This is a genomic window from Paenibacillus sp. CAU 1782 (assembly GCF_054551715.1).
On sequence record NZ_JBTOLL010000025.1, the window covers coordinates 1 to 57,671 of the forward strand.

Below are 57,671 nucleotides of genomic sequence, written 5' to 3' on the forward strand. Positions count from 1 at the left end.
AGACATTCTTCTTTTTGAATCTAAGCCACAAAACGGACTGTAAATATATTGAACAAATGATTAAAAAAGCAATCTCGTAATATTTGTTGCTGGTAACGTCAGGTTATTTGCATGGCTAGTGCCGTTAAAGCTCATTTTTGCCTCCCATACGCTGCTTTTGAACGTCTAATGGACAAAAGTGACCGTTGTTGGAGGTTGATCTTGCTATTTGAGGCTGTAACGGTCATATATGACCGTTACACTACTGGCCGGGTGTCTGGCCGGATGACAGATACCAGCGAACCTGTGAATCGTGGTGCGGACTTCAATGCTCGCTCGCTGAAAGTTAATAACTGATCATAAGGCCGAGCCTTTACTCATCCATCTTACCATGCCAAGCCATGAGAGGCATGGTGTTATTTTATAGGATTATGTTGAAAAAATTGCGATAGGGCAGGGTCATCGTGTATAGTTCTATAAAAATATACTTATAGTGCATGTTCAAAAAGTCCGGTTATCAGCACCGAGAAGATGGGATGAAGCTAGAAAATGAGTAGCGGAGCTTAGTGGAAGCTAAGTGAGCAACGGAAGTTTCGGCTGAATGCCATATTCGATGCCCACTATGCCGCTAGGCATGGCTCGTGATGGGAAGTGGACTTTTTGAACAACCTCTTATATCAAATCCTCTTTGCGGGAGGGGCTGCCTACATGGGTGAAAAAGTATATGTGGAGAGCAGGATCAATGCTTCGCTGGAAAAGGTATGGGAGTACACGCAAACGCCCCATCTGCATGAGCGATGGGATCTTCGTTTTTCCGAAATTTCGTATTTGCCAAAAGAAAGGGAAGAGGACAGGCAAACCTTTCTGTATAAGACCAACATCGGCTTTGGCATCAGCATCGCGGGCGAAGGGGAGTCCTATGGAACGCGCGAGCAGGGTGGCATCCGAACCTCCACCCTCAAGTTTGGCACGAATCAGCGCCTTTCTTTAATCCGGGAGGGAGGCGGCTTCTGGAGATATGTGCCTGACGGAGATGGCGTTATATTCCTGACCCAATACGATTACCGCACGCGGTTTGGCGGGATGGGGAAAATTTTTGACCGTCTGGCATTTCGTCCGTTGATGGGATGGGCGACTGCATGGAGCTTTGACGCCTTGAGGCTGTGGCTGGAGAAGGGCATCCATCCGGCTTCCTCTCTCTATCGTTTTATTCGCGTGCTTCTGATCGGGGTCATTCTTTGCCTGCTGTGGTGTTATCAAGGACTGGTGCCAAAGCTGCTGGTTCCAGATTCCGGCGAATTGGAGCTGATCTCGCAGTATTCCGTTTTTGCCGGTTACGAGTGGTATGTGCTAACGGGTATGGGGATTGCCGAAATTGCGTTTGGATTGCTGTTCCTTTACTATAGAAGCCGAATGCTTCATTACCTCAATATTATCTTGCTGGCAGGTCTGCTGTTAAGCGGGCTGGCATCACCAGCCATTTATACCGCGCCGTTTAACCCCGTTACGCTCAATATCGCCATGATGGCTTTATCGGCTCTTTATTTACTGGAGCGGGAGCCGGTGGCAAGCGCTCGGCATTGTATCCGAAAACCAAGGGACTGAGGTGATCGCCTTGCAATCGATCTATACACGCGTATTGGGAGGGAGCTTTGCCAGACTGCATCCCAAAATTCAGCAAAGGTTCGGCTTTGACAGCGAAGCGGGAATAGCTGCAATCGGTACGGGGATGATGGAGCAAGTGTGGTATGGCAAGTGGTATACGCTGCCTTTTCTGTATATCGGGACATGGCGCAATATCTTATTTCCGCAGAAAGGACAGCAGATTCCTTTTACGATCGAGAATTACGCCTATCGGGACTCGTTGGGCAGAGAAACCGTCACTTGGGTGCGAACCTATCATTTTCCGAAAAAAACGAGGCGGTTCGACGCCACTATGATTTACAGCGAGCAGCGGGGCAAAATCATTGATTATTTGGGCACTCATCAGCATTTGGCCGTTGAAATCGAGATGGAGCCAACCCCGACGGGGGCCATGCGGCTGCGTTCCGGAGCCCAATATTTTTACGAAGGTCCCGTGGCGTTTGCGTTTCCGATGTTTCTGTCGGGTTATGCGGATGTCGTTGAATCCTACGATGAAGAAAGTAATAAATTCCGTATTGACGTTACGGTTAGAAATCCGATTTTTGGTCCTATTTTTGGATATAGCGGGAGCTTTGATGTCAGCTATGTAACGCTTAAGGAGGGGCAAATACCGGGGCATGTCAAGCCTGTGCGGGAAGAGCGCAGGGAGTAATCCAGATTAGAACAGCATGGAGGGAATTATGGTTTTTATTCAGAATTGGATTGAGGATTTGGGAGTAAAGTCAAGCTTGGCCGGGCATTTGGCGGATGCCATTATTTTTATCGGTATTTTGTTGTTGTGCGTAATCGCCAATTTCATCACCAAAAAAGTAGTATTGAAGGTCATTACCCATCTTGTTCACCGCAACCGTTACAAATGGGATAATTACTTGCTGGACCGCAAGGTGTTCCACAAGCTTTCGCATGTGGTTCCCGCTCTCATCATCTCGTATACTTCTTATCTGTTTCCGGACTATCAGTCGCTCATAATTAAAGGCGTTACCCTTTATATGATCGTTGTTGTGTTGCTGGTCATCAACGCTTTTCTGAACGCGGTCAACGATATCTATATCACGTTCGAAATATCCAAGGCAAGGCCGATTCGCGGTTACATTCAGGTGATTAAAATTTTTATCTACATTATCGGAGGCATTCTGCTCATTGCCAATTTGATCGGACAAAGCCCGGTTATTCTCTTGAGCGGCATCGGCGCCTTGTCGGCGGTCATCATGCTGATTTTCAAAGACTCCATTCTGGGCCTGGTGGCGGGCGTCCAATTAACTTCCAATGATATGGTGCGCGTCGGGGACTGGATCGAAATGCCGAAATACGGTGCGGACGGCGATATCATCGATATTTCCTTAAACACCGTCAAGGTCCAGAACTGGGACAAAACCATTACGACCGTCCCTACCTATGCGCTCATTTCGGATTCCTTCAAAAACTGGAGGGGGATGCAGGCATCCGGCGGACGGCGCATCAAACGCTCCGTTTATATCGATACAAGCAGCATTTCGATATGTTCGCCCGAGATGATCTTGAAATTCAAGCAAATTCATTACCTCAAGGACTACATGGAGCAAAAAGAAGCGGAGATTGAAAAGTACAATACCGAAAACCAGATTGACCGCATCAACCGGGTAAACGGGCGGGCGTTGACGAATATCGGGGTTTTCCGCGCCTACATTCAGCGCTACCTGGAGCAACATCCCAAAATCCATCAGGGAATGACCTGCATGGTTCGCCAGCTTCAGCCGCAGGAAACCGGACTTCCGATCGAAATCTACGCCTTCACCAATGATATAGCCTGGACCGTATATGAAGGCGCGCAATCCGATATTTTCGACCATATTATTGCGGTAGCGCCGGAGTTTGGCCTAAGAATTTTCCAGAACCCAACGGGCTACGATATGAAGGGCGTTTTTCAAGCGGGGCAGCCTGAACGGGGAGTTTTGTGAGGGGAAAACTGACTGATTCGTAAAATACAGCAGCGGCGGACCAAGACTTGATTGAAAAGTCTTAGACCGCCGCTGTTTGAATGAAACGAGCATTCCCCGACAGCGTAACGTGCAACATACGGCATTGTTAATACTATCCTACTTCGCGTCTAAGTTTCCAAGACTCCTCAGCCATTTCAAGCAGCGCCTGAGCGACTAATACAAGATGTCTTGATTTTTCTTTCTGGTTTTTTCTATCGGTTTCTTCTAGGTTACGTATAAGCTTATCAATTACCATGATAAACCTAAGTGATGTACTCGCAATAAACCCGAATCGAACAAGTTTGGAATTACCTTTCCAACCTTTATCTCTAAGTCCTTGTAAATAGCTTTGAAACAACGCTTCCTTATACTCTTCCACCTTGTTAATTGGAATTTTATTTTTTATCAAAGCATATCCAAACATTCGACCAAGCTCTTCTCCTACACCTGAGATGCTTGCGAACTGCCAATCGATTGCTAATAGTGAATCGATGCCATTCACTTGCTCTATAAAAATGTTATCCCAGTGTACGTCTTGATGGGTGAATACACGGGGTAATAATTCTCTTGTTTCCAATAGGCTATTTACTCGATGTCTATTGATTTGATAAAGCTCCCACATAGAGCTGTTACCATTAAAATCCTCCAGACAAGAATCCCAAATGACTTTTTGCTCCTCAATAGGTTTAGTATAAGCAACACAAACCTCTACCCACGAACGAAGCCATGAATGGCATAAAAAAGACTCAGTGGGAAGAGGAGTCCCTGTTATGTAAACGCCATTGTATTTTCCAAGTAAGTGGGAAATTTTGCTCATATGTGCGAATGACCAGTCACTTTGAATTGCTTCAATTGCCATATCCTCGAGCCAAATCCATACATCCCCATCAGGATGTTCTTCTACTGCATGGCATAATGGCGCCCTTATACTAAGTGGTAACCGGCTCAGCATCCCTGATTGGTAAACTAAAACTTCACGCTTCCAGTAGTAATAGTGTTCGACCTGATTTCGAGAATAATCGGGTTTTAATATTTTGAGTATTAATGCATAATTTTGCTCTTTATCATTGTCTAGAATTGTACAAAACACCCTATAGACCGAACTCTCTCCCTTGTTTTTTCCAAGTCGACTGCAATTCCACGATAATAACTGTAAATATTCAGAAGGTACAATTTGTCGTAATAGTGACTGCAAATAAGCAGGTTCAATTCTAAATTCATCTACTGTATTTTTGGTTATCGTCATTATTTGACCTCTGTTCCTTCAACATATGTAACATGGTTTAATATACGTGAAAACCCATAGCCTGCCCGTTAGTTAAGAAGCCAGTGCGATAGACTTTTCGCTATTGAACGATCACTTCAATCTTTCAGAGATCGTTTTACTTATTTCATCAGGGTTTTTAACATCAATGATTAACTTTGATATTTTAAATTTACCAACAAGAAAATTATTCAAGTCAAAATGAAGGGTATTAACCTCATTATTAAAAAAGTAGAGATGATAACCTCCATTGAACCTAAATAATCCATTTCTTTTTTTTCCAAAAGAAAAACCATAAAGCTTGAAAGCATTTGGTATGGGTCTACCTGTTGTTATCCCCGTAATCGAAGAGTATGGAATTTGCAACCCGTTATCTAATTTTAAAAAGGGCGGATTTCCAAGATCGATATTTAAATGGGTTTCCATTAATTGAATTGTATGCTCCATTCGTTTAGTCCACCATTTCATAATGATTTAGCCCGCGATCAGCGGGCCATTCTTTTTTTATACGCATATTCATGTAGTACGGCAACAGCCAAAATGAGAAGCGGAACAAGGTCGACGAGCTGCCATGTCCCATCCCACCAAAAGCGCAGGGTATACGTTAAGGCTGCGATCAGAACTAATCGTGCCAGTAGATGAAGCCAAGATCTTTTGATGGGACCACCTCCTTTATATTCCAATTTAAGGTTACTATAAAGGCGGGTTCCTGTATAGCCGTTGTTCATCTTAGCTTTCCAAAGGGAAACGTACTAGAGGGCTTTGAGCTTGATGTCTGAGTGCTGATTGCGGTAGGGAGGCATGCGTTGTCCGTTATCCCGCCTTGTCGAAAATGCGATAGATTTGATCCGGGTTGTCCGTATGGGAGCGGCGAACAAGTTCCAGGCTTTTCATGCTCCAGTCACTGTCGGCCCGCAGGAAGAAGAAAGAATCTCCATGCTCAACGATTAACGTGCCAATCAGCTTTGTTTGGAAATCCGGATATTTTGCGCTGTATGCATCATATTTCTGCCCCTCCGATGCAAAGAGCGATTCGGTCGGGAACAACGGTTTTGGCTGCCCCGAAAATGTGCGGATGCGCGAGGATTTTACATCCAAAACATGCGTAAATTCCGATACGAATCCCGCGCTTGGATCATCGCTTCCCAGATAAACGGTGCTTCCGTCATCCGCGACCGCTGCATTAAGAAATGGAATGCCGATGCCCTGATCCTCTAGCTCTTCGTATGAAATACGGCTTTGGATTTCACGATCATCCAGGTTGTACACCAGCAATCCAAATGTACCCTGCATGATGGCCTTTCCTCCGTCACCATATAGCAGCCACGGCATTTCAGCGCCAATGTTCATGTCCTCAATGTCGGATAAGTCTACTGTGGCAGAGGCAGCTGCCGGTCCGCTTGATTCAACCGGATTGGTCAGAAGTCCGATGCAGAGGACTGCCAGCGCAATGGTCGCAAGGGACAGTCCCAAAACCGTAGGTTTTTTATAACGCAATACATTTTTAACCCTGCTCTTCGTATCGCCTTCGCCAAAAGCAAGCGGCGTACCGCCGATAAACCGCCTGCTTGCCGCAAGCGTTAACAGCGAGGATGAATAATCCTTTTTCACGTCATTTCCCAACTTTTTAATAACCGCTTCGTCACAGGACATCTCCATGTCCTTTACGCTCAAGAAAAACGCGAGCCACACAAGTGGGTTGAACCAGTGAACGCATAGAACCAGAAATCCGACAATTTTGATGATGTGGTCGAAGCGTTTGATATGGGTTTGCTCATGCAGCAGGATATAGTTTTTTTCGTTGTCAGTCAGATGTACTGGAACGTATATGTTGGGGCGTAAAACACCCATTACAAAAGCTGTATTGATTCTATTCGACGTATACACATTGTCATGGCAGTGAACGGCGCTTTTCAGACGTTTTCTGAGTTTCACCAAGCTGATCACGCTATAAAGCAACAGGGAAACAAAGCCGATTGCCCAGATCAGACCTCCAACAAAGAGCCATATCTGCAACGGATCAACGCTGGCATAGGGGGTTGAAGGAGGCAGTGAAGTCTGCGCGACCGTATTAATGACAGGAATCCCTGTGTTGATTTCCGGCTGCGTCATGGTGCCAATGCTCTGCGAAATGGAGGATGCCTTTAACGGCAAAATACTCACGACGCTCTCCAGGGAGACGGGGAACAGGAGCCGAAACAGCACCACGCTCCATAGACCATAGGAATAAATCTTTGGGGCCTTTTTCAGAAGAAGGCGGGCCGCAAGCACAACCAGAATAACCATGCTGGCCGTAAAACTCATTTCGAGAATGTGTAAAAATAGCTTTGGAAGCATGGCTATTCCTCCTTATGCTCGTCAATCAGCTTTTTGATTTCGTTTATTTCTTTATCGCTGAGCTTATTTCTGCGAGTAAAGGCCGCCAAAAATTTTGGCAGGGAGCCGCCAAAGCTTTCATTCAGAAATTGCTCGCCTTGCGCGGCGCCAAATTCTGCTTTGGACATCAAGGACATTACCGTTCCGCCATTATTCTGAAAGATGCCGCGATCGCATAATCGCTTTAGCATGGTGTAGGTCGTCGTGCGTTTCCACTCGAATGCTTCGGCGCATAATTCGGTGAGCGCGCGGGAGCTGACGGGTTCATTTTCCCAGATGATATCGGCAAATTTTTGTTCCAGCTCGCCCAATTTGTAGGGTTCCATAAAGCATTTCTCCTGTCGTATGTAATTAGACTGATTTTAGTCTAACGAAATTAGACAGGTGTGTCAACAGAATTTGGAATTGTGAGCAAGCGCATTTGCTTCCGCCAACTCGCAGGGTTAAAATGGAAATGATTCACCACTTATCGTGCGAGTTCAAAAAGTAGGGGAGGCGGTAAATCACATGAATTATAGACAATTGGGCTCTTCGAAGCTTGAAGTCAGCGAACTGAGTTTTGGCACGTGGGCAATTGGAGGAGCTTGGGGCAGCAGGGATGACGGGGAGGCGCTTCGCGCATTGGACGAGGCGATCGACGCCGGAGTTAATTTCTTTGATACGGCCGATGTGTACGGCGACGGTCATAGCGAACGGCTGCTGGCCAAAGCAGCCAAAGGCAGGGAAGACCGTATTGGCATTGCAACCAAGTTTTGCCGCGCTGGCGATATTCATAATCCCGATACCTATTCCGAACGCCGCGTTCGCGAATATTGCGAAGCCAGTCTGCAGAGGCTGGAACGAGAAAGCATTGATTTGTACCAGATCCATTGTCCGCCGCTTTCCGTGATCCGGAATGGAAGCGTATTCGCGGTGCTGGACAAGTTGAAGGAAGAGGGTAAAATAAAGGAATACGGCGTCAGCGTGGAGTCCGTGGAAGAGGGTCTGGCTTGTATGGCTTATCCCGGCGTTCGGGCGCTGCAGGTTATCTTTAATCTATTTCGGCAAAAGCCGGCTGACGAATTGCTGGAGCAGGCAAAGAGCAGAGGCGTGGGCGTTTTGGTCCGGCTGCCGCTGGCAAGCGGATTGTTGACGGGCAAGTTTACTCTGAATACAACCTTCCCGGCCAATGATCACCGTCGCTTTAATGAAAACGGAGAACACTTCAATGTTGGAGAAACGTTCGGCGGGCTTGGTCTGGCAAAAGGCGTGGAGCTGGCGGAGCAGCTGCGGTGGATCGAGGAAGGGCGCGACAATATGACCCGCGCATCGCTTCGTTGGCTGCTGGACCATGATGCCGTAAGCTGCGTCATCCCCGGCTTCAAGACCAGAGAGCAGGTTCGCGACAATTTGGCGGCTCTTCATGTGCCTTCCTTTACGGATGCGGAGCTCGACCGGATAAGAAGCTTTTACAAAGAGCAGGTTCACCCCTATATTCGCGGTTCGTATTAATCGTAACGGCATGGCTGCGTTGCCAAGCTGGTCCGGAAAGGAGGAGCGCCTATGCTCTGGTCTAATCCCCTTGTACAAGTCGGCGCGATCGTGATGCCGCTATTAGGCGGGCTAATGCTCATTGCGCTGCGCATTCGTGCAGGCAAGCAGCCTGCGACGCTGAAGAAAATCGTGATGCCGCCGCTTGGGATGGCTACCGGATTTATGATGTTTGCCTTCCCCGTCACGCATATCCCATGGATGTGGGCGGTATCGGCCTTTGGCACGGGGCTGCTTATTTTCGCATTCCCGCTGGTCGTGACAACCCGCCTTGAAAAAGTGAAGGAAGACATTTATGTAAGGCGCTCCAAGGCTTTTATAGCGATTTTGGCCGTGTTGCTTCTCATCCGATTGCTGCTGCATGGCGTGGCGGAAGACTATATGACCATCCCTCAGACGGGAGCGTTGTTTTTTCTGCTGGCCTTTGGCATGATCGTGCCTTGGCGGCTGGCTATGCTGAGCGATTATTTGAGGCTGTCCGTGCCGCTTCGCGAAGTGGGCGAATAGAATAAAGAATTACGAGGAGTAAATGCAACGCTCCCGCAGTCTGGCATCAATCGCCGGGCTGCGGGAGCGTTTTTGGCTTGAAGCGGATTGCATGGCCAGCCTCAAGGGGCGTTGTGTGGTTGGAACGAACTGTGTCGTCACATACGAAGGCATCAAGAATCGGCGCGGGATTGCAGGCATTGCAGCTGCGAGGCCATCGTCCATACCTTCAACAGCGTTTTTACCAGATGGTAGCCCTGATGAACGATAAGCGCGGCAAGACCCGCCCAAATGAAGGACAAGCTGCTGACTGTTAAGCTGGCCAGCAATCCGATTCCCCACATCGCAAGCGTAAGTCCGGCGTAGGGCAAAAAGCGTTTTAAGGCGTTCCAGAGCGAAGGCCAGATGCCTTCTCCCGTAACCGTTCCGATCTGCATGGCCAAAAACAGGAGGGATAACAGCGCACCCCAGCCCAGCCACAAGGCGGCTCCTGGCAGCAAGGCGGCTGCGGCCTCCGATGCCGAAGCGCTTTGCAGCGCGGCTTGCAGACCGCGTGGGAGGAGCCACCACGAAGGCAGGAGCGCCAGCAGGGTTTGCAGCCAATAAAGCAGCGAAACCGGCAGCCATTTTTTGCGAATTCCCTTCAAAAAGCCGCTTTTCCCGCCGCCCTTCTCCTTTTCGTGCATGGAATAAAGCAGACCGGCATTAAACAAGGGGGTCAGGAGCATGCGCGCGGCGAACAAGCCGCCTAACATCCAGAGATAAGGATGGGCGAGATCCGTTTTGAGCAATTGGAACTGCGCCTCCGCCAGGAAGTGGCTGTTGATGCCGTCCAGTATGCCGGACGAGGCGTTAACCGTTTCGCCGGAGGGCAGGCGCTTCAGTAGGGGCGTCACTACGCCATCAATCACCCGGTAGATAAATAGCCCCCAAAACAACTGATACAAAAAGAGCAGCAATACGAGGTGGAAGTGGCTCAACGCCAGCCGCCAGCCCTGTGCCATAAATGTTTTCATGGATGGTCCTCTCCTTATCGTGCATGATCAATAAGTGCGGTTTCGGTGCCGAAAGACGGAGCTATATAAGTTCAACTAAATAATGTTGGCAGTGGGCTAGGCCGCCGTGAGGAAGGTTCTTCCGATCGCAGTTGTTTCCAGATTTCTTGATTTCATAGGTATAATGTAGAAATCCGGAAACACAAGCGAACGCTTGAAACGTTCTGGAAGAACGTTAATTCGTCAGCATATGCTTTTCTCCAGAACCATCCTTACTTTGGCCTGCTACTGCCGGTTTTTTAGTTGAACTTATATAGCAGCCCAAGCTCTGAAGCTGTTGCATCAGAGGCTACCAGCCTACAAGACCCAGTAGTCCCTGAACCAGCTTCGCAGCGGACAAGCTCCAGCGGATTTGCTTCTCCTTCGGCAGCTCGGCCAGCATAAAGTTGTTGATCAGCTTATTGTCCAGCACATTGGCCTGCTGGGGATCAACCATCACCCATTCCAGCGGATAAGGAGACGTTTCGGTATATTGCACGTGGGTGTCCAAGCCATCCCATTCCTTTGAAATCAAGGTGCCGTCGCTGAATTTAAACTGGATTGGAATAGGGCCGGCAATGCCGCCGTTGCGTTTGATCAGCACTTTGGATTCATACAACTTATTGTCTTGTCCCCCGACGGAGCGGGTGGTTGCCAGTTCCACGCTAAAGTCGGCCATTTGGCTGCCATAAATATATTGATTGAAATAATCGCTCCACTTTGCTTTTGTGATATTTTCGATGACGCGCTGGAAATCGCCGGTTGTCGGATGTTTGAACTTGTATTTTTGAAAGTAGGTCCGCATAATTTTCGCCATTGTGCGTTCGCCGACTTTATTTTCAATGTCCAGCAAAACCAGCTTGGCGCGCATGTAGACATTTTCGGCGTACTGGCGATGGTTGCTGTAATGCCAGGACGGAAGCTTCAGCGGCGCGGGGTCAGTCATATAGCTGGCCTCCAGGCGCAGATTGGGGCTTGCCCCGTATGCTTCCTCCATCACTTTGTCCTCTGCGTAGGACGTAAAGCCTTCATCCAGCCAAGCCTCCTCGAATTCGTTGGAGGCGACCATGCCGTACCAGTATTGGTGGCCGATCTCATGCACGACCGTACGCTCCAGCTCGTAGCCCGGAGAAGCTTTTTCCGCCGAAAAAGCCGTCACAAGCGTTGGATACTCCATGCCTCCTGCCCCTCCTGCGCCAGCGGGCGGCACCACGATGGACAATGTATTGTACGGGTAAGCGCCGTACCACTTGGCGTAGCTGCCCAGCGCCGATTTGGCGGCATGCATATAACGGTCGCTCAAATCCGCATGGGCGGGATCCAGGTATAGCTTGATGCGTACGCCGGGCACTCCTTTATCCGAAAAGGCTTCTTCCTTGTAAATAAAATTCGGCGATGCGGCCCAGGCGAAGTCGTGGACATCCTCCGCGTAGAATTGAAAGGATTTGTAGCCGTTTGCGGCAGCGGCGGGTTTGGTTTGAAACCCGGTTGCGGCCACGGTATACGCCTCCGGTACCGAAATGCGCACGCTGTAGATGCCAAAATCGCTGTAAAACTCGGAGTTGCCATGATATTGATGGACGTTCCAGCCCTCCGTCACGCGTCCACGGGTTCCGGCTGTTTCGTATACGGCAAGCTTGGGGAACCATTGCCCTGCCATAACAAAATCGTCGTAATAGCCCATCCGCGCAAAAACTTGCGGCAGCTTCACCTCAAAACCCATCTTCAAGGTGACCGATTCGCCGGGGGCCACAGGTTCGATCAAACGCAGCCTCACCAGTGTAAAGTCGTGCACATTGCCGTCATCGGGCTGAAGAGGCTGAAGTCGCGGCAGCAGACTTGCGCCGCTTTCCGTTTGCAGAGACAGCAGCTCCATGTGGCCTTGTCCCGCCGGCGTAGCCTTGTCCCCTCTGAGCTTTCCGCCGGATTCCGTCATAAAGGTTGTTTTGGACGACTGAAAGGCGTTGGGGTACAGGTGAAAATACAGCTCGGACACCGGTTTTTTTCCTGGATTTGTCCAGGTGACGTCTTGCGTGCCGTCCAGATGCTTGCCGTCTTCGCGCAGGGTGACTTGAATATGGTATTCGGCCACTCGTTTGCTAAGCGCTTCCGGCAGCGGGGGCGGAACTTGGTCGGGCTGCTGCGAACCTCCCGGAGCGGAGGGCTCCGAAACGACAGGCGTTATTTCGGCCGGAGTTTGAACGGCCGGCGCAAGCGCGTATGTATATTGGGACTGCCAGGCAAAGCCAAAGTCGTTTTGCGCTGAGATGATGGTGACTGATACGATGAGCAAACCGAATAAAAAGCGTTTTATATAGCGTGGAGTCATTACCGTTTCCCTCCCGTTGACAAGCATCTACAGCATGTATATGTTTGCTTTTCCAGGATTATTAGCTAAAATGGAATTATTGTACGGGAAGGTGGGAACTGCGGTGACAAACGAAAGCAATGAACCGGCAAAGCCGGAAGTGAAGGAAAAAAAGTCGCTGTCGCTCAATGTGGTGAGCGGCAAGAAACATAAAGGCTTCGGGGCAGGCTCCATCGATCTCAGCGACGTGGCTTGCGTCATGATTGATGAAGGCGTGGCTTACATTGATGTTGGCATTATGCATGCCAAGAGCAAAGTGGAGCGCGGCATTCGTTTTTCTCCCAACAAGGAGGATGTGCCGAGTGGCCGCCCTTGCTGGATCGTTTGGGTAGCTGTTGACCGCAATGAAGAGGGTGCCTTTTATGCAGGCGCAACCTCTTGCGAGATGCTGGTGGATACCGAGGCGAAGCGCGGGTGGAAAATACTCGCCGATCACGTCAATCGTTTGGATTATGCCATTAAACGCCGGTTTATGCTGGACAATATCGGGGAAACGGAAAAAGCGGCTCTCCGCAAGCTGTTGATTGAGCATAACGCGGAGTGGTGGGACCGTTCGCCTGACGAGTTAAAGCAGCTTCTGAGCTAAAGTTCTTAAAGCTCCTGTGATGCGGCATGAGCCATTTCTGAAATTCACAAGCGGCGCGGAACGTTATCCATGTAAAACAAAGCCGCCCGCCATCAAAAAAACAGCCTTCTCGCCGATTACCGGTGAGGAGGCTGTTTTACATGTAGTCCATGGCCGCGCTAGCCTTTGCCTGGTTCGCACAATCCTTTGCTGAATTGCGCGAACCATTGCCATAGTAGGCAACGTCTGTTATCACAAGGGGCAAGGCCTGTTAAGGATTCTTTTGCAGCATGCGGACCAGCAGGGTTGCGGCTTCCGCGCGAGTGGAGGTTGCCTCCGGCGCAAAGCGGTTGCCGGAACGGCCTTGCAGCAGCCCTTCGACAGTCAACGCGTCAACTGCGCCAATTGCCCATGCCGGAATGCTTGATTTGTCCGAATAGCTGCTTGGCTCGCTTGAACCGAGGGGCAGCTCAAGCGCCTTCGCGATCATCACGGCCATCTCCGAACGGTTAATGCTTGCGGAAGGCCGGAAGGTGCCGTCGGGATACCCGCCGACAATGCCTTGTGCGGCCGCCTTCGCGATCGCTTCCTTGGCCCAATCCGGAATAGTGGATTGATCGCTGAAGGTTGAAGCGGCAGCGCCGGCTTCGGTCTTCAGGGCGCCAATCAGCATCACGGCGAATTCGGCGCGCGTAACCTTGTTATCCGGTCTGAATGTACCGTCGCCATAGCCGTTAATAAAGCCGGCGGAAACGGCTGCCGCAATATTTGCTTGTGCCCAGTGTCCTGAAATATCTCCGAAGGACGGAGCGGGCTCCTGCTGTTGGGATACGGCAAAAACGGAAAATTTGGTGAAGTGGTCGGTTTCAACGGAAATGGTAGATCCGCTGACAGTGCCGCCCATTTCGATCCATTGCTTCAGAAGCTCGTCATAATAGAAGATGGACGCTTTTTCTCCTTCGCCAAGCAGCGATGGATTAAAAGTAAGCGTAAGCGTGACAGGCTTCAGGAATTTGCCTTCCGTATTTTTGGTTACCTCATAGGAAGAGGACAGGAATGTTCCCGGACCTTGACTCCATTCACCGCTGCCGGCCAGCTTCTCAATGATAAGACGGATAGTTGCTTCCAGCGCTCCTTGCGGAACTTGGACCGTTATCTCGCTGCCGAGGCTTAATGTTCCGCCGCTTGCAGGATTGATATAGGCTTCCGTTTGGCCGGACGGGATGATAACCCCTGCGCCGCTGCCATTAGACGGAGCTGAAAGCGTTGTGAAGGTGCCCGTTAATCCTTCGCTCTCCAGACCGCTGCTGTCGATCGCCTTGACGACAAAGCTATAGGCAGTGCCCGGAGACAGCTGGCTTACGACATAAGAGTTGGTAGCAGACGATACCCGCGCCAGCGGTGTGTCTTCCCCGGCGGCATAAATAACGTACTCTGACAGACGAACATTATCGTAAGCGGTTGGCCATTTCAGCGTCAGGCTGGTGGACGAGGAAACGTCGGCTTCAAGCAGGCTTCCCGGCGGCCAGGTAGGCGCTTCGGTTTCTTCCACGGTAATATCCTGAGTGCCTACCGTTTCAAACCAGCCTTTCATCGTATTAAAATCGTTGGAAAATGCCAGAGAAAGCATCAGCATAATCCGTGCGTGCTGCGGGTTCAGGTTATCGCCGGCAATGATGCCGTTCCCTCCGCCATAGATGGAGCCGGAGCCCGTTCGCGTAGTTGAAACAAAGGTTACGCCTTGTTTAATGGCTTCCGTACGAGCCGCGCTCATCTTGGAGGAAATTCCCCCGGCGCCGGTGCCCGCCGTCACGATGCCTTTGGCTCCATCCTGCACCAGCGCGCGGATCGCGCCGCCTCCTGCTTCCTGATAGTTGTAGACGATATCAACGATCGGAAGCTGATCCCGTGATATTTTCCTCAAATCAAATGGCGTTGCCCAGCTTTCTTGCCCTGCTTTGAGCGCTCTTGCGTTCAGCCGGTACATACGAACCGCCGGGTCATCCACATAGCCCAGCGCCCCAAACATCGGCGTTTCAAAAGTATCCATTCGATGCGAGTTGGATTTGGTCACTTCTCTAGCGGCATGGATGACGTCATTCAGCATGACGACAGTGCCGTACCATTTGGTTTTGTTGCTGCTCGCCACCTTGATGGCCTGGTACAGGTTAGCCGGTCCGTCGGTGCCAATGACATCCCATGGTCGCATGGCTCCCGTTACAACAACCGGTTTTTCGCTGCGGACAGTCAAGTCGAGGAAGTAGGCGATTTCCTCCATCGTGTCGGTGCCCGTGGTGACCACGGCGCTATCGTAAATCTCCAGCGCTGCGTCGACGGCAAGGGACAAATCGTAGAGTTCCTTCATTGTATAACCGCCTGAACCTTTGTTGCCGAATTGATAGGAGGCGACATCGGCCGTTTTGTGAAGGGGCAGCTGAGCGATCAGATCCGCCATAGGATACGTTCCGGCGGAATAACTTTGGAAATTGGTTTTGTCGCCGTTTCTTGCAGCTCCCGCGAGCGTGCCGCCTGTTGCTACCACAATGACATTCGGAAGCGGCGAATCGATATGCGCTTCACTCAAAGGCGGAATGTCAAACGTAGGCAGAACGATTGCTTCTGTCTCGGCCTGTGCCCGGATGGCTGTAACCGATAGAAGCGCAGCCATCATAGCCATGATCAGGAGCGGGGCAAGCAGCCGGTTCCAACGGGTTTGTCTGGATTGCATGGTCATTACGGCATACCTCCCTCTTCTTCCATTATGGCACTGCTACAGGTTCCTCGGCTGCTGGCTCGCTGGCTGTGGGTTCATTTGTTTCCGGAGATGTCGCAGGCTCACTTGCTTCCGGAGATACAGTCGGCTCCGTTGCTGGAGACGGTTCGATTTCCCCGCTGCCAGGAGTTGGCTCCGGTGAAGGCAGTTCGGCCGGTTCTTCGGCTGCCGATGCTTCTACGGATGCGGAGAGCACCGTATTTTCGTCAACGGAAATTTCAACGTCTTGTGTGCCAAAAGTGGAGAACCAGCCGCGCATTGTCGGAACATCGTTGGTGAATGCCAAGGACAGAAGCAGCAGCATTCTTGCGTGCTGGGCATTCAGATTATCGCCGGCAATCGTATTTCCGCTGCCGCTATAAATCGTGCCGGAGCCGGTCCGGGTGGTGGAGACGAATACGACGCCGTGATCCCGGATGGCATTGGTCCGTGCAGTGCCCATTGCTGAGGAAATGCCGCCTGCGCCTGTGCCTGCGGTTACGATGCCTTTGGCTCCATCTTCGACAAAACCGCGGATTGCGCCGCCGCCGGCTTCCTGGTAGTTATAAGCGATTTCTACGATAGGCAAGCTGTCCTTGGAAATAGTTCTCAGATCGAAAGGAGAAGCCCAATCCGGCTTGCCAGCTTTCAGAGCTCTGGCTGGAGCGCGGTAAATGCGGACGGCAGGATCATCGACGTAACCAAGCGCGCCAAACATCGGCGTGTCGAATGTATCCATCCGGTGCGAGTTGGATTTGGTTACTTCGCGAGCTGCATAGATAACATCGTTCAGCATCACGACGGTGCCAAACCATTTGGTTTTGTTGCTGCCTGCGACTTTAATGGCCTGGTAGAGGTTGGCGGGGCCGTCCGTACCGATAACGTCCCACGGCCGCATAGCTCCGGTCACGACAACCGGTTTTTCGCTGCGAACCGTCAAATCGAGGAAATAAGCGATTTCCTCCATCGTGTCGGTGCCGGTTGTAACGACTGCGCTGTCGTAAATTTCAAGCGCGGCGTCTACGGCCAGCGACAAATCGTACAGGTCCTTAATGGTATAACCTCCGGATCCTTTATTGCCGAATTGATAGGAAGAAACATCGGCCGTTTTGTGGACGGGGAGTTGAGCAATCAAATCCGCCATGGGATAAGTGCCGGCGGAGTAGCTTTGAAAATTGGTTTTGTCGCCGTTCCTTGCGGCTCCTGCAAGCGTACCGCCAGTGGCGACAACAATAACATTAGGCAGTGGGGAGTTCTGATGTTCTGCGGAAAGCGCCGGGATGTTAAACGAGGGAAGCTCTACGCCCTCAGCGGCATTTACGAGTCCCCGCACGGCAAGCGTGCTAACCGATGCCGCAACCAGCGACAATGCCAAAATAAAAAACATCATTTTCTTCGTAGCAAACTTTCCAATTTTCTGTGTCATATAAACTCTCCCTACGTGTAATTTAAACAATGAAACTTAAAATCTATTGTACAAAGTGTAATATAATATGACAAATGAATAACATGCGCGAAAAACAAGTATTTAAGCGTATACATATGAATTTATCCTCGAAATCCTCGTTATATCTCTCTGTAGATTAATATTTTCGGTGAATATTATGATTCAATAGGGGTTTATAGAGCGAATGTAACGATATTTATCAAAAGTATGCTTTTATATGCGAATAGTATTAGACAATCTAGCACTTTGAATATATGACATTATTCTAACGTTATTCTGCTGTGAAAAAGGATGCAGGACCTCTCAATATCGATTGCAATTGCGCTAAAATAGAGAAGGATAATTATTTTTGGGAAAAGTGCAGGGTTTAGCGGAGTGGAGTGCGTCTATATAACTGGAAGGGAGGGGAACCGCATTTTTGATGAGGCATGGATTCGGTCGGTGAATGATGGCGGACCGGAGCATTATCGGCCGTTTGTTAAGGCCTATGGCACGTACATATATAGAACCGTCTACGCTGTGCTGCAATCGCCGCATGATGCTGAGGATGTGACGCAGGAAGTGCTGCTTCAAATTTACCGTTCCCTCCCGAGTTATCGAATGGACGGATGGAAAGCGTGGATCACGCGAATTGCCGTCAATAAGGCGATCGATTACAAAAGAAGCCGGGCGAGGAAGCCGGAGCATCTGGTCGAGTCTCAGACATTATTGGAGCAGCAAGTTGCCGGGGCCGGGGCGGCTGAGGGGATGTTGGATGCTTCTCCTTCTCCGGCGGCTGAAGACATCGCGCTTCGGCACGAGGAACGCCAAGTATTGCTGGAGCATGTTAATGCATTGCCTCCCAAATATAGAGAGGTTGTCTCCGCGTTTTATCTGGATAATAAAAGCTATGAGCAAATTGCGACGGAAACGGGACTTGAGCGGAAAAGCGTGGAGTCTCGGCTGTACAGGGCAAGGGACTGGATGAAAAAGCATTGGCGGAAGGAGGATTTTGAATGAGAGAAAACAGGTGCATCCATATGACGAAGGAGCAACTGCGGGCTTATGCCGGAGGCGGAATAGGGCTGGCGGAGAGGGCTGCGACGGAGGAGAAGCTTGCGGTATGCGAGCGATGCCTGGAAATGTGGATAGAGGTTATGGAAAACTCTGAGTCGCTGCCGGAGCAAGCTGCAGGATATCCCGATATGGCCCAGCTGGAAGATCGGGTCATCGGCAAGCTGATGGAGGAGCGCTTGTCTCAGGCTGATCCTCAAGCCGCATTGCTGCGAGGGGATTGTGCAACTGGAGAAAGGCGCGAAGGGGATGGGGGTCAGAGAGTCCCTTTGAAGGCGCCTCGGAAGACTCGTTCCCGGTTTTCGCTGTTGCAAAATCCAATTGCCCAATATGGGATTGCGGCATCCATTACCTTGCTGCTTATGACCTCCGGCATTCTGGGAGGGGTGGCCGGGGAATTGGTCAAACTGGACGAAATCCGGCAGGAGGAAATGCCGTATCTCGCTGATAAGTCCCGAACAATGGAACCTACCTGGTCAGAGAGGATGATCACCCGCGCGGGAGCGTGGCTGGACGACCTGCAGCAGACCAGATTCAAATAAAAGGGTGGAGAAAGGAAGATTTCTGTGAATAAAAATCCGTTGGTTGCGTTTATGCTTGCATTTATTCCAGGCGTGGGACATGCGTATTTAGGGCGGTATATTCGCTTTATTGTGTATGCGGGAGGTTTCTTCGGCCCGATTGCCCTGCTTATGTTTTTTACTTTGGTGGACGGATACGCAGATGGCGATTCGGCGGTTGCGGCGCTGTTGATATCCGCTTTCGTTGGCTTGATCAATATGATTGATATGGTCATTACTCTGTTGAGGGGCAAGGCGATTGGCAGCTATCGCCCTGCGCCTCCTTATCCCGCCAGACCTGGCGAATATGGATACGGCGGCGGGTATCAGAACGGGCCGCGAGAATTGAATGACGTCCCCGCGGGTTCGGCATTTCATGGCGGCCCCTCCGGCAATCCGTATGACGTGCAGCGGCAGCAAGAGAAAACCCGCACCATTTTGTTGTCCATCATTCCCGGCTTAGGCCACATGAGCATGGGTTTGATGCAGCGTGGCATCACTTTTCTGATTTCGAGCATCGGATTGTTTGCGATTATCATTTTTTTGAGCGCCGTTATGAACTCCGGAGCGATTTTGACCTTTTTGCTGGCGCTGCCCGTTATTTGGGTGTACGGCATGTTCGATGCGGTCAGCCTTCTGGACGCCAGGCATCAGGGGAAGGATGTGCAGGACAAATCCCTTTTTGAAGGAATCGAGTCCCACATTGCCTCCGGCACCAAAAACAAAGTATTGACCATTGCGTTGGCTATTTTCCCGGGAGCGGGACATTTGTACCTTGGATTGCAAAAAAGAGGGCTTCAGCTGATGGCCGTTTTTCTGCTGGGGATCTATATCATGGATACGCTGAGACTGTCGCTGTTCCTCTTTTTGCTGCCGCTATTCTGGTGTTTTGCCCTATTCGACGCAATATCGCAAATTTCCAAATATGAACGGGGAGCGCTTGTTGACGAGCCGTTTCTGCCGGTATTTGTCCCGTATCAAAGATGGATTGGCGCCGCCTTGTTTTTGGTGGGTGTGTACTTTCTGTTTGATCGGATCGTCATGAATGTCATCGGAGATTATTGGCCGTTTATCGCTAGACAATATCAAATGTACAAATATATGCTGCCAACGGCGATTATCGCGTTTATTATGATCCTGTTGGGCATGAGGCTGGCTTTTGGAAGCAAAAGCATCTTGGCCATCGGCAAACCGCCACGGCCTGAGCAGGATTCCGAAAAACGGGGAGGTGCTTCGTCTTGAGTATCAATAACGTGATGTCTCCGCTGCCCCAGGGGGGAGAGGCGGAGACTGGACAGTCCCTTCATGCTCGCCGGACATGGCGGGTAGGCTCCTTGTCGATGGGCATTACGCTTATGCTGATTGGTGCGGCGTTTGCTGTATCGTTATGGCAAGAGGCGGAGGTTTATCAATTGCTGCTGTGGGTCGCCCCGGTTGTATTCATCCTGCTGGGGGCAGAGCTTCTCCTCTACCTGGCATTGTCCGGCAAAAGAGAAACGGTGGTTCGTTATGATTGGTTAAGCGTGTTGTTTGTTGGCTTGATCGGCACGGCTAGTCTTGTCCTGGCTTTATTGATGTCATCGGGCGTGTTTAATGAGCTGCAGCGAAATTTGAATATGACTCAGCGGACTGTCTTTGTTGAATCGGATACGCTGGAGGTTCCCGGCGCGGTGAAGAAGATTGTGCTGCAATCTTCAATTGCGATTGCCATAAACGAAACAGATGCAAACGAAGTCAAGCTGATGGGTCAAATTCGTTATTGGTCGCCCGACAAACCGGAAGCTGTAAAGCGGGATTTGATGAACAGCTATGTAGTGGGCGAAACGCTGTTTTTGATTATCGGCGATCTGGACCGCAGGGAAAACGCCATCGCCCCGGAATATGCCCGATATTCGGAGTTGATGCTGGCTTTGCCGCGCGGGCTGGAGATTGAGGAACGGTGAGGAAGGCTAGTGAAGATGGCTGGTGAGGTCACGCAACAAAGTTGGAGTGGAAATGAAAACATTTCCCTCCAACCATATCGTTGCCTTCATCCAACTGCTTTGTGTTTACAGGCATTAACCGGGGTTTTGTTCGGGACTATTGAATAGTCCTTTTTTTGTGTTTGACGACTGACGTGGCCTAACGCGCTTGTGCCGTTGTTTTTTGGATCACGGCCTCAATTGGCGCAAGAATGCGATAGTGGCCGTGCTCGGGAAGATAACCCAATTTGCGGTTAATGCTTAGAATGGGTTCGTTGAGGGAGTCGTTATCCGTGCGGATATAGGCGGCTTTTCGCTCAATCCCAAGCTCGATCGCTTTTAGTTTTAGCGCTTGAGCGATTTTTTTGCCTCTGTAATCCTTGTGGACGGTTGTGTATTCATGATAAAGTCCGTTGGTGTCCTCGTTGAAAATCACGTTAGTATAACCCGCAAAACGGTCTCCGTCAACGGCGATGAGCACCAGCTCCGGTGTAAACCCGCTAACTTCCAGATACCATTTGCGCCAGCTGTCATAGTCCGGAACGGTTCCCAAATAACCGGGAATGTCAGGCATTGTTCCGATAGAAAGCTGAAACAGCTTTTGCAGGCTGGCTTCGTCTGCAAGCTCTGCTATAGTTTTGATGACCAAACCTGAAGGGGCGAGAAGTTCTTCAGGACCAGGGTGGAGACTCGTCTGACCTGCGTCCAATGTAAGAACGGACTGAAAGGTATGGCGTTCGATGACAAATCCGCGGTTTTCGGCAAAACGCAAGTAATCAGGCTGGTTATCCCATAAAACCGTGAGCAATGCCGATGCTCCAATCCCTTGCCCCCATTCCAGCGCATGCGCCAGCAGCAGGCTGCCGATCCCCTGATTTCGATGCCCGGTGTCGACAATCAAGGTGTTGCAGATATAGCCGGGTTCGGTCCATGGAGCTCTCCAACTGTTGAGATAACCAACTACATCCCCTTCATCCGTAACGGCCACCCGTCTAGAACGGTCATAACCCGCGAGCAGGCCTTTTTCGTCTTTCCACGTATGTCCGGTTTCATACATTTTGGCATCTTCCGCCTCCAGCTGCGCCGCCGTAACGGGCTCCGGGCTGTCCTGGTTCAGCAGCTGAGCCAGCGATTCATAATCGCCGGGCAATTCCAGTTCCCTTAAATGAAATGTCATTGCTTGAATCCTCCCATAATTCGTTTAAGTGTTGCTTCAAGTATGACAGGCGCAGACGGGAGGCGATAGGGGCCAATTCGGCTATAACTGAACAGTTGGCGCGGGAGAAGGCGGGTGGAAAGTGCTTTGCGGACGAAAGCGCAAAAAGGCCGTACCGAATTGCCGGTACGGCCTTAAAGCAGGTATTTATTAAACGGCTACTGCGTTGTAGGTCATGATCCAGATAGAACCCGCAACGATAGTCAGCAGGATAACAAGGCCCAGAATAAGCGATGTCAGATTGTAGCGCGGTTTCTTTTCTTCGCGCAGATGCATGAAGAACAACAGCTGTACGGCGAATTGAAGCACGGCGGCAATCAGGATAATGACGGTATTCGTCTTTTTGTCGAACATCTCATTCATGACAACCACCAGAGGAATGATGGTCAAGACGATCGAAAGAACAAAACCGATGATATAAGATTTCAGAGAGCCGTGGCTTTCGCCATGTTCTCCATGCCCGTCATGGGCTTGGTTGTGGTTGGCCATCTTACATCACCCCCATCAGATAAACAATCGTAAATACAAAGATCCAAACAACGTCCAGGAAGTGCCAGTACAAGCTGACGATATTCACTTTACGTTTTGTAACCGGCGTAATGCCGCGTTTGGCAAGCTGGATAATCAATGCTGTCATCCAGACAAGACCGACCGATACGTGGAGTCCGTGCGTCCCGACCAGCGTAAAGAATGCAGACCAATAAGCGCTAGTGCCGATATTGGCACCTTCATGCACGAGGTGAATAAACTCGTTGACCTCCAGGTAGATAAAGGAAGCGCCAAGCAGAAGGGTAACGATCAGCCAGCCGATCAGGCCGCTTTTGTTGCCCTTGTTCATCGACAGAAGCGCAAGGCCGCTTGTGAAGCTGCTTGTCAACAGGATAAAAGTTGAAGCGATGATGCCTGGAAGTTCAATCAGATCGCTTCCTGTAGGTCCTCCGGCTGTGTTAAACCGGAGAACAACGAAGGTGGCGAACAGGACGCCGAACAAAATAACGTCGGTAATTAGAAACAGCCAAAAGCCAAATGTTTTTAGTTCTTCTTGATCATGATGACCATGATCGTGATGTCCGCCGTGATGATCGCTGTGGCCACCGTGTCCGCCTGCGGCGGGGCTGCCGTGCGCGACGGCGAGTTTATGCTTTTTCTGTGCCATTAGTGTGCCCCCCTTGCCGCGGCTTCCGTACGTTCAATTTCGTCAACCGGAATGTAATAGTCGGTATTATAGGTAAACGAGCGGACGAGCATACAGATGACAACGCCGATCAAGCCGGGAATAATCATCCATTTCCAATCCCACACAAACCCGAAGCCTGCAATGAACCAGAAGGTTGACATTACAAACGGTACGCCGGAATTGCGCGGCATGTGGATTGGCTCCAAAGGAGCTTGATCCGCTTTGGCAACATGCGGAAGCTCTGGCTCGCCTTTGCGGCGGCGTTCCTTCTTCTCCCACCACTCATCACGGGTAGTGACGATAGGCGTGCGGGCGAAGTTGTACATTGGAGCCGGAGATGGAATCGACCACTCCAAAGATCTGCCGTCCCATGTGTCGCCTGTTGGCTCTTTTTTGTAGAACCGGATGCTATGAGCGATCTGCCATACCTGGAACAGGAAGGCGATGCCCATCAGGAATGCGCCAACCGTGGATACCACGTTAAGCGGCTGCCATCCCATGTCAAAGTTGTATTCGTTGAAGCGGCGCGTCATGCCCATGAAGCCGAGCGCGTATTGTGGCATAAAGCACACATAGAAACCAATGTTCCAGAACCAGAAAGCCCATTTGCCCAAGCCTTCATGCAGCTTGAAGCCGAACATTTTTGGCCACCAGTAGTAGAGACCTGCGAAAAATCCGAATACTACGCCGCCGATTAGAACCTGGTGGAAGTGGGCGATCAGGAAGTAGCTGTTGTGGAACTGGAAGTCAGCAGGAGCAACGGACAACATAACGCCCGTCATACCTCCGACAACAAAACAAGGGATAAAGGCAACCGTCCACATCATCGGGGTTGGGAAGCTAATCTTGCCCCGATACATGGTGAATAGCCAGTTAAATACTTTAACGCCCGTCGGTATTGCGATAATCATCGTCGACACAGCGAAAAATGCGTTGACGTTAGCTCCGGAGCCCATCGTGAAGAAGTGGTGAGCCCAGGTGAAGAAGGACACGATACTAATTGACATAAGGGCAAATACCATCGAGCTGTATCCAAACAATCTTTTCTTTGCGAAGGTCGATACGACCTCGGAGAAAATGCCGAATGCCGGCAAAATAACGATATAAACCTCGGGATGTCCCCACATCCAGATCAGGTTGATATACATCATCGGGTTGCCGCCGCCGTCCAAGGTGAAGAAGTGCGCTCCTACATAACGGTCAAGGAACAGCAGGAACAGCGTAACGGTCAAGATAGGGAACGCCAGAATGATGGTCAAGCTGGAAGACAACACGGACCAGGTGAACATTGGCATTTTCATCAGCTTCATGCCTGGCGCGCGCATTTTCAGAATCGTTACGATAAAGTTAATGCCTGTAGCTAGCGAGCCCATACCGGAGATCTGAATACCCCAGATATAGAAGTCTTGGCCTAAGCCGGGGCTTCCGGAAAGCTCTGAAAGCGGCGGATACGCCAGCCAGCCTGCGTCCGGCGAACCGCCGATAACGAAGGACAGGTTGAACAACATGGCTCCGAAGAAAAACATCCAGAAGCTCAGGGAGTTCAGGAACGGGAATGCAACGTCTCGGGCGCCGATCTGAAGCGGCACAACGATGTTGAACAAACCGAACATCAGCGGCATCGCCATAAACAGGATCATGATAACGCCGTGCGTTGTGAATATCTGGTTGTAATGCTCTGCGGTCAGAAACTCAAGCTGCGGCGCAGCAAGCTGCGTACGCATAAGGAGGGCGTCTACGCCGCCCCGGAACAACATGAGTATGGAACAGAGAATATACATGATGCCGATACGTTTGTGATCAACGGATGTCAACCACTCCGTCCATAACCAACGCCATTTTTTGAAATAGGTCAAAACCAATACAACGGCAACAAGCGTTAAGCCGATGGATACTTGTGCTCCGAGGATGAGGGGGTCGCCCGTCACAAAAAACTCGGAAGAGAATTCCTTGATTTTATCCCACATGATGGAATCTCCTTTCGTGAGCGGTAACCTTAATGCCCCGCATGCTCGTTTTGAATTAGATTAGTGTTGAATGCGGTCTGAGAAGATTCCGTTTTTGAATCGTGGGCCGAAGCGCCGTGATGCTCGTGGCCTCCGCCGCCTTCCTCAACATATTGCGTTACGATTTTGTCGAACAATCCTTCAGGGAAGCTGGAGAACAGTTGAACGTCGGAACGGCCTGGGTCGGTCAGTGATTCATAACCGTCCATTGTCAAAGCAGGAGAATCCCCTTTGATATCGCTAACCCATTTGTCGTACTCCTCTTGCGAAACAGCGTCCGCTGTAAAGGTCATTTGAGCAAAGTCCTTGCCGTTAAAGTTCGCTCCGCTGCCATAGTAGCTGCCTTGCTCGTCGGCTTGCAGGTACAAGGTCATTGCCATGCCGGACATAGAGTAGAGCTGTCCGCCCAGCTGCGGAATCCAGAAGGAATTCATTGCCGTATCCGCTGTCAATTGGAAACGGATTGGTACCCCTTCAGGAAATTTAATGTAGTTCACCGTAGCAATGTCCTCGTCCGGATAAGTGAACAGCCACTTCCAGTCCATCGACGTTGCCTGAATCGTAATAGGTTGCTTTTCGGATTCAATTGGTCTTGATGGCTCCAGCAAATAAGTGTAATTTACGGTTACCACGCCAATGATTCCGATAATGACAATCGGGATCGCCCACCAAGTCACTTCAAGCTTGGTGCTGTGCTCCCAATGCGGCTGGTACGATGCTTTTCTGTTTGGGCGGTCGCGATAGCGCCAAACGATGACAGCCGTAAGAATCAGGACCGGGACGATGATAATGGCGCAAAGCAGCGTTGTAATGATAATCAACTCTTTTTGCGACTGTCCGATTGGGCCCTTGGGATCCAGCACGATGTATTGCTCGCTGCTGCAACCCGATAGCGCGAATGCCATTGTGAGAAAAAGCACGGTCGCGAGCATTCGGTAATAACGTCTCATCAAGGTTTCACTCCTCAGATTATTCCTCATTTAAAGTTAGCTTATGATAAAGATAACAGATTCAAACGTTCGTGACTGCTAGGTTAACAATAACGTAAATAAATATTCGGTAATTCGTCATATCTCAGTCACCTGTTCGACATATCATCGGCATTTTGTCCATTTTAAATTTGAATTGATACATATCCTGCCAAAATTTCTGTTGGAATGTTCACATTTCGGCTTCCGCCAGCGGTTGGAACAACACAAACGTTCACTGTACATTTTGACACAAACGAAGAAAAAGCCCGCCTAATCTTCAATTGAAGATCGGGCGGGCTTGATTATTCGGCGGACGATTTTGTCAAGAAACGAGCTCCTCATCATGGGGGGGAGAGGTTTTGTTCTCTCCGTGGGTTCCCATGCGGGCGTGAACTAGGCCGATGGCCGTACCAATGACATAAATGTGGACGCTTCCGATCAGGAAGCCTATGCCAACCATCAGTCCGATGTTTTGATCGCTGAAATGGCTTAAGTTGATAAGGGAGAGCAGAACGCCAATGCCTAAAATAAACCAAGCCATCGCCGTCATAAAGTTAACTAGACGTTTAACGTCCGGCTTTACCGTCTTTAGGTGATTCATGCTTGCTGTTTTTGTCGTCATATCGAACACTCCCAAATAAGTTGTAAGTGCTTTCTTAACTACACTATATCATATCTTATGCAGAATGTTCAAATAAATTTCACAATTCGTTTGAAATTTGGACAAAAAGATGCGGAAAATGATATTGCCAAGATGTTGCGCAGTCCTTTGTGACATTCGCTACACTTTTGCCCCCGCCTTATGCTTTACTTAACCCGTCTTCTTTTCATTGAACCAAACAGTCGAACATTTCCGTTAATGGGTCCACCAATTTTTAAGGTCGTTCCACCATGATGTTTTTTTGCGAGCTTTTTCATTAGAGCGGGTCTGCTGTTCAAGGATAGTTTCCTCGCCAGAGTTGTCCTCCGCATCGCCGTTGCCGCAAATCTCTGTAGGTTCTGTACCCGCAAGGAAGGTTTCCAATCTTCTTTCCCCGCAGTTTGCTGCAGCAAGGCGGCCAGTGGAAGGTTCAATGTAGATGGTGCTTACGCCTTCCGGCACCGTAAACATTTTTGGTGGAACGGCGCTTAAAGCTCCCTCCATAAATCCTGCAAAGATTGGTGCCGCCCGATGGGCCTCCGCAAGCGTAAGCTTTCTGTTTTTGTCATGACCAACCCATACGGCCGCAGATAATTCCGGCGTATAACCGACGAGCCACCCGTCGTAATCCGTTGTGCCGGTTTTTCCTGCGATAGGACGCTTTATAATAGAAGAAACACGATTGGCGGTTCCTCCCTGATCAAAAACGCTTTCCAGCAGACTTGTCATCACATAGGCTTCCGCCGGGGTGATCGGCTGGTCCATAACAGGTCTGGACTCATACAGCACTTCCCCTTTTCGATCCTCAATGCGCAGAATGGAAACCGGCTCCACGCGGAATCCGCCGCTTGCAAATACGCTGTAGGCTGAAGCCATTTCAAACGGGCTAACGGGCGAAGAACCCAGCGCAAGCGATGGCACCGCGTCCAGCGGGCTGCTTATCCCCAATCCTTTTGCGGTTTGTATCACCTTGTCCGCGCCAACCGTCATTAGTGTGTTGACGGCATAAATATTATCGGAGCTGCTGATGGCTTTTCGCATATCAATATAATCGTTGGCGTATTTATCGCCGTAATTACGGGGTTCATAGCTTTTGCGCCCTTCATCGTAGGTGAAGACGGTTGGTTCGCTGCGGAACTGTGTGACGGGCGTCATATAGCCGCTCCTCAGAGCTGTCAAATACAGCAAAGGCTTAAAGGCGGAACCGGGCTGGCGAGTACGGGCAAATACCCGATTATACTGATTGCTGCGGTAATCCCGTCCTCCGACCATCGCCTTTACGTAACCGTTGCGGGGATCGATCGCCACCAGCGCGGCTTGCTGCTCCGAATCGCCCGGAATTCCGCGTTTGATGGCATCCTCCGCCGCATTCTGAATGTTCTGGTCCAGCGTCGTATAGATTGTAATACCGCCTTCGTTCAACACGGACGGCTCTATTCCGATTTCATCCAGGGCGAGATGGCGAATGTAATCCCGGAAATAAGGGGCGAAACCTTCCGGTTCCCCGGAGTCGAGCGGCTTGAGATCAAGCACCTCGCGATAAGCGTCCTCCGCTTGTTCCTTTGTAATAAAACCGCCCTCGGTCATCGACTCCAAAATAAGATATTGGCGGTCCTTGGCGTTTTTCATATCCATATAGGGTGAATAATATTTCGGCCCTTTCGGGATGCCGGCGAGCATAGCGGATTCCGCAAGCGTCAGCTCGGAAGCGTGCTTGTCAAAATAAAGCATGGAGGCCGCCTCAATGCCATAGGAGCCGTGGCCGTAATAAATTTGATTCAAATACATGCTCAAAATGTCGTCTTTGGTATAATCCATTTCCAGCTTGGCTGTATAGAGAGCCTCCTTGAGCTTGCGCTGCCACGTTTTTTCATGGCTTAAATAAAGATTGCGCGCCAGCTGCTGAGTCAGCGTACTGGCCCCTTGGCGCGCCGACATGGATTGCACGTTAACAACAACGGCACGGGCCATCCCCTTCAAATCAAAGCCGTAATGATCATAGAAGCGGCGATCTTCAATCGAAAGGGTTGCATGAATAAGATCGCGCGAAATATCCTCCAAAGCGACGGATCGCCTGTTTTCCCCTGCATGGAACGTGTCGATGACGTTGCCGTGCAGGTCCAGCATTTGCGAGGTTTGACTGATGGCGGCGGCGGGCAGCGACTGTGACCGAACATAGAAAAATAAAGACAAGCAAAGCGCAAGCGCGGCTGCCATTGCAAAGACTGTCCGAATAAGCCACTTATTCAATTTCAGCATCAGCGGCAAAAGCCTTTCGGAAATAGTCGGGAAAACCGCCTGGCGTCGCGGCTTGGGTGGGCGTTTGGAGGTCTTTTTCATAAAAACGGCTCCTTTTCTAAATCACATCCTCTTATTTCCTTAGTATGGAAAAATGAAGAAGGAGCTATTCATGCTGACCGTGTTTCATTCTCTCTTGAGCCGCAATTCTATGGTTATGTTATAATTTCTAACATAAAGATGACTCGTTTCTCGGAGCCGGGAGGAAAACCATGAAATCGTTGGAGACAAAACTGCGTATGCCGTCACTACATAACGGAATTTTGCGGGAGAGATTAGTTGCGGCATTCAATCATGGGACGCCTATGTCATTTATTCATGTTTCGGCTCCTGACGGATATGGGAAAACAACGGCAGTATCGGGATTTCTGGAGATGGAAAAGAAGAGTCCGGTTTGGTATGCCTTTGATGACGGCGATCATTCTGCTCTGCAAATTCTGCACGAATTGTCCCAAGGGATTGGTTACAGATTAGGTAGGCCGGATTGGAGCGGCGCTGGCGCAAAATCCAGTCCCGATGATGCTTTAGCGGAGATGGCGGCTGGTTTGTCACATATTTCCGAGCAATTTGTTATCGTTCTTGACAATTTTGATCAAGCGGAAGGGGACCTGCAGCTTCGTGGACTGATCCAGAAGCTCGTGGCGTTTGCATCACGCTTTGTTTCTTTTATATTCATAGGCACGTTGTGTTTGCATGGCGATTGGGCCAAGTTGAAATCCAGCCGCAATTATTTGGAGCTTACTGCTGCGGACCTGGCGTTTAACAGCTTGGAGACGGCGGAATATTTTCGACGAGTCTGCGGCATGGAACTGCTTCCGGGCGAATTAGAAAACGTTATGGAAAAAACGGAGGGTTGGCCTGCGGCATACCCGTTTGTTGCCAAGTCTATTCAGGGCAAGGACAACGATGAGAGGATGGTTTGTTGGGCAATCTCTCCCTTTTATCCGCCGATATTTCACTATTTCAGCAGTGTCGTCATGGCGAGGCATGAAGAGGAAATGATACTTTTTTTACAGTGCAGCAGTTTATTGACGCGGTTGGATGCCGCGATTTTGAATCCATATTTGGGCATCGAGGATTCAGCAGAGCGGGTAGCCGCGTTAACCCGATATAATTTGTTTGTTGTTGAAGACAATGGAGCGCTTCGTTACCATGCTTTGTTCAGAACCTATTTGTACAATGCATATGGCAAAAGAATTGGAGAGGAAGGGCTGAAAAAACAGCATCTTAAACTAGGCGCTATATATGAAAAGCAATTTCAGTATTTTCATGCATTTGCCCATCATATTGCCGGCTCTGATTTTTTGGGGGCTGCCCGGTGCATCAATGCGGTTTCGTCTCGCTACAATGGAATTGAATTGATGAGTCTAGCGGATGGCTGGGTGGAAAAGGTGTCGCCCCATTTGTCTATGGCGTATACGACTTTTTTTCTGTTTCGCTGTTATTCAAAAGGCATTCGTCGAGATTTGATCACCTATATGGAAGAACGGCTGGCACAGCTGACAGGCCCGGAGCGCGTTGTGGCGCGAATGCTTGCCGAACACCGGCTGGCTGCTTTCTATATGTGCTTTGATGTCAATAAAGCCATTGAACGATATCAATCCTCTCTGGAGCAATCCGTCATCCTCAATGATTATGCTGTAACCGCCTTTAATCTCAGCGGCTTGGCCGATATTTACAGATGCCAGGGTTTAACGAAAAAAGCGATGTCCTTTGCAAGGCGCGCTCTTTATGTAGCAGAAACTCACGGGATCAAGCCGATTCAAATGCTGGTTCTGGATACATTGTCCAACATTTTTCTGGATGAAGGTCAGGTTGATAAAGGGGAGCTTTTTGCTCGTCAGGCGCTGGAGCTGTCTCAGGGCGAAGCCGATAGTAGCCGGGTGTTTATTTTATCAACGTTTTGCCGGATTTATCGGATGCAGGGAGATTATGAGCAGTCGGTCGATTGGGCTAGAAAAGCGTGCCGGCTGGCGGATGAATTTTCTCTGCATATTGATAGGGGCTGGGCGACATTCGAATTGGCCCAGACGATAGATGCCAAAGGAGAGGGCGCTGAAGGCGAGCGGCTGTTTGCCCAATCCTGTCGCTGGGTTGCAGGCGCGCCGGAAATCGCAGGGTATTTTGATAAGATGTGGCGCTCGAGAAAGGGAACGGGACAAGGAGATGTGGGCGGGAAAGCTCTGATTGCAGAAAAGACGCCGAAGCTGCAGCTGCGCGTATTGGGAAAATTTTCGGTTAGTTGGGGAGAGGAGCCCATCGTTATTCATCGCGCGTCGAGCCTGCGAATTTTTCAATATCTGATTACGCATCGCGACGTTAAGGTTTCGAAGGATGTGCTGATTGGCCATTTGTTTCCGGAGATGGCTGGCGGCGCTGCAACCAATCATTTTCATGTTGCCCTGTCAACGCTTCGCAAATCGCTGGACAGAGCGGAGGATTATGGTTTGCGCATCCTGACTCGCCAGACTGGTCTTTATCATCTGGATTTTACCCATATCGATATGGATTTGGATGGCTTTTACGCCAGTCTTCCTTCACCGTCTCAGAAACCGGAATCGCTTGCCGCTCTATTGCGCGCAGAGGCGCTGTACCGGGGAGATTATTTTGCCGAGTTTCCCTATGAGCCTTTTTTGGAGATTGAACGGGAGAAAATAAGGCGGATCTACCTTAACGTGCTGAGAACGCTCGCGCAGGCGTATCATCAGCAGGGTCAGCATGGAGAAGCCTTTGCCTATTATGACAAGCTGATTGCACAAGACCTCTATCAGGAGGATGCGTATGTGGAATATATCGGCGTTTTGCAGAGCCTTGGAATGGGTGCGCATGCGAAGGCAATCGCAAGCAAAATGGAGCGGTATATTGCCAAAGAGCTGGGTTTGGCTTTGCCGATGGAGGTAGCCGCCTTATTAAGGAGGTAGGCGCCCCCTTAAATTGGGTTTTAAAGCTGATATTGTATGCGCTCTCATTTAAACGCAATCCCATGTCTTAAACGATGCAAAAATAATGCGTTTTCAGAGCAAAATCGTAATGAATTGGCGATTTTGATGGTGATCGCTATGGTTTATGGCGAACATAGCGGATATACTATATCTGCTTGAAAACAACGGACAGGAGGGGCGAACATGAGTGAATCCGGTTACTGCAGAGTGCTGATCGTCGATGATGAAATTTTGATCCGGCAGGGGATTAAACATTTTATGAATTGGGAGCAGGAAGGCTTCCAGATTGTTGGCGAGGCGTCAAACGGAATCGAAGCGCTGCGGATGATTCAGGAGTTGAGTCCTCATATTGTCATAACGGATATTGTCATGCCGTTGATGGACGGGGAAGAATTGACCAAGGAAATCAAGTCGAAGCATCCTGAAATTGAGGTAATCGTGCTTAGCAGCTTCGGAGAATATCAATATGTGCGCTCAACTTTTCAAAGCGGAGTGGCTGATTATATATTAAAGCCCAAACTGGATATTCAGCATTTGCTGGCCGTGTTGAAGCTAACGGCCAAGCGGATTCCTTCGCTTCGCCCGGGCGATTCCGGAAATTACAGGTTGTCCGGCAACCGTTTGCTGGAGATGGTGCTGGGCGGCTATGAAAGCGATTATACGGCGGAGGACGTACAGGCAGCGTTCCCTTATCCGTTATTCAGGCTGATCGCCGTCGGCGAGGCCCGCAAGAGCGAACGCGGGAATGAACAAGGAGGCCTGGAAGGGGCTTCGCCCCAAACAGGATTGGCCGAATGGCTGGCAAAAGCGGCTGACATTGAAGGCTGGGAAGGCGTTTTTTATGAGCTGCCGGCTTACGGGGGTTCATCCATAGCGGTGGCTAACGGAACGGCTGACGGAATGGATTTGCTGCAGCGCTGGGCTTCAGCCCGGGCTAATGACAGGGAAGGCGGAGTTGTGGCTGTAACGGAAGCGTTCCGGGAACTGAACGAGGTTCGCGGCGAATATCGCGATTCCCTGTTGAAGCTGCTGAACTACTCTTTTTTTCTGCCCGAAATCAGGCTGATAAAAAAAGGTCAGCTGCCGCCGCTGCCGGAGGCGCCTGAACCGTTCCATCTCAACCGGTTTACGGAAACCTTCAAACGCGGCCAGTTTCAAACCGCATTCCAGTCCCTGCGTACCCATGCGGCTGCTTTGGCATCCTATTATGCCGGCGACGTATTCGAATATAAAACCTTCCTGGGCAATCTTATTTTTAATATGACCGTGCTGTTGAGCAATATGGAATATGACGTCAAGGAGCTGGACGCGGCCAAATACAGCTACTTCAAAGAAATCGAGCAATCGCAGAGCGCATCCGAAGCGCTTGCCATCATGGAGCGTTTTATAGGCGAGGCTGAGGAGCGCATCGCTCTTAAGGAGCGGGACCAAGGCAACGACAATATGAAAAAACTGCTCAACTATATTCAGGAGCACTACGCCGAACCGCTGACGCTTAGCGATATGGCGCGCCATTTTCATTTTAATCCCTCTTATTTGTCCAGTTATTTTACCGCTCACAACGAAGAAGGGTTTATCGACTATCTGCACAAAGTAAGAATCGGCAAAGCGGAGGAAATGCTGCGGGCAGGCGACGAGCCGATTTCCGAAATCAGTGGAATGGTGGGGTATTCCGACCATAGCTATTTCTGCAAGGTATTCAAAAAAAGTACGGGCTTTTCGCCCAGCCGCTACCGCAGGCAATTTCGGGATCAAGGGTGAAGAACGATGAGCAAGCTATTTGACCGTTTTAAATATAAAGGCCTTTTTGTCAAAATGTTTATTATTATGGTAGTCAGCATTATCGCGGTTTCCGTTACGACCACATGGACAACGATCAATGTTTCCGAGCGGGTTTTCACGGAAACCTTCAGCATCACCAACACAAAGGTCATCAATCAGATCAATAATAATCTGGATACCTTCAACTATTCCATAGCGCTGGCCACCAACAATCTGGCTCAAAGCGGCATTGCCCGGGAGTTCCTTACGGAGGCCGACGGCAGCTCGATCGCCAATTTCCGCTCCTTCTATGCTATGGGCAACGTCATGAAACGAATCAATTCGGGCCTGGATGCCTACGGAATCGATATTACGGTGACTGGCTTTAACGGAAGGATATTTGCGTCCTCCGGCCAATCCCCGCTTGGTATGACCTACAACGAGCTGATGCAGCATCCCATGACTCAGCGTTCTCTGGAGAATCCGCGCAGAATATTGTATCAGCACGTGAAATCCAAACATGGCGTTCCGCTTCTGGTCGCAACACGGCCGCTGACTGACCGGACCACGGGCAAAGAGTATGGAATGATTTTTTTTACGATGACGGAAAAAGAATTTGCCGGCTTTTATAATACCTATACCAGCGCAGGCAATGAAGTGGCGGTCATTAGCGGCAACGGGACCATCGTTTCCTCAGGGCGAAAAGAATGGATCGGCGCGGACGGAGGCGAGCTTCTGTCTTATGTCAGAAGCATGGAGGAAGACGGCAAGCCTTATATGAACATCATCATCCAGGATCGGGAACACATTGTGTTGTCCCGCTATTTGTCTTCCCTGGATTATTACATCGTCAATCTGATCGACAAAAAAATCGCCATCGGCCAGTTAACGGACATGCCTTCCATCATTATCAGCGTGGGCGTTATTGTTGGCGTGGCGCTAATTATCGTCTTTCTGATTTCAAGACGCCTGACCAAATCGTTGACGCGGCTGGTAAAGCAAATATCCACCATCTCCAAATATGAGTTCCACCACAAGGTATCCGTCGGAGGCAGCTATGAAACGCGGGAGCTCGGAATAGCCTTTAACGGGATGTTGGAGGAGCTTCAGGATTATGTCGCCAAGCTGGTGCAGACAGAGAAGCAACGAAGAAATGCAGAGCTGGAGGCGCTCCAAGGACAGATCAATCCTCATTTTCTGTACAACACATTGGCGTCCGTCAAGTTTATGGTGCAGCACGGCGATCGCGAGCGGGCAGCGGAAACCATCAACGCGTTGATTTCCCTGCTTCAGAATGTCATCGGCAACGTCAGCGAAACGATTACGCTTAGCCAAGAGCTGGTCAACATGAAAAACTATGTGCTGATCAATCATGTCAGATACGGCGAACGGATCAAGATGAACTATTTTATCGCGCCGGATTGTTTGGGGTGCCACCTGCCCAAGCTTATTATCCAGCCTTTTATTGAAAATGCTTTTTTTCATGGCTTTAACGCCAAGGCGGAAGGGAATATTTATTTTATGGCTTCGAAGGAGCCGGATGCGCTGGTCTGCGAAGTGGTGGACAACGGCGACGGTTTCGATATGAAAGCGGAGCAAAGCGTGGAAAATCTTCGGCCCTCCGGCAAGCGCCAACTGTTCACCGGTATCGGGGTGCGCAATGTACATGATCGGATCCGCCTGCTCTACGGCGAGTCCTACGGAGTTGAAATTTCAAGCCAGCCGGGCGAAGGCACAAGGGTCAAAATACGACTTCCGATCATTAAAGAATAAAAATCCTCCAACTTTCTAAATATATTTCTATTGCCGCATTTAGCCTTCAATGAATCCGTAATAATCTCACAAGTGTTGGCAAAGATAATTCTAACGTGTGGCAAACCCAGGGTGCTAAGATGAAAACAAGGCATCAGGAACCGCTTACAGATGTTGCACGAAATGTTGCAGACAGAAAAAATGGAGGTCGACACAATGAAAAAAATGATGGCTTTATTGCTGGCTAGCATGATGCTGCTGGCTGCATGTTCATCCGGCAACGGCAACAAAGGCGAAACGGGCGGCGAAACCGGCGGAAACAACGGCGGCGCGGCAACTAAAGTAACCGTATGGGCATGGGATGCCAACTTTAACGTTAAGGCCATGAATCTGGCTAAAGAAGCTTACGGCAAGGATCATACAGACGTAAACGTTGAAATCGTGGAAAACGCTCAAAACGATATCGTACAACGTTTGAATACAGGTCTGAGCTCGGGTACGACAAAAGGTCTTCCTAACATCGTGCTGATCGAGGACTACCGCGCTCAAAGCTTCATGCAAGCTTACCCTGACGCGTTCTACCCGATTACCAAAAACTTCAAAGCGTCCGATTTTGCGGACTACAAGCTTGGACCTACAAGCGCTAACGGCGAAAACTACGGCCTGCCGTTCGATTCCGGCGTAGCTGGTTTGTACGTTAGAACGGACTACCTGGAGCAAGCCGGCTACAGTGTAGACGATCTTCAAGACATCACTTGGAACGACTACATCGAAATCGGCAAAAAAGTAAAAGAAACAACCGGCAAGGACTGGATCTCCCTTGACCCGAACGACATGGGCATTGTCCGCATGATGATTCAATCCGCGGGCTCATGGTACCTGACAGCTGACGGCAAAAGCGCCGATCTGGCAGGCAACGTAGCACTGAAAGAAGCGTTTGAAGTGTACAAATCCATGATGGATGCCAATATTGTTAAAATCCATTCCGACTGGAGCCAATATGTAGCCAACTACAACAATGGCGATGTCGCTTCCGTACCAACAGGCAACTGGTTTACGGCTTCCATTACGGCGGCAGAAGATCAAGCAGGCAAATGGGCGATCGTGCCTTTCCCTAAACTGGCGGGCAATGACAAATCCGTTCATGCTTCCAACCTTGGCGGCAGCTCCTGGTATGTCCTGAATGTAGACGGCAAGGAAAAAGCAGCTGAATTCCTGGGCGCAACATTTGGTTCCAATGTAGATCTGTACCAAAAGCTGATCACTGACGTAGGCGCCATCGGCACTTACAAACCGGCAGCTGAAGGCGAAGCTTACAAAGCTCCTAACGAATTCTTCGGCGGACAAAACATTGTGAGCGACTTCTCCAAATGGACAGCAGAAATTCCTAACGTCAACTACGGCATGCACACGTACGCGGTAGAAGACATTATCGTAGTGGAAATGCAAAATTACCTGAACGGCAAAAACATCGACCAGGTGTTGACAGACGCTCAAAAGCAAGCAGATGCGCAAATCAAATAGTTTGATTTAGATGATGAAAACCTGGGACATGGCCTCGCTTGCTGAGTAAGGGAAGCAGGCTGGCGGCATGGCCCGGGTTTTTGTCTTGAGAAGGAGGAACTGTAGTGAATATCAAATCAAGAACAAATATAGTCAGCTGGTCCTTTATTTCCATTGCGGTCCTTATGATTTGCGTGTTCTATTTCTATCCGATGGTGCAGGCGCTTATCCTGTCGTTCAAATCGGGCACGGGCACCAATCTGAATTTTGTTGGCATCGACAATTACCAGCGGTTGCTTACGGATACCACGTTTCTTGCGGCGCTGAAAAATACATTTCTGTACCTGATTATTCAGGTGCCAATCATGATCATTCTGGCAATGTTTATTTCCGTGCTGTTGAATGACAAAAACCTGAAGCTAAAAGGCTTTTTCCGGACGGCGATCTTTTTGCCGGCCGTTACTTCGCTTGTTGCGTATTCCGTCATTTTCAAATACCTGTTTGGAGCGGACGGACTGATCAACACAGCTTTGCTTAACCTGCATATTATTACAACTCCGATCCAATGGATCACAGATCCCTTCTGGGCGAAAATTACGATTATTATCGCGATTACATGGCGCTGGACCGGCTACAACATGATTTTCTACCTCTCCGCGCTGCAAAACATCGACAACTCCATCTATGAGGCGGCCAGAATCGACGGAGCTTCGGCTACCCGCCAATTTTTCAGTATTACGGTTCCGCTGCTCAAGCCGATCATCCTGTTTACTTCCATTACCTCAACAATAGGCACGCTGCAATTGTTCGACGAAGTTATGAATATTACGAGGGGCGGACCTGGCAATTCAACCACGACGCTGTCTCAGTACATCTATAACCTGTCGTTCAAATATACGCCGGACTTTGGTTATGCGGCCACTGTGTCGTATGCGATTGTTATTCTGATTGTCATCTTCTCCATCCTTCAGTTCAAATTGGCAGGTGATAAAAATGGCTAAGCTGAAACGCGTATTGATGTATCTTTTCTTGAGCGCCGCTGCTGTCATCTCCATTTTTCCGTTTATTTGGATGATCGTCAGCTCCACCAACCGTTCAGTCGACATAACAAAAGGGAAGCTGCTTCCCGGCGCGTATCTGTTTGAAAACCTGCAGAAGGTTTTTGATACCGTCGACCTGGTGCCCGCTCTGTTGAACTCCGCCAAAATATCGTTGATAACGACCGCAGTATCGTTGCTTATCGCTTCGCTTGCGGGTTATGGCTTTGAAATTTTCAGGACAAAAGCGAAGGACCGGATTTTCTCCATTCTTCTTCTGTCCATGATGATTCCGTTTGCTGCATTGATGGTGCCGTTGTACCGGATGTTCGGCAGCATTTCGCAAGTGATGCCGTTTATCGGGATCGATACCATTTCCGCCGTCATTTTGCCGTCGGTAACAACGGCGTTTCTGATTTTCTTTTTCCGTCAAAGCACAAAGATGTTCCCGAAAGATATGCTTGAAGCGGGCCGAATCGACGGTCTGAGCGAACTTGGCGTTTTCTTCCGCATTTACATGCCAACGATGAAAACAACCTACGCTGCCGCATCGATTATTACCTTTATGTCCAGCTGGAACAACTACCTGTGGCCTCTCGTCGTGCTTCAATCGCCGGAGAAGCGCACGATTCCGCTGCTTATTTCCAATCTGGGCTCCAGCTATACTCCGGATTACGGGGTAATTATGACGGTTATCCTGATTGCTACCTTGCCAACGGCGATTGTTTTCTTCCTGATGCAAAAACATTTTGTGGCGGGTATGACCGGATCCGTGAAATAATGGAAACGATGTGTATAATAGAAGACATACACACCACAACACTACATGCATTTTTGTCAAAGGGGAGCAGATATCATGGTTCAAGCATCTAAGCCATCGCTGGATTGGCTCAGCGATGTCAGCGTATTTGAAGTAAACCGTCTTGCGGCGTATTCCGACCACAAGTATTATTCGTCGCTGGATGAAGCCAAAGCGCAAGGCGAAATGCCGATGCGCAGCACCTTAAACGGCACTTGGAAATTTAATTATGCGGTGAATCCCGCCGCGAGACCGGCGGGGTTCTATGAAACCGGCTTTGATGTATCCGGCTGGGGAGAAATCCAGGTTCCGGGACATATTCAAATGCAAGGTTACGGCAAGCCGCAATATGTAAATACAATGTATCCGTGGGATGGACACGAGGAATTGCGTCCGCCCCACATTTCCCAAAATGACAATGTTGTCGGCAGCTATGTTAAGTCCTTCTTTGTGCCGGAACATATGGAAGGCAAACCTCTTTATATCTCGTTCCAGGGCGTTGAGACGGCTTTTTACGTATGGCTGAACGGCCATTTCGTCGGTTACGGCGAAGACAGCTTTACGCCATCGCATTTTGAATTGACGCCTTACGTGCAGGAAGGGGATAACAAGCTTGCCGTCGAGGTATTCCAGCGCAGCACGGGAAGCTGGCTGGAGGACCAGGATTTCTGGAGATTCTCCGGCATTTTCCGGGAAGTGTACCTGTACACCATTCCTGAAATCCACGTTTCCGACCTTCGTGTATCCGCGGAACTGGACGAAAGCTTTACGCAGGGCAAGCTGACGGCGGGATTGACCTTTGCCGGTTCTCTGCCGGCGGGAGCGCGCGCCGCTCTGACTCTGTACAGCAAGGACGGCTCGCAGGTTGGAGAAGCTTCCATAGAACTGGGCAACGGCAGCAGCAAGCTGGAGCTTGCCTTGGACAAGCCTGCCCTGTGGAGCGCGGAGCAGCCTAATCTGTATGTGGCGATTATCGCCATTACCGATGCCAGCGGGAATGTCGTGGAAGCAATACCGCAAAAGGTCGGTTTCCGTCGTTTCGAGATGAAAAACAAGCTGATGCTGCTTAACGGCAAACGTATCGTGTTCAAGGGCGTTAACCGTCACGAATTCAATATCCGCCGCGGCCGGGCGATTACCAAGGAAGATATGTTAATCGATATCAAAACGATGAAACAAAACAATATCAACTCGGTTCGGACATCTCACTATCCTAACCAGACTCTGTGGTATGAGCTTTGCGACGAATACGGCATTTACGTAATCGACGAAATGAATCTCGAAACGCATGGTTCCTGGCAGAAGATGGGGGCAGTCGAGCCGTCCTGGAATATTCCGCATAACAGACCGGAGTGGCAGGATATCGTTATGGACCGCGCTATCTCCATGTATGAGCGCGACAAAAACCATCCGTCCATCCTGATCTGGTCGCTTGGCAATGAATCCTACGTAGGCGAAGTGCTAGTCAACGTCGCGCGCTTTTTCCGCAACTCCGATTCCAGCCGTCTTGTTCATTACGAAGGCGTGTTCTACGATCGGAATTTCTCGGAAGCGAGCGACATGGAAAGCCGCATGTACGCCAAACCCGCCGATATTGAACAATATCTGGATGCCAATCCGGATAAGCCTTATATCAGCTGCGAATATATGCATGCTATGGGCAACTCCCTTGGCGGCATGAAGAAGTACACCGATCTGGAAAATAAATACCCGATGTACCAAGGCGGCTTTATCTGGGATTACATCGACCAGTCTATTCTAACGACGGACCGTTACGGCAAGGAGTTTCTGGCCTACGGTGGCGACTTTGGCGACCGTCCTACCGATTACGGCTTCTGTACAAACGGCATCGTGTATGCCGACCGTACGGTTTCCCCGAAAATGCAGGAAGTCAAATTCCTGTACCAGGATCTTAAGCTGGCTGTGGATCAAGACGGCGTTGAAATCGCAAATGAAGGATTGTTTGCCGACACGTCGCATCTGGAGCTGTTCATTTCTTTGGAGAAAGACGGCGTAGAGCTGGCAACAGAAAGCCTGTCCGTTACTGTTGCGGCTGGCGAAAAGGCTCGCGTTGCGTCCGGTCTTGCGGAGCAGGCTTTGCAAGGCGGCGAATATACCTTGAATGCTTCGTTCCGTTTGAAGGAAAACACGCTGTGGGCTTCTGCGGGATATGAAATTGCTTTTGGCCAGCACATTTTCACCGTGCAAGACGCTGCTGGCACGGCATCCGTCTATGAGCGTTTCGCGCCGCTGAAGGTTATTCACGGCGACGTGAACATCGGCGTCAAAGGCCGCGACTTCAGCATGATCTTCTCCAAGCAGGCCATGAGCCTGATTTCGCTGAACTACGGCGGACGCGAGATGATCGCTGCGCCTCCGGCGCCGCTGTTCTGGCGCGCGACAACCGACAATGACCGTGGTTACGCGCAAGGCTACGACGCGGGCATCTGGTTTGCCGCCAGCCTGGCACGCAAATGCATTTCGGTTGATGCGTCTACCGATGAAGTCAGCGGAAGCGTGACTGTAGCGTACCGTTACTCCTTCTCTGTCGCTCCTGAAGCGGAAGCGGGCATTTCCTACACCGTACGCAAGGATGGCAGCATTCTGGTGAACTCGCATTACAAGGGTTCAGCCGGACTGCCTAGATTGCCGATCTTTGCGGTTTCCTTCAAGGTTTCGGCCGATTACGACCAGTTGGAGTGGCTGGCGCTTGGACCGGATGAAAACTATGCCGACCGCGCAAACGGAGCCCGTCTGGGACGCTTTAGCGGAACGGCTGCGGGCAACGTATCGGGTTACCTCATGCCGCAGGAATCCGGCAACCGGATGGGCGTGCGCAAGCTGGCGGTTACAGACGCTGCCGGCCGAGGCATCCGCATCCTGTCGCATGGCGAGCCAGTAGAGTGCGGCGTATCGCCTTATACAGCTCTGGAGCTGGAGAACGCGCAGCATCATTATGAACTGCCGCAAGTCCACTACACCGTATTGACGGTAGCGGGACGCCAAATGGGCGTTGGCGGGGATGACAGCTGGGGCGCGCCGGTGTACGAGGAATTCCAGATCAAAGGCGACGAGGACCATTCCTTCTCCTTTGTTATTGAACGGATATAATTGAACAGCAGGAGGCTGCAATCTTCGCTTTAATCGCAAGCTTGCGCTAATGCAGCTTCACATTAACCGTACTCCGGCATTATGCCGGGGTACGGTTATTCTTGCTGGACGGCAGGTTAAGAATATGATTGACCAAGGAGCCATGATATCGGAGGTTTGGGGCAACGATTCCATTTCCCTCAAGCTTCAGATTCAGGAAGTCGTCAGAATGCTGAAGGAGAATGCAAACCAGTAACAAACCCCTAGAGGGCAGAGTGCTCGCTTGTTATGATCCAGAGTATAAGTGCTTTCAAAAACCTTGCACTGCCTATGCGGCGGAGCAAGGTTTTTTGCGGTCCTTGTCAATGGAGAGCTTGGTTTGGCTATAATGTAATTAGAAAAGAGGTGCTGAGCATGTCGCTGATCTATTCCTTTCCTCCCGTTGTGGACGAGCGGGCGCGCGTCCTGGTGGCGGGCACGGCCCCTAGCGTCAAATCGCTGGAGAAGGGGCAATTCTACGGACACCCTCACAATTATTTCTGGAAAATCGTTTATGCGCTGTTTCAGGGCTTGAAGCCCGGCGAAGAGGGATATGGCGTGCCGGATCCCTCCTACGAGAATCGGCTTTCCTTTCTGCAGGATCATCGGCTGGCTCTATGGGACGTCATTCATTCCTGCGCTCGCGAGGGCAGTCTGGACGTTAATATCAAGTCGGAGACGGCAAGCGATATTCCAGGCCTGTTAAGACGTTACCCCGGCATAAAGTGCGTGGCCTTCAACGGAAGCAAAGCCTATGACACCTTCATGAAAGCCCATGGCGCGGACGCTGCAGGCGAAGTGGCGCTGCTTAAGCTGCCGTCGAGCAGTCCCATTCCTACCAAAACGATGAGGAATCTGGACGACCGTGTTGCTGCATGGCAGGTTATTGTTCCTTTTACGCAAGAGGGTTAGGCTGCTGGCGGCGTGCCGCAATGAAGTGTTGAATTTAAAAGCCTTCCTGTATATAGTAGTAACATATGAATGGAAAGAATGCGGGAGCGAAGCAATGAACGAGCGTGCAAAGGTCCAGCTTGTGCTGGAGAGCAGGGTTGACGGCCAGAAGGAGGTTCACCGCTACAAGGGCGAGTGGTTCCGCAAGGAGAAGTCGATCTACATACGCTATGCCGAAGGCGAAGGGAATCAAGCGCTGCTTCGGTATACGCCAGGGGAGTTGTCTCTTAAACGAAGCGGAGGCATAACGTCGGAGCAGCTTTTTGTTCCGGGACAGAGCAGAATCGGTTCGTATTCCACGCCACAGGCAGTCTTCCGGCTTGAAACGGAGACCTCATCGCTTGTGGTCAAGCGGGATGCCGCGGAAACAATTGAGCTGCCCGAAAGCCTTCCTTTTCAATTGGAATGGCGATATGAATTGAAAGTCGGCGGACAAATAGCGGGCAATTTCCATATTTGTCTCCATATACAGGAGGAGTTAGAAGGATGAGCGGAAATGTATTGGAGCAATTGTACGAAGGGGTAAAAGGGGCGATCGCGGACGCGGTTGTTGCATCGGGGCTGGCAGCCAGAGAGGAGCTGCCTGCTTTTGTGCTGGAAGTGCCCAAGGATAAGGCGCATGGCGACTTGGCGACCAATGCGGCTATGCAGCTGACCAAACTGGCCAAAAAAAATCCGCGCCAAATCGCGGAAGCCATCATCGCTAATCTGGACGGGGGCAAAGCCTTCATTACATCGGCTGAAATTGCGGGCCCCGGCTTTATCAATTTCCGCCTGGACAAAAGCTATCTGTACCCTGTTGTGAGCGAGGCGTTGCAGGCGGGAGCGGATTACGGCCGCGTTGCGGTCGGAGCGGGTCAAAAGGTTGAGATGGAATTTGTCAGCGCCAATCCGACAGGCAGCCTGCATCTCGGACATGCGCGCGGGGCTGCTGTTGGCGATGCGTTGTGCAACGTGCTGGATTTTGCGGGTTACGATGTAACGCGTGAATACTACATCAACGATGCCGGCAAACAGGTGGAGAATCTTGCTTTGTCGCTTGAGGCTCGTTACCGCCAGGCGCTTGGCCAGGAGGCCGAAATGCCGGAGGACGGCTATCACGGCGAAGACATAATCGGGTTTGCCAAAGACTTGGCTGCACAAGAAGGAGACCGTCTGCTTTCGCTACCTGCAGAAGAACGTTCCGCCTTCTTCCGGACGTTTGGACTGGAGAAGGAGCTTGGCAAAATCAAACGGGACCTGGAGCGGTTCCGCGTTGGTTTTGATTTGTGGTATAGCGAAACCTCGCTGTACGAAACCGGACAGGTGGTACAAGGCCTGGAGGCGCTGAGGGCATCCGGCCATGTATATGAGGAAGACGGCGCGACCTGGCTTGCCACAACTACGTTTGGGGACGACAAAAATCGCGTGCTGGTGAAAAATGACGGCTCATACACTTATTTGACGCCGGACATCGCCTACCACCGCGACAAATACAGCCGGGGCTACGACCGGATGATCAATATTTGGGGCGCCGACCATCATGGCTACATTCCCCGTATGAAGGCGGCTATGGAAGCGCTGGGCAACGATCCCGGCAAGCTGACCGTGCTGATCGCACAGATGGTCAGCCTGTTCCAGAACGGCGAAAAAGTCAAAATGTCCAAACGTACCGGCAAAGCGGTGACGATGGAGGATTTGATGGACGAGGTTGGCGTCGACGCGATGCGTTATTTCTTCAGCATGCGGAGCATGGATTCCCATCTCGACTTCGATATGGATCTGGCTATTTCCACATCCAATGAAAATCCGGTATTCTACGTGCAGTATGCCCATGCGCGGATTTGCAGCATTTTCCGCCAGGCGGAGGAGCAAGGCATCACGCTGCCGGAGATCGATAGCGTGAACCTGTCCAAGCTGAACTCGGAAGCGGAATACGATTTGCTGCGCAAAATCGGCGAGCTGCCGCAGGAAGTGGCGGATGCCGCTTCCGGTTATGCGCCGCATCGCTTGATCCGTTATGTCTATGAGCTCGCGGCGGAGCTTCACAGCTACTACCGGGCCGAGCGCGTCATTACGGAGGACGGCGAGCAGACTGCTGCGCGTCTGGCTCTGCTGGCGGCTGTTCGCGTCGCTATCGCGAACGTGCTGCGCCTGGTAGGCGTATCCGCCCCCGACCGGATGTAGGCCAAAGGGTAAGGGAAAGACCCGAGAGATAAAAAAATCAACCCCCGGAACGCAAAACAAATGCGGCGTTTCCGGGGGTTGATTGTCTTGCTAAGGATAATACGGCTCTTGAAGGAGTCCCGTCACGTTGCATGGCTTAATTAGAGGGCACACGATCTAATGGTTATTGCTCCGGAACGCTGACATAGGATACGGCTTGCATGGAATCCTCTAACGTGAACGAGGTTTCGCCGCCTGCGATATCTCCCCAATGTCCTGTTGCTGTTTGAGGCAAAATTACTCTCGCCCAATAGCTTCCGGGAGCGACGGGTTTGCCATTGTTGTCCTTCCAGTCCCACACAATCTCCGTTCGCACTGCTCCCCTCATTCGATGCACCGTTCCTTCAAACGTCTGAGTGGTTAAGGTGCGGATGGTCTTCTGAGACTCGTCGTCTTCCCGGTAAATATTGATTTTAAACGAGATTGGCTTCGTCAAGGTGACATGACGATTATCATCGAAGTTGATGAGATTAATCGCCCAAGCGGAGTTCCCTTTCATTTGCGGGCCAGCATTCGCTCCGTCGATATTGACGGCGAGCGGATGGCCGTTCATGCCTCCTGCTCCACAGGCGCAGCCTTCGACCGGATATTGGGCAAACGACCAGTCCCGCTTGTCGATCACAACGGGCGTTAACTCAAGCTGCTCCAGATTATCCAGCAGAGGCAGCTCGGCTTTGAAAACCGCAAGGTCTCCCGGCATTCTCTGGTAAAGACTCACTTCGCGGTTATGGAGAGTTTTAAGCTTAATCCTTCCCGACAAACTGTACTGCTTGCCTGTCTTGTCTATCAATGCAAAAGCAAGCTCCTTGCCAGAAGGTATACTTTTGTCGAAACGGACTGTTCCCGATACTTCCGGCATACCTGTGAGCGTTCTGTCGAATCCTTGATAGCTGTAGGAACTGCGGTTCAGGTAGCCTGCGCGCACATATCCATCCTTGTCCCTGACGGTGAGATCACGGTCATCCTCGGAATAAACCTCAACCCTTGCTCCTTCCCCGTTTGCCGGGCTGAAGTAGTAGACCGAAGCGCCCATTGTCTCTGCAAACTTTCTCAGAGGGACATACAGCTGCCCTTTATAATTCAACGCAATACTTCTATCATCGCTTGTGTCCAGTGCTTCTCCTCCCACATGATAGCTCACCGCAATGCTGCTGATGAGCGCTCGGACCTCATTGGAGGCCGCTGCCGCAGTTGCGGCGAACAGAGCCATTCCGCATATCAAACCCAATAGAAACTTTTTGATGATAAACACTCTCCTTTCTTCAATATAGCTCATATGTATAAACGCAAGCTCCGAGAAAAATGTTGTAGCCAGACTTATGGCATATGTAACATCGTGTATGATCTGCGTTGATAATGAGAATTGTTCTTGATATAATCGGTAAAAAAGAAACGTGCACGGGAGGCATGCGGGGTGTCGTTTGAAGAGCATTTGCAATTGTGGAGCCGTTCAGCCTTGTTTGTAAGCGACATCCGACGGGCTGCGCTGCGGCGGAATGAACGGATCAATGCCGAAGCCATGCCGGGGAGCGCTTTTCTTCTCATTCACCAAGGAAGCGCTGAAATCGACATTGACCGCGAACGGCACCGGTTCAGCGGACCTTATGTATGCCACGCTCCCAAGGGGGCGAGGTTAAGCATAGATCCCGTTGGAGATCTGCTGGAGTATGACCTCATCTATTATAAGGCGGTGCTGTCCCCTCCCTATTGGAGGAATCTCTTGCGTTTGCAAAGGGAAAACAATCCGTTTCTCACCCCCTTTGGCTTTGCGCCCAGCCGCCATTTGGTTATTTACGCACTCGCTGAAGAAATGCATCGTCTATGGGGTGAGCATGGTCAACTGGAGAGATTTCAGGCAAGGGCGTTATTTTACCAGCTGGGGGGCGAACTTCTGCGTCAGCTGCGGGAGCTGGAGACCGGCGAGGCCGGCGGTAGCGATCTGGTTAGCCAAGCCGTGCGTTATATGGAAGCGCGCTACGGGGAGTCGCTGACGCTGCAGGAGCTTGCTTCTGCGCTGCAATCCGCGCCAAGGTCGCTGCAACGCCAATTCAAGGCGAAGATGGATGTCAGTCCGATGGATTATTTGATTGGAATCCGCATGAAACGGGCAAGCGACATGCTGGCGGGGACAGGAGCGACGCTGCGGGAAATCGCCGAGGCGACCGGATATGCGGACAGCTACTATTTTAGCCGCGCCTTCAAAAAGTACAGCGGCTTCTCCCCGCTGCAATACCGAAACAACTGTCGCAAAAGTCCATCCGAGCTGGCGTCATATTCCATTGGAGTCGAAGAGGTTCTTTCGTATAGTGTTATTGATAGTGCAAATCATTATCAATACAAGCGCGAAGGGGACAGACAAGTGGTTAAACGTACAAAGTCAATGCTGGCAGTCAGCGTAATGCTGAGTTTGATTCTTTTATTGGGGGCATGCTCGGGAGGGACGGGCGGAGCAAGAAACAATGGTGGAGAAGGAACGGCGGCTTCTCCGACAACAGCGGCGGCAACCGTTAGCCCGACACCTGCGGCGCAAGCAAGCTACCCTGTTACCATCGAGGATTTGAAAGGCAGCTATACGCTTGAGCAAAAACCGGAACGGATTGCGGTGCTGGACACCAAATTCGTCGATCAATTGGTGACGCTGCAGGAGCAGCCTGCGGGAAGCGTAACGGCAGCGGGATCGGATTCCGATTTTCCGGAATATTTGGCGGATCGCCTGACCGATGTCAAAGTGCTGGGTACTCGCGATGAGCCCAATTTGGAAGCGATCGTGGCGATGGATCCTGATTTGATTCTGATTACGGGATTCCAGGAAAAAGTCTATGACAGTGTGTCCAAGATCGCTCCGACGATTATGCTGGATTTTGACGAGGATTGGAAGGATACTTTGGTCACTGTCGGTAAAATAGTTGGCAAAGAGCAAGAAGCGAACCTTGTGCTGGAAGAGTACAAAGAGAAGATTTCCAGCCTGAAAGAAAGGCTGCAGGCCAAGCTGAACGGAGAAAGCGTAGCCCTGCTTCGGCCGCGCGATGGAGAAATCCGCGTCCATACTCCAGGTCACCGTACAGGGGCGATTCTGTATAACGATCTGGGATTGACGGTGCCGGAGTCCGTCGCCCAGCAGGAAGATACGGCATATCATATCTCTCTGGAAGCACTGGCAGATGTCGGCGCTGACCATTATTTCCTGCTGACCGACGATATGTTCAAGGATCAGGTACAGGAGTTCCAGAACACAACGACCTGGCAGTCTCTTGAGCCAGTCAAGCAAAACCGCGTATATACAGTGGATACGACTCTATGGATTGCTTATTATGGACCAATCGCAATCAACATGATTGTAGATCAAGTGGAGGAAGCGCTTCTTGGCGGCAACTAACAGTCCTTTTTTCTTGACGCCGAAGGAATGGGAGGAAATGCCTAGCCGCTTCGCTATGAACGCGGAGGAAGTCGATAAGCCTTTGCTGTCCTCTATATTGGCTTTCGAACTGCTGGACAAGGAGAAGTGCGCCCGGTATCTGGATTGGCTTGGGGCCCATATCGGGGCTCCTTCCCGAAGGGTAACCGCTTCGATGTTGGCCAAACGGTATGCTTATCTCGTTGTGTCGCCGGTGCTGCATGCCATGACCATGTATAACAAAGGGCTAGGGCTGTCGCTTGGCAATTGCCGATTGATCGCGCCGGATTATAGCGGATGTTTGCCGGAAAGGTCGAAGTTCCCCGAACTTCTTTTCGATGGACCTCCCCTAATGATGTCGGTTCCGGCTGCTGGCGGCAGAACGTCCTGGCGCGATGGAATATTGCGGGAGCTGTTTGCCGGCCATCTTTCTCCGTTGTTCCGTTCTTTAGCGGAAGCGGGCGGCGTCCCCCAGGCTATATTGTGGGAAAATACAGCGGTTCGCATTGCTCCGGTATACGAGGACGTCCTTTCTATAGAAACGGCACGAAACGATTACAATTATATCATTCAGGACGCGGCTGCCGAATTGTTCGGGCAACGGCGCAATCCGTTATCTCCCTTTTTGGAGCCAGCTGCGCCAAGGGCTGCATTTCTGGCGGAGCGGGTTCGCAAAACCTGCTGCCTCTACTATGAGATGGCTCCGGAGTATTGCCGGAAGTGTCCAAAAGCATGACCGCAAAGCTAAGGCGTGTATGCAAACCCGCTTAGGGGCATTTATCACCGCCTTTTCGTTCTCTGCTGTTTTGCTTTTCCTTGGCTTACCCACGGTAAGCCTTACAAAAAGCTCCTTGCAGGGAACGGAAATTCGGGTACATCTGCTCCGACGGAATAAGCATACACGCCCTAGGGTCTTTTAAGAGACGCTTTAACGCTGCTTTGCGGCCTGCAGCATGCGTGAAATATCAAGCTCGCCGACATTTCGGCGGGTTTTGCTGTTTTTAAGCGGCTGCATGGATCGTTTCATAATGGCTTTGATTTCACCTGGGGAGAGCCCCGGGTACAAGGACAGAAGAAGGGCAATTGCGCCGCTTACGTGCGAGGTGGCCATGGAGGTGCCGCTCATCTCGTTGTATTGGCCGCGCAGCCAGGCGGAGGGGATTTTGTCCCCGGGGGCATAAATGTCGATGTACGCGCCTCTGTTGCTGAATTGCGCGACCCTTCGCTGGCGATTGGTGGCGCCAACCGATATCGTATGCGGATAACGCGCGGGATAATCCACCGAGCGGAGCTTCCCGTCATTGCCGGAGGAGGCAACGATAATGACGCCGGAATTATAGGCATTGTTGACGGCGCCAAGAAGCGCCTTGCTTCGGGTTTTCATGCCAAAGCTCATATTGATAATGTTCATGCCGTTGCGGACGCACCAGTCGATACCCAGAATGATATCCGACACATAGGCGCTGCCGTTGCGGTCAAAGGCTTTGACGGGCGCAATAAGCGAGCGCGGAGCTACGCCGGTCATGCCTTGCATGCCGCCAACCGCAGCGATTGTCCCGGCAATGTGAGTGCCGTGGCCGTTGTCGTCGTGCGGCAGCTTGCTTCTGCTGAGCAAATTGATGCCCCTGAGCAAGGAATGCTGCAGGTCGGGATGGCCGAAATCCACACCGGTGTCGATTACGCCGATCTTGATTCGGTGGCCCGTTGTTACGCCCCATGCCTGCGGCGCCTTAATCTGCTGCACGCCCCACTGGACGCCATTTTCAAAAGTGGCGTATTTTTTGAGCGAAGGGCTGACGCTGATTTTGCAATCCTTTTCAATCCATATTGGACCGGATGCCGTACCTAATGCGGCATCGTTTGGAAGCCTGCAGCAGATGCCCCTGATAATGGGCACCGGTCTGTAGGAATCTGAAAGGCCAGAGGCCGACGCGGCTTTGGAGAGCCGATAAAGGAAACGGCGGTAATGGCTGCCGCTCCGGAAGCGGATGATGCATTTGGCGGCGGGCCGGTCAGTCGCGGCTTGCTGAAGCCAATGCAGTAAGGTGGCGATATCCATTTGTAGGCTTCCCCTTCCCGAAGGACGATGCTCCACTATACTATGAAGTCGAGGGTAGAGCCGCATGAGCCACCTGCCCCGAATGAAATAAATAGGCGTGGTTCCGTGTCAAAACTCCGCCTTTTACATAGAATAAATGAAGAGCTAATGGCTCTTGCATCACCGGTGAAAGCCGGTTGGATACAGTCAAGGCGAAGGGGTCACCCTTCGCTTTTTTGGCTTGCTGGACGCCGGGCTCCACAGAGCGCTTGCTTTTTTGCATAAAATAGGTTTTACTATACTGTGACTAACAAGCAGCTTTAAGAAAAACGGGTAGTACAACTTATAGGTGCAAGAGAGGATGTGTCGATATGAGCGGCAGCAATCTGACTTTAAAGCTTGATCCTGAACGCATAAAGGAAATGCCGATGGTTGATTTGGCCTTCGAGGTGCTGAAAGCGGCTAATACGCCTTATTATTATCGCGATCTGATGATGGAGATCGCTAAGATACGGGGTCTGTCCCAGGACGGCATTAATCAGTTCATCGCGCAGGTTTATACCGAAATCAACATAGACGGCCGTTTTGCCTGCGTTGGCAATAATACATGGGGCCTCAAGCGCTGGTACCCGGTCGAGCGCTCCGAAGATCCAGTCGGCAATGCGAAGCGAACGCGCATTATCAATGACGACGATGATCTTGAGGAAGACGACTTGTACGGAGAAGAAGAGGATGATTCATTCTCCGCAGAAGACGACTTCGATAACTATGACGAAGAAAACGAGGACTTCGAGGAAACGGAAGAGTCCGAAGTTGACGAAGAAGTAGAGATTGAAGACGAAGATCTGGAAGATGAAGTGGACGGAGAGCTCGATGAAGAGCTAGAGGAAGAAGAGGAAGAAGACGAATTTGAAGATGCGGATGACGAAGAAGATCGTTAATCAGGCTTGCGTTTACTTTAGCTTGACATGTCCTATGGGGCCGGAGTAAACTATTGCATGGGCTTCAGATTTGGTTGCTAAATAACGCATAATTTATGCATGAAGAGAAAAGTGCCCCCGTAGCTACGGGTGTCACTTTTTTTGTTTGAAGGGCGGAATTTCTGAAGTGTTTCGCCATTTTTGCAGGCTTTGATGCTCTGAATTTTGGGCAGACTTTAAAATATAGCATAAGCGCATGGAGGGTATCATCACAGTGACCAAGTATATTTTTGTAACCGGCGGAGTGGTTTCCTCGCTCGGCAAAGGAATCACGGCGGCATCATTGGGCAGATTGCTGAAGAACAGAGGGCTTAAAGTGACAATCCAGAAATTCGATCCTTACATCAACGTTGACCCGGGAACAATGAGCCCGTATCAGCACGGTGAAGTGTTCGTAACCGACGATGGCGCGGAAACCGACCTGGACTTGGGTCACTATGAGCGTTTTATCGATATCAACTTGTCCAAAAACAGTAACGTAACGACGGGTAAAATCTACTCCCATGTCATTACGAAGGAACGTCGCGGCGACTATCTGGGCGGTACGGTTCAAGTCATTCCGCATATTACGAACGAAATCAAGGAACGCGTATTCCGCGCTGGCAAAGAAGCCGGCTCCGATGTGGTCATTACGGAAATTGGCGGCACGGTCGGCGATATCGAAAGCCTGCCGTTTCTGGAAGCAATCCGTCAGATCAAAAGCGACATCGGCCGGGATAACGTCATGTATGTTCACGTTACGCTGATTCCGTACATCAAAGCGGCCGGCGAAGTAAAAACCAAGCCGACCCAGCATAGCGTTAAAGAGCTGCGCAGCATTGGCATACAGCCTAACGTCATCGTTTGCCGCACGGAATATCCGCTGGCAGATGATCTGAAACGCAAAATCGGCCAATTTTGCGACGTTGACGCAGGCGCGGTGGTTGAATGCCGCGATGCTTCAACGCTTTACGAAGTGCCGTTGATGCTTCGGGAGCAAGGGCTTGATGATATTGTTGTGAATCATCTCAAGCTGGAAGCGGGCCAACCGGATATGACGGAATGGGAAGAGCTTGTCGCCCGCGTCAAATCGCTGCACAAAACGACCGAAATCGCAATCGTGGGCAAATATGTCGCTCTTCACGACGCTTACCTCAGCATTGTGGAATCGCTTGGACATGCCGGTATTTCTGCGGATTCCGAAGTGAAAATCCGTTGGGTTGACGCCGAGCTGCTGACCGACGAAAACGTTGCGAATGAACTGAATGGCGTACACGGCATTTTGGTGCCTGGCGGATTCGGAGACCGCGGCATCGAGGGCAAAATCAGCGCGATTCGTTACGCTCGGGAAGCTAGAATTCCGTTTTTCGGCATTTGTCTCGGCATGCAGGTGGCTGTTATCGAGTATGCGCGGAATGTCGTTGGACTGAACGGCGCCAACAGCGCGGAAATTAATCCTACGACGCCATATCCCGTTATCGACTTGCTTCCGGATCAGAAGGATATTGAGGACTTGGGCGGAACGATGCGCCTTGGCTTGTATCCGTGCAAAATTTCGCATGAAACAACTGCGTTCCGGGAATACGGGGAAGAGCTTGTGTACGAGCGTCACCGTCACCGGTACGAGTTCAATAATGAATACCGCGAATCGATCGAAGCTGCGGGCCTGGTTATTTCCGGAACTTCGCCGGACGGCCGTCTGGTGGAGATGGTGGAGCTTGCCGATCATCCATGGTTCCTGGCTGTTCAATTCCATCCGGAGTTTACGTCCAGACCGAACCGTCCGCAGCCGTTGTTTAAAGGTTTTGTTCAAGCTGCGCTTACTTACGGACAGCGCTAAAGCAGTATTTCCAATCTCGTTTGTCAGAATTTCTGCAGACTATGCAGGATTTTGCATAAACGAGAAGGAAATTCCCTACACTTCTCGAATATATAATTAAATATGGGAGAGTTGTCCACGTTTTGCAGCCGTCTTTATGAACGCGGCCGCTCGTCCTCAATGTGCTTCGATGGATGGAAGTTTTCTCATGTTGAAGTTCAGCCACGGGGGGTAGATGTAGCTTGGATAAGAAAAAGGTATTGATTGTAGATGATCAGAACGGCATTCGCATCCTGCTCTTGGAAGTGTTCAACAGCGAGGGATATCACACTTTTCAAGCGCCCAACGGCAAACTTGCCCTGGAAATTGTGAGCTCGGAATCCCCGGACCTGGTACTGCTGGATATGAAGATTCCAGGCATGGATGGCCTGGAAATACTGAAGCATATCAAAGCGATTAATCCCAGCATCAAAGTCATTATGATGACGGCTTACGGCGAGCTGGATATGATTAAGGAAGCCACGGATCTTGGCGCGCTTATGCATTTCACCAAGCCGTTCGACATTGACGAGATGCGGATGGAAGTTAACCGGCATCTGCAAGGCGGCAACCCGCCTGACCGGTTTGCGGTAGGTTCCTGACAGATAGCGAGCGGCATTGGCGCCTTAGTGCGGCAATGCCGTTTTTTAGAAATACACGCGAATCGGCCGTTTGTCCCGCCAAGGGATAGCGTTAGCCGTTTATGCTTGGCCTATAAATTTAATTGTGATATACAGCATTATTACTTTTGCCCGGGTTATGGTATAATAGCACAGGATAACAAGTCGGAACGGGCTTGGTGCAGAAGATTTTACACAGAAAGCTACTATTAGGAGGAACAGAACTATGCCACTCGTATCAATGAATGAATTATTGCCTAAGGCTAAGGCAAACAAGTATGCGGTAGGTCAATTCAACATGAACAACCTGGAATTTGCTCAAGCGACTGTTGAAGCCGCCATTGAAGAAAATTCTCCATTTATTTACGGAGTAAGCGAAGGCGCTCTTAAATATATGGGAATCGAGTTTACAGTAGCTATGGCTAAAGCCGCAGCTGATAAATCCGGATTGCCAATCGCTCTGCACCTTGACCATGGCAGCAGCTTTGATGTAGCTATGAAATGTATCCGCGCTGGCTTCTCCTCCGTTATGTTCGACGGTTCCCACTACGGTCTTGAAGAAAACATCGCCCTGACTAAAGAAGTGGTTAAAGCTGCACGCGCAATGGGCGTTTCCGTTGAAGGCGAGCTGGGCACAATCGGCGGCGTTGAGGATGACCTGAGCGTTGACGAAGCTGATGCAAAAATGGCTGACCCTGCTGAAGCTATCCGCTTCTACGAAGAGACAGGCGTTGACTGTCTGGCAATCGCTGTTGGTACAGCTCACGGCATGTACAAAGGCGAGCCAAAAATTCATTATGATATCATCCAAAAGGTTGCGGACGCGATTCCAGTGCCAATCGTTCTTCATGGCGGTTCCGGCGTACCGGACGAAGCGATCCGTTTGTCGATCCAGGCTGGCGTTGGCAAAATCAACGTGAACACTGAGAACCAAGTGGCTTGTACAAACGCTATCCGCGAAGTTCTGCTTGCAAACAGCGAAGTTATCGACCCTCGTAAATATTTGACTCCTGCACGTTCGGCTATGAAGGCAGTCATTCAAGAAAAAATCCGTTTGTTCGGAAGCAACAACCAAGCTTAATCCAGTCATTCGGAGTTAAAGGCATACAAACCGCCTGAACAGAGCAAGCAGGATGAATTCGGCATAACCGCGTCCTGCTTGCCGCGGCGGTTTTTTCCTTTATTCTCTTTCCAACAGAGCGGGAGGATCAATGATTTCATGGAGAAATTGATGATACGCGGCGGACGGCCGCTTCGCGGAACCGTTCAGATCAGCGGAGCAAAAAACAGTGCTGTGGCGCTGGTTCCTGCCGCCATACTGGCGGAGACTGAAGTTGTTTTGGACAACTTGCCGCAGATTAGTGATGTAGCGGTTTATCGTGATATTTTAGAGGAATTAGGAGCAAAGGTGGAGCGGAGCGGCGACTCGATGACGATTGATCCGTCTCGGCTGACTCCAAAGGCGATGCCTAACGGCAAAGTCAAGCTGCTCCGAGCAAGTTATTATCTGATGGGCGCCATGCTTGGCCGGTTTGGCGAAGCAGTCATCGGGCTTCCCGGCGGCTGCAATTTTGAACCACGTCCCATCGATCAGCATATTAAAGGTTTTGAGGCTCTTGGCGCAACGGTTACGAACGAACACGGATCGATACGAATTACGGCAAAGCAGCTTAGAGGGGCAAAGATTTACCTGGATGTAGCGAGTGTTGGAGCAACGATTAACATTATGCTGGCGGCCTCCAAGGCCAAAGGGTCCACGATTATTGAAAACGCGGCAAAAGAGCCTGAAATTATAGATGTAGCTACTCTCCTTAACGCGATGGGCGCCACAATCAAAGGCGCGGGCACCGAAACGATCCGGATTGAAGGCGTGGATCGGCTTCACGGCTGCCGTCATTCCATCATCCCAGATCGCATTCAAGCCGGAACGTACATGATTGCCGCGGCGGCAACGCGCGGTGATGTTCTCATAGACAACATCATTCCCAAACATATGGAAGCGATCACAGCCAAGCTGGAGGAAATGGGCGTTGAAGTTCACGAGATGGATGAATCCATCCGTATCGTCGGGGCTCCGGAATATACGGCAATTGACGTAAAAGCGTTGGTCTATCCCGGATTTGCGACGGATCTGCAATCTCCGATGACCACCTTGCTGACGCAAGCCAAAGGTGTCAGTATTCTGACCGATTATGTATACGGCACCCGTTTTAAGCATGTGCCCGAATTGGCGCGCATGGGGGCTAACATTCGCGTGGAAGGACGTTCGGCCATTATTGAAGGCGGCAAGCTTAATGCGGCCAAAGTAAAGGCGGCGGATTTGCGCGCCGGAGCTGCACTAGTGGTTGCGGCTTTGACCGTTGAAGACGGCGTGACCGAAATTGCGGGCGTGGAATACATTGACCGGGGTTACGATCACCTTGTTGAAAATCTGTCCAGACTGGGCGCGGAAGTATGGCGGGTTAACGATTCGGAATAGATTTGGAACGATATGGAAAGTATGAGGGTAAAGCGCAATAATACATTTGAGAATAAGTGGTGAGAATATGTCCGATCTACAGATTGCAGATCTGGAGGAAATGAAGCTTACCGAGCTGTACAAGCTCGCAAAGCAGTATCAAATCGCCTATTATGGCACATTGAAGAAAAAAGAATTGATTTTTGCGATTTTACGCGCGCAGGCTGAAAAAAGCGGACTTATGTTTATGGAAGGCGTATTGGACATTCTGCAAGAGGGATTTGGTTTTCTGCGTCCTATCAACTACCTTCCAAGCAAGGAGGATATTTATATATCCGCCTCGCAGATTCGCAGATTCGATCTGAGAAGCGGTGATTTGGTATCAGGCAAATGCCGGCCTCCAAAAGAAAATGAGAGGTATTTTGGATTGCTTCAGGTCAATGCCGTTAACGGCGAAAACCCTGAAACTGCTTCCGAGCGACTCCATTTTCCCGCCCTCACTCCTCTTTTTCCAGAAAAGAAGCTGGTGCTTGAAACCGCGCAAACCAAACTTTCCACCCGAATCATGGACTTGCTGGCACCTGTTGGCCTTGGACAACGGGGCTTGATCGTAGCTCCGCCAAAAGCGGGCAAAACGCTGCTGCTGAAGGAAATCGCCAACAGCATCTCGCAAAATCATCCCGATATCGAGCTTTTTGTGCTGCTGATCGACGAACGTCCAGAGGAAGTAACGGACATGCAGCGTTCGGTTAAAGGCGAGGTCGTGGCTTCGACGTTTGACGAACTGCCGGAGAACCATATCAAGGTTGCGGAACTGGTACTGGAGCGCGCGCTGCGTCTGGTGGAACATAAGAAGGATGTTGTTATTCTGCTGGACAGCATTACCCGTCTGGCCCGCGCATACAACCTGGTTATTCCTCCATCGGGCAGAACGCTTAGCGGCGGTATCGACCCGGCTGCATTCCACCGCCCGAAACGTT

The 57,671-nt window shown here is 50.6% G+C and carries 45 protein-coding genes (1 of these 45 running past the window's edge); 28 read left to right on the forward strand and 17 right to left on the reverse strand.

Annotated elements, in window-relative coordinates:
• Window positions 1-687 precede the first annotated feature (687 nt).
• Genes ACX93W_RS25685 through ACX93W_RS25695 form a run of 3 tightly spaced genes read left to right on the forward strand, consistent with a single transcriptional unit; the run spans window position 688 to window position 3,560 of the window.
• Window positions 688-1,584, forward strand: coding sequence for a DoxX-like family protein (locus ACX93W_RS25685; RefSeq protein WP_459395228.1), 897 nt, complete (start codon window positions 688-690; stop codon window positions 1,582-1,584).
• A gap of 10 nt (window positions 1,585-1,594) precedes the next feature.
• Window positions 1,595-2,275 carry a DUF4166 domain-containing protein gene (locus ACX93W_RS25690; protein WP_459395229.1) on the forward strand — a complete coding sequence of 227 codons (681 nt, stop codon included), beginning with the start codon at window positions 1,595-1,597 and terminating at the stop codon, window positions 2,273-2,275.
• 28 nt (window positions 2,276-2,303) lie between these two features.
• Window positions 2,304-3,560 (forward strand): mechanosensitive ion channel family protein, encoded by a 1,257-nt coding sequence (locus ACX93W_RS25695; protein WP_459395230.1) that lies wholly within the window; start codon window positions 2,304-2,306, stop codon window positions 3,558-3,560.
• 133 nt (window positions 3,561-3,693) lie between these two features.
• Here ACX93W_RS25695 and ACX93W_RS25700 read toward each other — a convergent pair whose 3' ends face one another.
• The 4 genes from ACX93W_RS25700 to ACX93W_RS25715 all read right to left on the reverse strand — a co-directional run bounded on the left by ACX93W_RS25700 (window position 3,694) and on the right by ACX93W_RS25715 (window position 7,547).
• Window positions 3,694-4,827, reverse strand: coding sequence for a hypothetical protein (locus tag ACX93W_RS25700; protein ID WP_459395231.1), 1,134 nt, complete (start codon window positions 4,825-4,827; stop codon window positions 3,694-3,696).
• 111 nt (window positions 4,828-4,938) lie between these two features.
• The gene (locus tag ACX93W_RS25705; RefSeq protein ID WP_459395232.1) at window positions 4,939-5,292 is read right to left on the reverse strand and encodes a hypothetical protein; all 354 of its coding nucleotides are present in this window, start codon (window positions 5,290-5,292) and stop codon (window positions 4,939-4,941) included.
• Between the two features lie 366 nt (window positions 5,293-5,658).
• Complete coding sequence (locus ACX93W_RS25710; protein ID WP_459395233.1) at window positions 5,659-7,182, reverse strand: M56 family metallopeptidase; 1,524 nt, start codon at window positions 7,180-7,182, stop codon at window positions 5,659-5,661.
• A 2-nt stretch (window positions 7,183-7,184) separates the two neighbouring features.
• Complete coding sequence (locus tag ACX93W_RS25715) at window positions 7,185-7,547, reverse strand: BlaI/MecI/CopY family transcriptional regulator (protein ID WP_459395234.1); 363 nt, start codon at window positions 7,545-7,547, stop codon at window positions 7,185-7,187.
• A gap of 181 nt (window positions 7,548-7,728) precedes the next feature.
• Here ACX93W_RS25715 and ACX93W_RS25720 point away from each other — a divergent pair, with 181 nt between their 5' ends.
• Complete coding sequence (locus ACX93W_RS25720) at window positions 7,729-8,712, forward strand: aldo/keto reductase (protein WP_459395235.1); 984 nt, start codon at window positions 7,729-7,731, stop codon at window positions 8,710-8,712.
• Between the two features lie 51 nt (window positions 8,713-8,763).
• Complete coding sequence (locus ACX93W_RS25725) at window positions 8,764-9,258, forward strand: CcdC family protein (protein ID WP_459395236.1); 495 nt, start codon at window positions 8,764-8,766, stop codon at window positions 9,256-9,258.
• 152 nt (window positions 9,259-9,410) lie between these two features.
• On the opposite strand, the gene ACX93W_RS25730 is transcribed toward ACX93W_RS25725, so the two are convergent.
• A complete protein-coding gene (locus ACX93W_RS25730; RefSeq protein ID WP_459395237.1) occupies window positions 9,411-10,253 on the reverse strand; it encodes a hypothetical protein in 843 nt (280 codons plus the stop codon).
• Window positions 10,254-10,581: 328 nt separating this feature from the next.
• On the reverse strand, window positions 10,582-12,600 hold the full coding sequence (locus ACX93W_RS25735; protein WP_459395238.1) for a M1 family metallopeptidase: 2,019 nt from the start codon (window positions 12,598-12,600) through the stop codon (window positions 10,582-10,584).
• A gap of 103 nt (window positions 12,601-12,703) precedes the next feature.
• Here ACX93W_RS25735 and ACX93W_RS25740 point away from each other — a divergent pair, with 103 nt between their 5' ends.
• Entirely contained in the window at window positions 12,704-13,225 is a 522-nt protein-coding gene (locus ACX93W_RS25740; protein WP_459395239.1) for a YwhD family protein, read from the forward strand.
• 250 nt (window positions 13,226-13,475) lie between these two features.
• On the opposite strand, the gene ACX93W_RS25745 is transcribed toward ACX93W_RS25740, so the two are convergent.
• Complete coding sequence (locus ACX93W_RS25745) at window positions 13,476-15,938, reverse strand: asparaginase domain-containing protein (RefSeq protein ID WP_459395240.1); 2,463 nt, start codon at window positions 15,936-15,938, stop codon at window positions 13,476-13,478.
• 25 nt (window positions 15,939-15,963) lie between these two features.
• Entirely contained in the window at window positions 15,964-17,382 is a 1,419-nt protein-coding gene (locus ACX93W_RS25750) for an asparaginase (RefSeq protein ID WP_459395241.1), read from the reverse strand.
• A 462-nt stretch (window positions 17,383-17,844) separates the two neighbouring features.
• On the opposite strand from ACX93W_RS25750, the gene ACX93W_RS25755 reads away from it, so the two are divergent.
• From ACX93W_RS25755 to ACX93W_RS25770, 4 genes are read left to right on the forward strand one after another with little or no spacing between them, the layout of a single operon-like run.
• A complete protein-coding gene (locus tag ACX93W_RS25755; RefSeq protein WP_459395242.1) occupies window positions 17,845-18,402 on the forward strand; it encodes an RNA polymerase sigma factor in 558 nt (185 codons plus the stop codon).
• Window positions 18,399-18,998 carry a hypothetical protein gene (locus ACX93W_RS25760; RefSeq protein WP_459395243.1) on the forward strand — a complete coding sequence of 200 codons (600 nt, stop codon included), beginning with the start codon at window positions 18,399-18,401 and terminating at the stop codon, window positions 18,996-18,998. Before ACX93W_RS25755 ends, ACX93W_RS25760 begins: the two co-directional genes overlap by 4 nt.
• A gap of 24 nt (window positions 18,999-19,022) precedes the next feature.
• The gene (locus tag ACX93W_RS25765; RefSeq protein WP_459395244.1) at window positions 19,023-20,258 is read left to right on the forward strand and encodes a hypothetical protein; all 1,236 of its coding nucleotides are present in this window, start codon (window positions 19,023-19,025) and stop codon (window positions 20,256-20,258) included.
• Complete coding sequence (locus ACX93W_RS25770; RefSeq protein WP_459395245.1) at window positions 20,255-20,959, forward strand: hypothetical protein; 705 nt, start codon at window positions 20,255-20,257, stop codon at window positions 20,957-20,959. Before ACX93W_RS25765 ends, ACX93W_RS25770 begins: the two co-directional genes overlap by 4 nt.
• A gap of 178 nt (window positions 20,960-21,137) precedes the next feature.
• On the opposite strand, the gene ACX93W_RS25775 is transcribed toward ACX93W_RS25770, so the two are convergent.
• The 7 genes from ACX93W_RS25775 to ACX93W_RS25805 all read right to left on the reverse strand — a co-directional run bounded on the left by ACX93W_RS25775 (window position 21,138) and on the right by ACX93W_RS25805 (window position 29,327).
• Complete coding sequence (locus ACX93W_RS25775) at window positions 21,138-22,154, reverse strand: GNAT family N-acetyltransferase (protein WP_459395246.1); 1,017 nt, start codon at window positions 22,152-22,154, stop codon at window positions 21,138-21,140.
• Between the two features lie 189 nt (window positions 22,155-22,343).
• The gene (gene cyoD / locus ACX93W_RS25780; protein WP_459395247.1) at window positions 22,344-22,682 is read right to left on the reverse strand and encodes a cytochrome o ubiquinol oxidase subunit IV; all 339 of its coding nucleotides are present in this window, start codon (window positions 22,680-22,682) and stop codon (window positions 22,344-22,346) included.
• Between the two features lies 1 nt (window position 22,683).
• On the reverse strand, window positions 22,684-23,349 hold the full coding sequence (gene cyoC, locus ACX93W_RS25785) for a cytochrome o ubiquinol oxidase subunit III (RefSeq protein WP_459395248.1): 666 nt from the start codon (window positions 23,347-23,349) through the stop codon (window positions 22,684-22,686).
• Window positions 23,349-25,337: a cbb3-type cytochrome c oxidase subunit I gene (locus tag ACX93W_RS25790; RefSeq protein WP_459395249.1), complete on the reverse strand. Its 1,989-nt coding sequence runs from the start codon at window positions 25,335-25,337 to the stop codon at window positions 23,349-23,351. Before ACX93W_RS25790 ends, cyoC begins: the two co-directional genes overlap by 1 nt.
• 29 nt (window positions 25,338-25,366) lie before the next feature.
• Window positions 25,367-26,326, reverse strand: coding sequence for a ubiquinol oxidase subunit II (gene cyoA / locus ACX93W_RS25795; protein ID WP_459395250.1), 960 nt, complete (start codon window positions 26,324-26,326; stop codon window positions 25,367-25,369).
• Between the two features lie 343 nt (window positions 26,327-26,669).
• Window positions 26,670-26,969, reverse strand: coding sequence for a hypothetical protein (locus ACX93W_RS25800; RefSeq protein WP_459395251.1), 300 nt, complete (start codon window positions 26,967-26,969; stop codon window positions 26,670-26,672).
• 234 nt (window positions 26,970-27,203) lie between these two features.
• Complete coding sequence (locus ACX93W_RS25805; protein ID WP_459395252.1) at window positions 27,204-29,327, reverse strand: transglycosylase domain-containing protein; 2,124 nt, start codon at window positions 29,325-29,327, stop codon at window positions 27,204-27,206.
• A gap of 170 nt (window positions 29,328-29,497) precedes the next feature.
• Between ACX93W_RS25805 and ACX93W_RS25810 the strand changes: the two genes are divergently transcribed.
• From ACX93W_RS25810 to argS, 10 genes are all read left to right on the forward strand, one after another.
• Window positions 29,498-32,206, forward strand: coding sequence for a BTAD domain-containing putative transcriptional regulator (locus tag ACX93W_RS25810; RefSeq protein WP_459395253.1), 2,709 nt, complete (start codon window positions 29,498-29,500; stop codon window positions 32,204-32,206).
• 204 nt (window positions 32,207-32,410) lie between these two features.
• Window positions 32,411-33,988: a response regulator gene (locus ACX93W_RS25815; protein ID WP_459395254.1), complete on the forward strand. Its 1,578-nt coding sequence runs from the start codon at window positions 32,411-32,413 to the stop codon at window positions 33,986-33,988.
• Between the two features lie 6 nt (window positions 33,989-33,994).
• Window positions 33,995-35,761, forward strand: coding sequence for a sensor histidine kinase (locus tag ACX93W_RS25820; protein ID WP_459395255.1), 1,767 nt, complete (start codon window positions 33,995-33,997; stop codon window positions 35,759-35,761).
• A gap of 195 nt (window positions 35,762-35,956) precedes the next feature.
• Window positions 35,957-37,264, forward strand: a complete 1,308-nt coding sequence (locus ACX93W_RS25825; protein ID WP_459395256.1) for an extracellular solute-binding protein — start codon at window positions 35,957-35,959, stop codon at window positions 37,262-37,264.
• Between the two features lie 164 nt (window positions 37,265-37,428).
• Window positions 37,429-38,244: a carbohydrate ABC transporter permease gene (locus tag ACX93W_RS25830; protein ID WP_459395279.1), complete on the forward strand. Its 816-nt coding sequence runs from the start codon at window positions 37,429-37,431 to the stop codon at window positions 38,242-38,244.
• Window positions 38,237-39,061, forward strand: a complete 825-nt coding sequence (locus tag ACX93W_RS25835) for a carbohydrate ABC transporter permease (RefSeq protein ID WP_459395257.1) — start codon at window positions 38,237-38,239, stop codon at window positions 39,059-39,061. The genes ACX93W_RS25830 and ACX93W_RS25835 overlap by 8 nt, the downstream gene beginning before the upstream one ends.
• A 75-nt stretch (window positions 39,062-39,136) precedes the next feature.
• Window positions 39,137-42,190 (forward strand): beta-galactosidase, LacZ type, encoded by a 3,054-nt coding sequence (gene lacZ, locus ACX93W_RS25840; RefSeq protein ID WP_459395258.1) that lies wholly within the window; start codon window positions 39,137-39,139, stop codon window positions 42,188-42,190.
• A gap of 393 nt (window positions 42,191-42,583) precedes the next feature.
• Entirely contained in the window at window positions 42,584-43,120 is a 537-nt protein-coding gene (locus ACX93W_RS25845) for a DNA-deoxyinosine glycosylase (protein WP_459395259.1), read from the forward strand.
• 94 nt (window positions 43,121-43,214) lie between these two features.
• Window positions 43,215-43,649, forward strand: coding sequence for a YwiB family protein (locus tag ACX93W_RS25850; protein ID WP_459395260.1), 435 nt, complete (start codon window positions 43,215-43,217; stop codon window positions 43,647-43,649).
• The gene (gene argS, locus ACX93W_RS25855; RefSeq protein ID WP_459395261.1) at window positions 43,646-45,325 is read left to right on the forward strand and encodes an arginine--tRNA ligase; all 1,680 of its coding nucleotides are present in this window, start codon (window positions 43,646-43,648) and stop codon (window positions 45,323-45,325) included. The genes ACX93W_RS25850 and argS overlap by 4 nt, the downstream gene beginning before the upstream one ends.
• Window positions 45,326-45,488: 163 nt before the next feature.
• On the opposite strand, the gene ACX93W_RS25860 is transcribed toward argS, so the two are convergent.
• Entirely contained in the window at window positions 45,489-46,640 is a 1,152-nt protein-coding gene (locus ACX93W_RS25860) for a flagellar hook assembly protein FlgD (protein WP_459395262.1), read from the reverse strand.
• Window positions 46,641-46,778: 138 nt separating this feature from the next.
• Between ACX93W_RS25860 and ACX93W_RS25865 the strand changes: the two genes are divergently transcribed.
• Window positions 46,779-48,740, forward strand: coding sequence for an ABC transporter substrate-binding protein (locus ACX93W_RS25865; protein ID WP_459395263.1), 1,962 nt, complete (start codon window positions 46,779-46,781; stop codon window positions 48,738-48,740).
• The gene (locus ACX93W_RS25870; RefSeq protein ID WP_459395264.1) at window positions 48,727-49,494 is read left to right on the forward strand and encodes an IucA/IucC family C-terminal-domain containing protein; all 768 of its coding nucleotides are present in this window, start codon (window positions 48,727-48,729) and stop codon (window positions 49,492-49,494) included. Before ACX93W_RS25865 ends, ACX93W_RS25870 begins: the two co-directional genes overlap by 14 nt.
• A 192-nt stretch (window positions 49,495-49,686) precedes the next feature.
• Here ACX93W_RS25870 and ACX93W_RS25875 read toward each other — a convergent pair whose 3' ends face one another.
• Window positions 49,687-50,817, reverse strand: a complete 1,131-nt coding sequence (locus ACX93W_RS25875; protein ID WP_459395265.1) for a S8 family peptidase — start codon at window positions 50,815-50,817, stop codon at window positions 49,687-49,689.
• A 350-nt stretch (window positions 50,818-51,167) separates the two neighbouring features.
• Between ACX93W_RS25875 and rpoE the strand changes: the two genes are divergently transcribed.
• From rpoE to rho, 6 genes are all read left to right on the forward strand, one after another.
• Window positions 51,168-51,737, forward strand: coding sequence for a DNA-directed RNA polymerase subunit delta (gene rpoE, locus ACX93W_RS25880; protein ID WP_459395266.1), 570 nt, complete (start codon window positions 51,168-51,170; stop codon window positions 51,735-51,737).
• 253 nt (window positions 51,738-51,990) lie between these two features.
• A complete protein-coding gene (locus tag ACX93W_RS25885) occupies window positions 51,991-53,595 on the forward strand; it encodes a CTP synthase (RefSeq protein WP_459395267.1) in 1,605 nt (534 codons plus the stop codon).
• Window positions 53,596-53,816: 221 nt separating this feature from the next.
• Window positions 53,817-54,215 (forward strand): response regulator, encoded by a 399-nt coding sequence (locus tag ACX93W_RS25890; RefSeq protein WP_459395268.1) that lies wholly within the window; start codon window positions 53,817-53,819, stop codon window positions 54,213-54,215.
• Window positions 54,216-54,459: 244 nt separating this feature from the next.
• Window positions 54,460-55,314 carry a class II fructose-1,6-bisphosphate aldolase gene (fba, locus tag ACX93W_RS25895; RefSeq protein WP_459395269.1) on the forward strand — a complete coding sequence of 285 codons (855 nt, stop codon included), beginning with the start codon at window positions 54,460-54,462 and terminating at the stop codon, window positions 55,312-55,314.
• 138 nt (window positions 55,315-55,452) lie between these two features.
• On the forward strand, window positions 55,453-56,712 hold the full coding sequence (locus ACX93W_RS25900) for a UDP-N-acetylglucosamine 1-carboxyvinyltransferase (protein WP_459395270.1): 1,260 nt from the start codon (window positions 55,453-55,455) through the stop codon (window positions 56,710-56,712).
• Between the two features lie 67 nt (window positions 56,713-56,779).
• Window positions 56,780-57,671 carry the 5' portion of a transcription termination factor Rho gene (gene rho / locus ACX93W_RS25905; protein ID WP_459395271.1) on the forward strand. The gene runs 461 nt beyond the window's last position, so the window shows 892 of its 1,353 coding nt (coding positions 1-892); its start codon is at window positions 56,780-56,782; the stop codon falls past the right edge of the window.

What these genes read in the sequence shown, in the direction of transcription:
- ACX93W_RS25685 (WP_459395228.1), top strand. Translation starts at nt 688, where the DNA reads ATGGGTGAAAAAGTATATGTGGAGAGCAGGATCAATGCTTCGCTGGAA.
- ACX93W_RS25695 (WP_459395230.1), top strand. Translation starts at nt 2,304, where the DNA reads ATGGTTTTTATTCAGAATTGGATTGAGGATTTGGGAGTAAAGTCAAGC.
- ACX93W_RS25700 (WP_459395231.1), bottom strand. Translation starts at nt 4,827, where the DNA reads ATGACGATAACCAAAAATACAGTAGATGAATTTAGAATTGAACCTGCT.
- ACX93W_RS25705 (WP_459395232.1), bottom strand. Translation starts at nt 5,292, where the DNA reads ATGGAGCATACAATTCAATTAATGGAAACCCATTTAAATATCGATCTT.
- ACX93W_RS25710 (WP_459395233.1), bottom strand. Translation starts at nt 7,182, where the DNA reads ATGCTTCCAAAGCTATTTTTACACATTCTCGAAATGAGTTTTACGGCC.
- ACX93W_RS25715 (WP_459395234.1), bottom strand. Translation starts at nt 7,547, where the DNA reads ATGGAACCCTACAAATTGGGCGAGCTGGAACAAAAATTTGCCGATATC.
- ACX93W_RS25720 (WP_459395235.1), top strand. Translation starts at nt 7,729, where the DNA reads ATGAATTATAGACAATTGGGCTCTTCGAAGCTTGAAGTCAGCGAACTG.
- ACX93W_RS25725 (WP_459395236.1), top strand. Translation starts at nt 8,764, where the DNA reads ATGCTCTGGTCTAATCCCCTTGTACAAGTCGGCGCGATCGTGATGCCG.
- ACX93W_RS25730 (WP_459395237.1), bottom strand. Translation starts at nt 10,253, where the DNA reads ATGAAAACATTTATGGCACAGGGCTGGCGGCTGGCGTTGAGCCACTTC.
- ACX93W_RS25735 (WP_459395238.1), bottom strand. Translation starts at nt 12,600, where the DNA reads ATGACTCCACGCTATATAAAACGCTTTTTATTCGGTTTGCTCATCGTA.
- ACX93W_RS25745 (WP_459395240.1), bottom strand. Translation starts at nt 15,938, where the DNA reads ATGACCATGCAATCCAGACAAACCCGTTGGAACCGGCTGCTTGCCCCG.
- ACX93W_RS25750 (WP_459395241.1), bottom strand. Translation starts at nt 17,382, where the DNA reads ATGACACAGAAAATTGGAAAGTTTGCTACGAAGAAAATGATGTTTTTT.
- ACX93W_RS25760 (WP_459395243.1), top strand. Translation starts at nt 18,399, where the DNA reads ATGAGAGAAAACAGGTGCATCCATATGACGAAGGAGCAACTGCGGGCT.
- ACX93W_RS25775 (WP_459395246.1), bottom strand. Translation starts at nt 22,154, where the DNA reads ATGACATTTCATTTAAGGGAACTGGAATTGCCCGGCGATTATGAATCG.
- cyoD (WP_459395247.1), bottom strand. Translation starts at nt 22,682, where the DNA reads ATGGCCAACCACAACCAAGCCCATGACGGGCATGGAGAACATGGCGAA.
- cyoC (WP_459395248.1), bottom strand. Translation starts at nt 23,349, where the DNA reads ATGGCACAGAAAAAGCATAAACTCGCCGTCGCGCACGGCAGCCCCGCC.
- ACX93W_RS25790 (WP_459395249.1), bottom strand. Translation starts at nt 25,337, where the DNA reads ATGTGGGATAAAATCAAGGAATTCTCTTCCGAGTTTTTTGTGACGGGC.
- cyoA (WP_459395250.1), bottom strand. Translation starts at nt 26,326, where the DNA reads ATGAGACGTTATTACCGAATGCTCGCGACCGTGCTTTTTCTCACAATG.
- ACX93W_RS25800 (WP_459395251.1), bottom strand. Translation starts at nt 26,969, where the DNA reads ATGACGACAAAAACAGCAAGCATGAATCACCTAAAGACGGTAAAGCCG.
- ACX93W_RS25805 (WP_459395252.1), bottom strand. Translation starts at nt 29,327, where the DNA reads ATGAAAAAGACCTCCAAACGCCCACCCAAGCCGCGACGCCAGGCGGTT.
- ACX93W_RS25810 (WP_459395253.1), top strand. Translation starts at nt 29,498, where the DNA reads ATGAAATCGTTGGAGACAAAACTGCGTATGCCGTCACTACATAACGGA.
- ACX93W_RS25815 (WP_459395254.1), top strand. Translation starts at nt 32,411, where the DNA reads ATGAGTGAATCCGGTTACTGCAGAGTGCTGATCGTCGATGATGAAATT.
- ACX93W_RS25820 (WP_459395255.1), top strand. Translation starts at nt 33,995, where the DNA reads ATGAGCAAGCTATTTGACCGTTTTAAATATAAAGGCCTTTTTGTCAAA.
- ACX93W_RS25825 (WP_459395256.1), top strand. Translation starts at nt 35,957, where the DNA reads ATGAAAAAAATGATGGCTTTATTGCTGGCTAGCATGATGCTGCTGGCT.
- ACX93W_RS25830 (WP_459395279.1), top strand. Translation starts at nt 37,429, where the DNA reads ATGATTTGCGTGTTCTATTTCTATCCGATGGTGCAGGCGCTTATCCTG.
- ACX93W_RS25835 (WP_459395257.1), top strand. Translation starts at nt 38,237, where the DNA reads ATGGCTAAGCTGAAACGCGTATTGATGTATCTTTTCTTGAGCGCCGCT.
- lacZ (WP_459395258.1), top strand. Translation starts at nt 39,137, where the DNA reads ATGGTTCAAGCATCTAAGCCATCGCTGGATTGGCTCAGCGATGTCAGC.
- ACX93W_RS25845 (WP_459395259.1), top strand. Translation starts at nt 42,584, where the DNA reads ATGTCGCTGATCTATTCCTTTCCTCCCGTTGTGGACGAGCGGGCGCGC.
- ACX93W_RS25850 (WP_459395260.1), top strand. Translation starts at nt 43,215, where the DNA reads ATGAACGAGCGTGCAAAGGTCCAGCTTGTGCTGGAGAGCAGGGTTGAC.
- argS (WP_459395261.1), top strand. Translation starts at nt 43,646, where the DNA reads ATGAGCGGAAATGTATTGGAGCAATTGTACGAAGGGGTAAAAGGGGCG.
- ACX93W_RS25860 (WP_459395262.1), bottom strand. Translation starts at nt 46,640, where the DNA reads ATGAGCTATATTGAAGAAAGGAGAGTGTTTATCATCAAAAAGTTTCTA.
- ACX93W_RS25875 (WP_459395265.1), bottom strand. Translation starts at nt 50,817, where the DNA reads ATGGATATCGCCACCTTACTGCATTGGCTTCAGCAAGCCGCGACTGAC.
- rpoE (WP_459395266.1), top strand. Translation starts at nt 51,168, where the DNA reads ATGAGCGGCAGCAATCTGACTTTAAAGCTTGATCCTGAACGCATAAAG.
- fba (WP_459395269.1), top strand. Translation starts at nt 54,460, where the DNA reads ATGCCACTCGTATCAATGAATGAATTATTGCCTAAGGCTAAGGCAAAC.
- ACX93W_RS25900 (WP_459395270.1), top strand. Translation starts at nt 55,453, where the DNA reads ATGGAGAAATTGATGATACGCGGCGGACGGCCGCTTCGCGGAACCGTT.